The organism is Endozoicomonas sp. ALC013, assembly GCF_049310205.1.
GTDB lineage: Bacteria > Pseudomonadota > Gammaproteobacteria > Pseudomonadales > Endozoicomonadaceae > Endozoicomonas.
This window is the reverse complement of record NZ_JBLYNS010000029.1, coordinates 1-40,845: the sequence shown is the minus strand read 5'-3', so window position 1 is coordinate 40,845 and position 40,845 is coordinate 1. Positions and strand designations below refer to the sequence as shown.

The 40,845-nt window shown below is 49.8% G+C and carries 34 protein-coding genes, 1 tRNA gene and 1 other RNA gene; 22 read left to right on the top strand and 14 right to left on the bottom strand.

Going from position 1 to position 40,845, the window contains the following annotated elements; all coding sequences use genetic code 11:
* Positions 1–97: 97 nt before the first annotated feature.
* Positions 98–958 carry a universal stress protein gene (locus ACO6V1_RS08050; protein WP_422448258.1) on the bottom strand — a complete coding sequence of 287 codons (861 nt, stop codon included), beginning with the start codon at positions 956–958 and terminating at the stop codon, positions 98–100.
* 269 nt (positions 959–1,227) lie between these two features.
* Here ACO6V1_RS08050 and ACO6V1_RS08045 point away from each other — a divergent pair, with 269 nt between their 5' ends.
* From ACO6V1_RS08045 to ACO6V1_RS08030, 4 genes are all read left to right on the top strand, one after another.
* The gene (locus tag ACO6V1_RS08045) at positions 1,228–1,899 is read left to right on the top strand and encodes an OmpW/AlkL family protein (RefSeq protein WP_422448256.1); all 672 of its coding nucleotides are present in this window, start codon (positions 1,228–1,230) and stop codon (positions 1,897–1,899) included.
* A 208-nt stretch (positions 1,900–2,107) separates the two neighbouring features.
* Positions 2,108–2,785, top strand: coding sequence for a tRNA-(ms[2]io[6]A)-hydroxylase (locus ACO6V1_RS08040; RefSeq protein ID WP_422448254.1), 678 nt, complete (start codon positions 2,108–2,110; stop codon positions 2,783–2,785).
* A 181-nt stretch (positions 2,786–2,966) separates the two neighbouring features.
* Positions 2,967–5,222, top strand: a complete 2,256-nt coding sequence (locus tag ACO6V1_RS08035) for an ankyrin repeat domain-containing protein (protein ID WP_422466446.1) — start codon at positions 2,967–2,969, stop codon at positions 5,220–5,222.
* 212 nt (positions 5,223–5,434) lie between these two features.
* Positions 5,435–7,429, top strand: a complete 1,995-nt coding sequence (locus tag ACO6V1_RS08030) for an ankyrin repeat domain-containing protein (protein ID WP_422448250.1) — start codon at positions 5,435–5,437, stop codon at positions 7,427–7,429.
* 661 nt (positions 7,430–8,090) lie between these two features.
* On the opposite strand, the gene ACO6V1_RS08025 is transcribed toward ACO6V1_RS08030, so the two are convergent.
* Together ACO6V1_RS08025 and ACO6V1_RS08020 are read right to left on the bottom strand one after the other, a co-directional pair.
* Positions 8,091–8,822, bottom strand: a complete 732-nt coding sequence (locus tag ACO6V1_RS08025) for a UDP-2,3-diacylglucosamine diphosphatase (RefSeq protein ID WP_422466444.1) — start codon at positions 8,820–8,822, stop codon at positions 8,091–8,093.
* Positions 8,822–9,331 carry a peptidylprolyl isomerase gene (locus tag ACO6V1_RS08020; protein WP_269675917.1) on the bottom strand — a complete coding sequence of 170 codons (510 nt, stop codon included), beginning with the start codon at positions 9,329–9,331 and terminating at the stop codon, positions 8,822–8,824. The genes ACO6V1_RS08025 and ACO6V1_RS08020 overlap by 1 nt, the downstream gene beginning before the upstream one ends.
* Positions 9,332–9,658: 327 nt before the next feature.
* Here ACO6V1_RS08020 and ACO6V1_RS08015 point away from each other — a divergent pair, with 327 nt between their 5' ends.
* On the top strand, positions 9,659–11,332 hold the full coding sequence (locus tag ACO6V1_RS08015) for a glutamine--tRNA ligase/YqeY domain fusion protein (protein ID WP_422466442.1): 1,674 nt from the start codon (positions 9,659–9,661) through the stop codon (positions 11,330–11,332).
* 21 nt (positions 11,333–11,353) lie between these two features.
* A complete protein-coding gene (cysS, locus tag ACO6V1_RS08010) occupies positions 11,354–12,733 on the top strand; it encodes a cysteine--tRNA ligase (RefSeq protein ID WP_422449554.1) in 1,380 nt (459 codons plus the stop codon).
* Positions 12,734–12,765: 32 nt separating this feature from the next.
* Here the strand turns inward: cysS and ACO6V1_RS08005 are convergent, their stop codons facing one another.
* The 3 genes from ACO6V1_RS08005 to ACO6V1_RS07995 all read right to left on the bottom strand — a co-directional run bounded on the left by ACO6V1_RS08005 (position 12,766) and on the right by ACO6V1_RS07995 (position 16,576).
* The gene (locus tag ACO6V1_RS08005; RefSeq protein WP_422466441.1) at positions 12,766–14,250 is read right to left on the bottom strand and encodes a hypothetical protein; all 1,485 of its coding nucleotides are present in this window, start codon (positions 14,248–14,250) and stop codon (positions 12,766–12,768) included.
* A 72-nt stretch (positions 14,251–14,322) separates the two neighbouring features.
* Positions 14,323–15,555 carry a hypothetical protein gene (locus tag ACO6V1_RS08000; RefSeq protein WP_422466439.1) on the bottom strand — a complete coding sequence of 411 codons (1,233 nt, stop codon included), beginning with the start codon at positions 15,553–15,555 and terminating at the stop codon, positions 14,323–14,325.
* A gap of 256 nt (positions 15,556–15,811) precedes the next feature.
* Positions 15,812–16,576, bottom strand: coding sequence for an NUDIX hydrolase (locus ACO6V1_RS07995; RefSeq protein WP_422466437.1), 765 nt, complete (start codon positions 16,574–16,576; stop codon positions 15,812–15,814).
* A gap of 55 nt (positions 16,577–16,631) precedes the next feature.
* Here ACO6V1_RS07995 and ACO6V1_RS07990 point away from each other — a divergent pair, with 55 nt between their 5' ends.
* Both ACO6V1_RS07990 and pncB read left to right on the top strand, forming a co-directional pair.
* The gene (locus ACO6V1_RS07990; protein ID WP_209199741.1) at positions 16,632–17,345 is read left to right on the top strand and encodes an isochorismatase family protein; all 714 of its coding nucleotides are present in this window, start codon (positions 16,632–16,634) and stop codon (positions 17,343–17,345) included.
* Positions 17,346–17,356: 11 nt separating this feature from the next.
* Positions 17,357–18,547, top strand: a complete 1,191-nt coding sequence (pncB, locus tag ACO6V1_RS07985) for a nicotinate phosphoribosyltransferase (protein ID WP_422466435.1) — start codon at positions 17,357–17,359, stop codon at positions 18,545–18,547.
* A gap of 13 nt (positions 18,548–18,560) precedes the next feature.
* Here pncB and ACO6V1_RS07980 read toward each other — a convergent pair whose 3' ends face one another.
* Positions 18,561–19,874, bottom strand: a complete 1,314-nt coding sequence (locus ACO6V1_RS07980; protein WP_422466433.1) for an RNA ligase family protein — start codon at positions 19,872–19,874, stop codon at positions 18,561–18,563.
* A gap of 208 nt (positions 19,875–20,082) precedes the next feature.
* Between ACO6V1_RS07980 and ACO6V1_RS07975 the strand changes: the two genes are divergently transcribed.
* The 7 genes from ACO6V1_RS07975 to ACO6V1_RS07945 all read left to right on the top strand — a co-directional run bounded on the left by ACO6V1_RS07975 (position 20,083) and on the right by ACO6V1_RS07945 (position 25,307).
* Complete coding sequence (locus ACO6V1_RS07975; protein ID WP_422448234.1) at positions 20,083–20,652, top strand: hypothetical protein; 570 nt, start codon at positions 20,083–20,085, stop codon at positions 20,650–20,652.
* Between the two features lie 225 nt (positions 20,653–20,877).
* On the top strand, positions 20,878–21,438 hold the full coding sequence (locus tag ACO6V1_RS07970; protein WP_422466431.1) for a TMEM165/GDT1 family protein: 561 nt from the start codon (positions 20,878–20,880) through the stop codon (positions 21,436–21,438).
* Positions 21,439–21,587: 149 nt separating this feature from the next.
* Positions 21,588–21,684, top strand: an RNA gene (gene ffs / locus ACO6V1_RS07965) — signal recognition particle sRNA small type.
* A 151-nt stretch (positions 21,685–21,835) separates the two neighbouring features.
* Positions 21,836–23,944, top strand: coding sequence for a DNA polymerase III subunit gamma/tau (gene dnaX, locus ACO6V1_RS07960; RefSeq protein WP_422466429.1), 2,109 nt, complete (start codon positions 21,836–21,838; stop codon positions 23,942–23,944).
* 68 nt (positions 23,945–24,012) lie between these two features.
* Positions 24,013–24,339, top strand: a complete 327-nt coding sequence (locus tag ACO6V1_RS07955) for a YbaB/EbfC family nucleoid-associated protein (RefSeq protein ID WP_101746317.1) — start codon at positions 24,013–24,015, stop codon at positions 24,337–24,339.
* A 75-nt stretch (positions 24,340–24,414) separates the two neighbouring features.
* Complete coding sequence (recR, locus tag ACO6V1_RS07950; RefSeq protein WP_422459834.1) at positions 24,415–25,014, top strand: recombination mediator RecR; 600 nt, start codon at positions 24,415–24,417, stop codon at positions 25,012–25,014.
* The gene (locus tag ACO6V1_RS07945; protein ID WP_422449553.1) at positions 25,011–25,307 is read left to right on the top strand and encodes a DUF72 domain-containing protein; all 297 of its coding nucleotides are present in this window, start codon (positions 25,011–25,013) and stop codon (positions 25,305–25,307) included. Before recR ends, ACO6V1_RS07945 begins: the two co-directional genes overlap by 4 nt.
* Before the next feature lie 71 nt (positions 25,308–25,378).
* On the opposite strand, the gene ACO6V1_RS07940 is transcribed toward ACO6V1_RS07945, so the two are convergent.
* A tRNA-Pro gene (locus tag ACO6V1_RS07940) sits at positions 25,379–25,455 on the bottom strand.
* 381 nt (positions 25,456–25,836) lie between these two features.
* On the opposite strand from ACO6V1_RS07940, the gene lon reads away from it, so the two are divergent.
* Positions 25,837–28,260 carry an endopeptidase La gene (gene lon, locus ACO6V1_RS07935; RefSeq protein WP_422448225.1) on the top strand — a complete coding sequence of 808 codons (2,424 nt, stop codon included), beginning with the start codon at positions 25,837–25,839 and terminating at the stop codon, positions 28,258–28,260.
* Positions 28,261–28,885: 625 nt separating this feature from the next.
* On the opposite strand, the gene ACO6V1_RS07930 is transcribed toward lon, so the two are convergent.
* Positions 28,886–29,056, bottom strand: coding sequence for a hypothetical protein (locus ACO6V1_RS07930; RefSeq protein WP_422448223.1), 171 nt, complete (start codon positions 29,054–29,056; stop codon positions 28,886–28,888).
* 121 nt (positions 29,057–29,177) lie between these two features.
* Between ACO6V1_RS07930 and hupB the strand changes: the two genes are divergently transcribed.
* The 5 genes from hupB (at position 29,178) to ACO6V1_RS07905 (ending at position 35,322) form a co-directional block, all read left to right on the top strand.
* Positions 29,178–29,450: a nucleoid-associated protein HU-beta gene (hupB, locus tag ACO6V1_RS07925; protein ID WP_101746322.1), complete on the top strand. Its 273-nt coding sequence runs from the start codon at positions 29,178–29,180 to the stop codon at positions 29,448–29,450.
* A gap of 220 nt (positions 29,451–29,670) precedes the next feature.
* Positions 29,671–31,572, top strand: coding sequence for a SurA N-terminal domain-containing protein (locus ACO6V1_RS07920; RefSeq protein WP_422466427.1), 1,902 nt, complete (start codon positions 29,671–29,673; stop codon positions 31,570–31,572).
* A 313-nt stretch (positions 31,573–31,885) separates the two neighbouring features.
* Positions 31,886–33,016 (top strand): S-(hydroxymethyl)glutathione dehydrogenase/class III alcohol dehydrogenase, encoded by a 1,131-nt coding sequence (locus ACO6V1_RS07915; protein WP_422459828.1) that lies wholly within the window; start codon positions 31,886–31,888, stop codon positions 33,014–33,016.
* Positions 33,017–33,092: 76 nt separating this feature from the next.
* Positions 33,093–33,932, top strand: a complete 840-nt coding sequence (gene fghA, locus ACO6V1_RS07910) for an S-formylglutathione hydrolase (RefSeq protein ID WP_422448217.1) — start codon at positions 33,093–33,095, stop codon at positions 33,930–33,932.
* Positions 33,933–34,098: 166 nt separating this feature from the next.
* Positions 34,099–35,322, top strand: a complete 1,224-nt coding sequence (locus ACO6V1_RS07905) for a hypothetical protein (RefSeq protein ID WP_422466425.1) — start codon at positions 34,099–34,101, stop codon at positions 35,320–35,322.
* Positions 35,323–35,847: 525 nt separating this feature from the next.
* Here the strand turns inward: ACO6V1_RS07905 and ACO6V1_RS07900 are convergent.
* The 3 genes from ACO6V1_RS07900 to ACO6V1_RS07890 all read right to left on the bottom strand — a co-directional run bounded on the left by ACO6V1_RS07900 (position 35,848) and on the right by ACO6V1_RS07890 (position 37,078).
* Positions 35,848–36,375, bottom strand: a complete 528-nt coding sequence (locus ACO6V1_RS07900; protein ID WP_422448213.1) for a hypothetical protein — start codon at positions 36,373–36,375, stop codon at positions 35,848–35,850.
* An 85-nt stretch (positions 36,376–36,460) separates the two neighbouring features.
* Positions 36,461–36,778 (bottom strand): HigA family addiction module antitoxin, encoded by a 318-nt coding sequence (locus ACO6V1_RS07895; protein WP_422448211.1) that lies wholly within the window; start codon positions 36,776–36,778, stop codon positions 36,461–36,463.
* Positions 36,779–36,784: 6 nt separating this feature from the next.
* Positions 36,785–37,078, bottom strand: a complete 294-nt coding sequence (locus tag ACO6V1_RS07890; protein WP_422448209.1) for a type II toxin-antitoxin system RelE/ParE family toxin — start codon at positions 37,076–37,078, stop codon at positions 36,785–36,787.
* A gap of 113 nt (positions 37,079–37,191) precedes the next feature.
* Between ACO6V1_RS07890 and ACO6V1_RS07885 the strand changes: the two genes are divergently transcribed.
* Positions 37,192–37,503, top strand: a complete 312-nt coding sequence (locus ACO6V1_RS07885; protein ID WP_422448207.1) for a hypothetical protein — start codon at positions 37,192–37,194, stop codon at positions 37,501–37,503.
* Between the two features lie 14 nt (positions 37,504–37,517).
* Here ACO6V1_RS07885 and ACO6V1_RS07880 read toward each other — a convergent pair whose 3' ends face one another.
* Both ACO6V1_RS07880 and ACO6V1_RS07875 read right to left on the bottom strand, forming a co-directional pair.
* The gene (locus ACO6V1_RS07880; protein WP_422459822.1) at positions 37,518–38,219 is read right to left on the bottom strand and encodes a M48 family metallopeptidase; all 702 of its coding nucleotides are present in this window, start codon (positions 38,217–38,219) and stop codon (positions 37,518–37,520) included.
* 16 nt (positions 38,220–38,235) lie between these two features.
* Positions 38,236–40,845 (bottom strand): type I restriction enzyme subunit R domain-containing protein (locus ACO6V1_RS07875; protein ID WP_422466423.1); only part of this gene is annotated, 2,610 nt, incomplete at its 5' end.

The following is a 40,845-nucleotide window of genomic DNA, read 5'->3' as shown; positions in this document are numbered from 1 at the left end:
AGGTCAATATAGAAGTTTTTAGCCGCTTTATCCGGTTTCGTGACTGAATTATTTTGAAGTGGCTGCCAGGATGGGGGCTGGCAGCTATGGTGTCGGCTTATTTACCCAGTTCGCGCTCCAGTGGGATCATGTGATGTTTTGGCTGCAGTACCAGAATATCGGTTTTGACCTCGGAGATCAGCTGTTCGGCGGTATTGCCAATAGCCAGGGCGCTGATGCCGGTTCTTGCGTGAGTGCCAAGAATCAGAAGTTTGGCATCAATGTCTTGCAGCAGCGCGGGGATCATGGTCTCGGTTGGACCGGGTTCAATATGGAAATAGTCTTCATTGAGATTGAACTCCCGGGCATATTCCTGACAATGCTTTTCGTAGTAGTCCTTGTCAGTCCGTCCATCACCGTGATCCTGAATCGCCAGCATCGTTGTCGGGTAAGCGGTGGCCAGATGCAGCTCTGATGAGAACTCACTGGCGATGTCCGTCGCATATTGCAGGATCGCCTGGTTAAGAATGCTGTGATAATGGTCTCTCGGGTCGGCGTTAATGGCCGCGAGGATTTTGCCTTTAGTCCAGTCACTATTATCCTGCACCAGCAGTACAGGAACCCGGCAGCGGCGGAGGAGGCTCCAGTCTTCAGGCGTAGAGAAGGCTTTCTTGAGGGCGGTGATTAACTTGGCATCTTTGACTACCAGGTGGCAGCGTTCCATCTGACGCACATGGATAATGGTTTCAATAACAGAGCCATTCCATGTTTCATGCAGATAAACCTCCTGACCCTCAGACATCAGTGGCTCAGCCAGTGCTTCCAGGCGAACCATTGATTCACCATCGGCCCTGGGGTTTGGCGCAAGAATATGCAGGGCAGCACCGGTTACCCGGCAGATCTGGCTGGCCCGTTCAAGGGCAAGCTGCTGTTCCTTTCTGGTATCAACAACGGCCAGAACCTTGGTAATTCCACGCATAATGTTTCCTCTCTTGCTGAATATTCTGCTTGTTATAGTTCCATCATGCATGAGCGGAACTGATGTTTTTATGATCTGGGTCAATAAAATGCTGTGCAGTTAGGAGTATGTGGAATGTTATTCCATGAATATTTGTATTTATAAAAGAGATCTTATGGAAACCGTTGTGTTTTTTGAAGAATTGATCTGGGTCAATAAATGTGCTGGCGAACTTTATATAATAACAGCATATTACATTTCCGGTTGATAAATAACAAAAAAGGTAAGGAATGAAAATCAAATCGCTTTCTCTCGCTATTATCAGTGCAACTGTATTGCTATCTGGTGCCGCACAGGCCTATGAGGCTGGTGACTTTATTGTTCGTGGTGGTCTGGCCAGTGTAAATCCTGATGTGGATAGTGGAAATCTGTATGTAGCAGGGGTCGAACAGCCTGACTCAAAAGTGGATGTCAATAATGAGACTCAACTGGGATTATCATTGACTTATATGATTCAGGATAATTTCGGTATTGAGTTGCTTGCAGCTACTCCATTCTCACACAAGTTGCAGGGTAAGGGTGGGCTTTCTGGTCTTGGTGATTTCGCTGAAGTAAAGCACTTACCACCTACTTTGAGTGTTCAGTATTATCCAATGGGTAATGCGTCAGCGTTCCAGCCCTATTTTGGCGCGGGCTTGAATTACACTATCTTTTTCAGTGAAAAGTTTGTTGGTGCTGGTTCGAATGCTGGTTTTCGGAATCTGAAGCTGGATGACTCCCTTGGTCTGGCGGCTCAGGTCGGTTTTGATTACCAGGTTGCTGATAACTGGAGTGTGAATGCTGCCGTCTGGTATATGGACATAGATACAACGGGTACTTTCACAGATGGCTCAAATGATTACAAAATTGATGTATCTCTGGATCCCTGGGTATATATGGCCGGTGTAGCATACCGTTTCTAAAGCCATGGCAATAAGTTGAATAAAAAAAGCTGTCAGTTGTCTGACAGCGTTTTTTATTCTGCGCATTGGTGAATCTGACCTTTGTAGCTTCAGCGTGCTTTATGGGTCTGCTTGATCTCCTGCTTCATAAGAAAAAGACATTGATGCCTCACTTTAACGCCCTCCTGTCGCTCGTGTTACCATGCTGGCTCAGCCAGGTGAGCCAGTTATGACCAATATTTCGCCCATTCTTGAATTCTTACCCTGTCCAACCCCTGAGGCATGGATTGATGAAGCGCGCAAACCAGAGAATCTTGCGGTGATTCTGGTTGATCATGCCAATAATGAACTGAAGGCCGCTCAATCAGCGATGGCGATTATGAGCCGTTATCGCACCGGGACGTTCGGCCGGGGTAACGGTCGCTGTGAACAGCAGAAAGGTGGGCTGCAACTCAGAATAGAAGATCAGTTAAGCCTGCTGAACAAAATGTCCAGACTGGCCCGTGAAGAGTTGCGGCACTATGAGCAGGTTCTGGCCATTATGGCACGCAGGGATATTCCCTATGTTCACCTTGGAGCCGGTCGCTATGCGGGGCAGTTAAGTGCTGCCATCAGAACGTTTGAACCATTCAGGCTGGTCGATACCCTGGTGATGGGGGCGTTTATTGAAGCCCGTTCCTGTGAGCGTTTTGCGGCACTCTCGCCATGGCTGGACGATGAATTGAAGAAGTTTTATCAGTCATTATTGAAGTCTGAAAGTCGACATTTTCAGGACTATCTGGCATTGGCAGAGGCCATTAATGGCGGGTCAGTGGCTGACCGGGTGGCGATATTCGCCGGGATTGAACAGGATGCCATTGAGTCTCCGGACAAACTATTCCGTTTTCACAGTGGTGTGCCTGTCTGAGAATATTGGTGCCAGGGGCTTCGCCGCTGTGACGACTGTCCGTAAAACGTGATAGACCGGCTCTGCATTGTCGTGGTTTTAAAATCTCTAGCCGTCTTTGCTTGTAAATAAACGTACGGGGGATAAAAAAAGGGAAATAAATGTCCAACAGGGCTATCGAAAACTGAATTGGAATTACAAAATGTATAGTGCAGTTTCCAGTCCTGATAGCCAGAGCACTTTCGCCGGTACAACTCCCTCTGGCCCTGATGCCACGGATAAGTCGTTAGCCCTTGTTCTTCCTGCCTTGCCAAAAGAAACTTCCCTTGCTCACAACAGCCCTGTCCCCGCCGCTGCCCTGACGGAAAGAACCATCGCACCATCAGGGCATCATAACCCACTCCCCTTGCCGGAAAACTGGCAATGGCAATTTGTCTCTGGAATCCTGAATGGAGAAATCGAGGCCATTTCAGGATTGCTTCAACAAGGTGCAGATGTTAATAGCGACCTCTCCAGCCAGATTGCAAAATTGGCTCAACAACCTGTCAACATTCATGGGACGCCCCCCTCTGTTACAGTCCGCCTGGGCAAGACTGCCGGACTGGGGGCTCTGTGCACCCCGCTCTGGCTGGCAGCCGGGGCTGGCAAGCTTGAAGTGGTAGAACTTCTGTTGTCTAAGGGGGCACTCCCTGACGCCAGGGACTATCGCTTTGCACCTCTTGAGATGGCAGCCGTTGCAGGGCATCTGGATATAGTCAGGGTCCTGCTGGAATATAAGGCAGACATACAAGCTGGCAGTACCACAGGTGTTAATTCTCCACTGTACTGGGCCGTTCATGCTGGCCATCAGGATGTGGTGGAGTTTCTGGAAATGAACGGTGCCCATTTGCAAGTTGGTTGCCCGGGCATGGATGCTCTGATTCACGAATCAGCCAGAAGGGGATCGACCAATTTAATAGAGTATCTGCTCAATCTCGGCGAGGACATTGATAACCACAGTATCGGTCAGCATACCCCGGTTTATGCTGCGGCAATCAATGGCCATTTTGAGCCGGTCAAGTTACTGCTTGAGCGAGGTGCCAACAATAGCCATGGCGAAACCGGTGGCAAAACCTTGATCTGGGCTGCCTGTTACAGCGGCAACCTCCAAATGGTCAAATATCTGCTTGATCAGGGGGCGGACATCAACGCTGGCGGCGGTAATACCTACCCCTGGACAGAACCCCACCCCATTGAGGCTGCTGCTCATTCTGGCAATTGCCAACTGTTGGCGTACTTGCTGGAGCATCAGAATCTGACTATCAACACCCCCGACCTCAGCGCTACTCTGTTCCGCCACGCTGCTGAGGGAGACAAAGTGGTGATGATGGATTACATTGCCAACAGGGCAACTATCAACATTAATGAAACGGGTTGCGATTCCCCGATCTCAGCAGCGGCTCGCAGTGGCTCTATCGAAGCGGTGAAGTGGCTACTTGAAAAGGGTGCAAACATTGAGGCCAACTGCTCAGGCCCACAAGCTCCACTGTGTCAGGCTTGCGCCCGGGGGCACTTTAAACTGGTCAAATTCCTGGTCAGCAAGGGCGCAAGACTTGACGGCAATACAGGGTTGGATTCGCCAATCTATTTTGCGGCCAGAGCTGGCAGTATTGATACCGTGGCATACCTGCTTGACAGGGGCGTCAGCGTCAATGCCGATGCTTCAGGTTTTCGTACCCCTATCTATATAGCAGCGCAGAAGGGGCTTGTGGAGATGGTGGAATACCTGCTGGATAAAGGCGCAGAGGTTAATGCTAATGTTATTGCTGACGAAAGTCTCCACTCGCCTATCTTTGGGGCTGCATTTAATGGGCACCTTGAGCTGGTCAAGCGTCTGGTTCATAAATCCGCAGCAATTGATGCAGGTTCTTTGCTTTTTGGTGCCGCCCTGGGAGGTAACTGCCCCATACTGGAATACCTGTTTGAAGAGAACACAATACTGCAGCGTATCGAACTGTCACACTTTTCAGGGGCACTCATTCAAGCGTCTTTTTATGGCCACCTGAACGCAGTAAAGTACCTGCTCCGCGCATTCGAGACCCATTTCAGTACTGCCCCCAAGCCTGACATCTCTAAACCGCTCTGGATGGCGGCCCAAAGTGGGCATGTTGATGTGGTGAAGTATCTTGCTGGGCTGGGGGCTAACGTGAATGTGGAAAGCCAGAACTTTGGCAGCGCGGTTTGGACTGCATCAAAGTATGGTCATCTGGATACCGTCATGTACTTGCATCAACAGGGTGCCGACATTCACTACTCAAACCCTGCCAACAATACGGATGTACTTTCCATAGCGGAGCAAATGGGTCATCAGGATGTTGCTCAATACCTGCAGCAGCTTAATCATTTTTCTCCCAATGACCAGCAGTCTTTGTCGGAAACCCGGGGAGCACTTTTCCTTGATGAGTCAAAAAATGAGTGAAATCCGATTTCACAGCGGGGTGCCTGTCTGAGAATATTGGTAGCAGAGTCTTCGCCGCTGTGACCACTGTGCATAAAACTTGATAAACCGGCTCTACATTGTCGTGGTTTTAAAATCTCTGGCTGTCTTTGTTGTTAAATAAACGTCTGGCGGATAAAAAAAGGGAAATAATTGTCCAACAGGGTTCTCGAAATCTGAATTGGAATGACAAAATGTATAGTGCAGTTTCCAGTCCTGATAGCCAGAGCACATTCGCCGGTACAACGCTCTCTGGCCCTGGTGCCAGGGATAAGTCGTCAGCCCCTGTTTTTCCTGCCTTGCCAAAAGCGCCTGCCTGCAATCGCGCTGTCCCCGTCACTTCCCTGACGAAAAGAGCCATTGCACCATCATGGAATCATAACCCACGCGCCTTGCCGGACAACTGGCAAAGACAATTTGTCTCTGGAATCCTGAATGGAAAAATCCTCGCCATTTCAGGATTGCTGCAACGGGGTGCCGATGTTAATGGCGACCTCTCCGAGCAGATTGCAACATTGGATCAACAACCGGTCAGCATTCACGGGACGTCCCCTTATGTTATAGCCCGTCTGGGCAGGACTATTAAGATGGGGGCTCAGTGCACCCCACTCTGGCTGGCAGTCGGGGCTGGCAAGCTTGAAGTGGTAAAACTTCTGCTGGCTAAGGGGGCACTCCCTGACGCAAAGGGTTCTCTTTATGGACCTCTTGTGATGGCGGCCGTTTCAGGGCATCTGGAGATAGTCAAGGTTCTGCTGGAATATAATGCAGACATTCAGGCTGGCAGTACCACAGGTTTTATCTCTCCACTGTACTGGGCCATTCATGCAGGCCATCAGGATGTGGTGAAGTTTCTGAAAGAGAACGGTGCCCGGTTGCAAGTCGGTTGCCGGGGCATGGATGCTCTGATTTACCAATCGGCCAGAATGGGATCGACCAATCTAATCGAGTATCTGCTCAATCTCGGCGAGCACATTGATAACCACAGTACCGGTCATCGTACCCCGGTTCATGTTGCGGCAATCAATGGCCATTTCGAGCAGGTCAAGTTACTGCTCGAACGAGGTGCAAACAATAGCCATGGCGAAACCGGCAGTAAAACCTTGATCTGGGCTGCCTGTCGCAGCGGCAATCTGCCAATGGTCAAATATCTGCTTGATCAGGGGGCGGATATCAACGCCGGATGCGGTAACACATACTCCCAGACAAACCCGCACCCTCTTGAGGCAGCGGCCCATTCTGGTAATGTGCAACTGTTGAGGTTCCTGCTTAGGCACCTGAATCTGAATCTTGACACTCCCCACCTCAGCGCCACTCTGTTCCGGCAAGCGGCTGAGGGTGGCAAGGTGGTGATGATGAATTACATTGCCAGCAGGGCAGCCATCAACGTTAATGGGGCGGGTTACGATTCCCCGATCTCTGCTGCGGCCCGCAGTGGCTCAATTGAAGCTGTAACGTGGCTACTTGACAGGGGGGCAGACATTGAAGCCAATTGCTCAGGCCAGCAAACTCCGTTGTGTCAGGCCTGCGCCGGCGGGCACTTTGAACTGGTCAAACTCCTGCTGGAAAAAGGCGCAGATATCAACGCCAACGTCACGCTCGATACGCCTGTTGTTGAGGCTGCATCGAAGGGGCACCTTGAGCTGGTCATGCTTCTGGTTCATAAATCCGCAGCAATTGATGCGGATTCTTTGCTTTTTGTCGCCGCCCTGGGAGGTCACTGCCACGTACTGGAATACCTGTTTGAAGAGTACACCATACAGCAGCTTATCAAACCGTCACACGTTTCATCGGCGCTCATTCATGCGTCAAGTCAAGGCCACCTGAAAGCGGTAAAGTATCTGCTCAGCGCATTCGAGACCCATTTCAGTACTGCGCCCAAGCCTGACATCTCTGAACTGCTCTGGAAGGCGTGCCAAGGTGGGCATGTTGATGTGGTGAAGTATCTTGTTGAACTGGGGGCTGACGTTAATGTGGAAAGCCGGAACTTTGGCAGCGCGATCTGGACTGCATCAGATTATGGTCATCTGGATACCGTCATGTATCTGCATCAACAGGGTGCCGACATTCGCTACTCAAACCCTGCCAATAATACGGATGTACTTTCCATTGCTGAGAAAATGGGTCATCTGGATGTTGTTCAATATCTGCAGCAATTTAATGTGACCAGTAGTCTCCGCCGAAAACCTTAGGGCGTTTTCCATCGATAAGTCAAAAATGAGTGACATCCGATGTCACAGTGGTACCTGGTTTTTCGTCAGACTATACCTGAGCGTTTATTTGCGATGATAAGTCTTGCAGCGGATTGACTCTGCGCAGGCTGGTTTTCAGTATTAGAGGGGGTGGGTTGGAGCTGACGTTTGAGCGGGAAGCATTATGTTCATAAACACATGGGTAGCCATTGTGATGGATCCTGAAATCACTGCCTGGGCAAAGAAAGACAGAGTTTGATGTTCGCCACGTAGTTGCTGATAATTGATCCATTGACGAGTATCGTTAGCAAAGTAGTGTTGGTCTAAAAAATCTGCGGCAGGCTGGTTGAAGTGTGATTGGACCCTATCGATCGCCAAGGCAGTCAAGCAACCACAACTATACGCCACAGTACTATACGCAGCGAACTTAAATGCCTTGACAGCCGTTGTTGATTCTAAGGACCGGGGCTCTTGGGAATTACCTTGCTGTCTCGCAGGAGTATTGGTGATGTGACTGGAAAACATGATCAAATCCTCTTAATTAATGTAAGATTATTTCTTATGACAATATCAGAGGGGCATTTATTCAATTTTTGAAAAAAAATTATTGTTTTCATGCGGATTCCAGGGCATCGGGCGCAGTAAAATTTTTACTCGCAGATCATGGATGTTTTATCGGGAAAGCATCCAGCGTTATACCATTACTGTCCAGTTCAATCTCCCAGCCCTTATTCGTCCAGTCACCCAATACATAGCGTTTGCCAATCCCATGTTTCAACGCGACTTCATGGATGTCCGGGCGGTGGGTATGACCGTGGATCAAGGTATCTACCTCGAACCTTTCCATCGCCTCAACAACTTCGGATCGCGTAACATCCATAATGTCCAGCGCTTTTCCGATTTTGGCCGCTTTGCTTTTTTGCCGGATTCTGCGGCCCAGATTCTTGCGGTAAGACAAGGGAGTCATACGCAGTAAAGCCATCACCAGGGGATTACGGATGATTTTTCGGTAGCGCTGGTACTGCTTGTCTTCAGTGCAGAGTGAGTCACCGTGCATCAGCAGAATTTTCTGGTTATTAATCGTGATCAGTGTCGGGTCTTTCAGCCACTGTGCGCCGGTGGCCTGCAGGAAGCTTTTCCCGATGGCAAAATCCCGGTTGCCGGGCATCAGGTACAGGGCCTTGCCGCTGTTGGTATACTGTCTGAGTCGCTGGGCAATATCGTGTTGAAAGTCATCCATGGCATCATCCCCGACCCAATATTCAAAGAAGTCACCCAGAATATAGAGGGCATCAGCCTGCGGGGCCCGATCAGCCAGATAATGGCAGAACGCCCGGGCAACCGCCGGGCACTCTGGTGTCAGGTGAAGGTCTGAAATAAACAGCGCCCTCATCAGGCGGTTTCCACGTTCTCAAGCACTTCAGCGGACTCAATCACCACGTCTTCTACCGGAACATCCTGGTGGCCAGCACGGAAAGTGGTTTTCACCCCTTTGATCTTGTTGACGATATCCATGCCTTCAGTCACTTTGCCGAAGACACAGTAACCCCAGCCATCACTGGTTTTGCCGCTGTGGTTAAGGAAGTGGTTGTCTTTGACATTAATAAAGAACTGGGCAGATGCCGAGTGCGGGTCCATGGTTCTGGCCATGGCAATCGTCCCGGTTTCATTCTTCAGGCCGTTATCGGCCTCATTGTCGATGGGCATCCTGGTTGATTTTTGCACCATGCCGGGCTCAAAGCCGCCGCCCTGGATCATAAAACCATCGATAACACGGTGGAAAATGGTGCCATTAAAATGGCCGCTATTCGCATACTCAATGAAATTGGCAACGGTTTTTGGTGCTTTTTCAGCATCCAGGTCCAGTTTGATATCACCGAAATTGGTGTGTAATACGACCATCATGTGGGTCACCACTCTTGTTAAATAACGTCTGTTACATAACGTCCACAGACTCTGGGAGCGTCAGGAAAACCAGGGATTCTAGGTGTTTCTCGTACCCGTGTAAAACCTATTCGTTAAACCGGGGGCCGAATACTGATAGTCAATACGATCTATTATTGTCTGTTAAGGTATCTGTCGGTAAAAAGTGACGCCATACCTGGTAAATTCTCCTGGCAGGATAATGAGTTATTTTCCAGCATTGGCAGATATGGTAGTCTCAGCCGATTATGGCGCAGGTGTCTAAACTCTGTTCGCCAGTAACCTCTCATAGATGCATCAGTGACAATGACTGCTACCGAAAAAGCCAGAAACTTTCTGGAACAGATTATTGAAAAAGACTTGGCAGAAGGCCGGGTCAGCCATATTCAGACCCGCTTTCCTCCAGAGCCGAATGGTTTTCTCCACGTTGGCCACGCTACTGCTATATGTCTGAACTTTGGCCTGGCAGAAAAGTACCAGGGTGAGTGCAACCTCCGTTTTGACGATACCAACCCGGAGAAAGAAGAACAGGTCTATGTGGATGCCATTCAGGAAGATATCCGCTGGCTGGGCTTTCAGTGGTCCGGTGAAGTTCGTTATGCCTCCAGCTATTTTGACCAGTTTTATGATTGGGCTCTGCACCTGATTCGTGAAGGCAAGGCCTACGTGGACCATCAGGACGCTGAAGCCATGCGCGTTAACCGGGGTGATTTCAATAAGCCCGGTGTGGAGAGCCCGGACAGAAACAAGTCTGTCGAAGAAAACCTGGCTGAATTTGCCAAAATGCGGGCCGGTGACTACGAAGAAGGCAAGGCATCCCTGCGGGCCAAAATCGATATGCAGAGCCCCAATATGAACATGCGGGACCCGGTTCTCTATCGGATTCGCAAGGTGCCTCACCATCAGACCGGCGACAAGTGGTGCATTTACCCCAGCTATGACTTTGCCCATGGCCAGGAAGATGCCATTGAGCATATTACCCACTCTATCTGCACCCTGGAGTTCCAGGATCACCGTCCTCTCTATGAATGGTTCCTGGATAACCTGCCGGTTCCGGCCAGGCCCCGACAATATGAGTTTGCCCGTACCAACCTGAATTACACGGTGACTTCCAAGCGCAAGTTGAAGAAGCTGGTGGATGAAGGTGTGGTGAATGGTTGGGACGATCCCCGAATGCCAACCATCTCCGGTATGCGTCGTCGTGGTTATACCCCGACTTCCATCCGCCGCTTTTCCGAGATGGTGGGTGTAAGCCGATCCGATGGCACCGCTGATGTGTCCATGCTGGAACATGCCATTCGTGATGACCTGAACACCAATGCCGCCCGAGCCATGGCGGTACTCTCGCCTTTGAAGCTGGTGATTCAGAACCTGCCGGAAGGCGAGGTGCAGGAGATGGCGGCGGCAGCACATCCAAATCGTCCGGAGCTGGGGCAGAGAACCCTGCCGTTTACCCGGGAAATCTATATCGATCAGGAAGACTTCACTGAAGATACCACCTTATCCCGCAAAAAGTTCAAGCGTCTGGTGATTGGTGATTATGTTCGTCTCAGAAGTGCCTATGTCATTAAGGCAGAAGCAGTGATCCGTGATGAGAGTGGCAATATTGTTGAAGTTCATGCCTCTTATGTGCCGGGTACGGTAGGGGAAGATCCACCGGCAGGTATTCGTCCTCGTGGCGTTATTCACTGGGTTTCGGCGACTCAAGGGCAACAGGCTGAATTGAGAATTTATGATCGTCTGTTCAGCCATCCGGCACCGGATCGTGGTGAAGAGGACTTTCTGAGTCATGTGAATCCGGACTCCCTGAAGGTGACTCAGGCGTGGGTTGAGCCATCGCTGGTCAATGCGGCACCGGAACAGTCCTTCCAGTTTGAGCGTGAAGGTTACTTTGTTGCAGACCGGCGTGACCACTGCGCCGAAAACCCGGTGTTTAACCTGACCATTGGTTTGAAAGATACCTGGGCCATTAAGGCTTGAAGAAAGGATACCGATAAAGTGCTGCAGATTTATAACAGCCTGACCCGCAAGAAAGAGCCGTTTACCCCGCTGGATGGCAATCACGTGCGCATGTACGTCTGTGGTATGACGGTCTACGACTACTGTCATATTGGCCACGCCCGTACGGTAACGGCGTTTGATGTGGTGGCACGTTATCTCCGTGCCCGTGGTTATGATCTGACCTATGTTCGCAATATTACGGATGTGGATGACAAGATTATTCGCCGGGCGGCCGAAAATGGTGAGGATTTTATGGCCCTGACCGGTCGTATGATCGCCGCCATGCAGGAAGACTTCCAGCGATTGGGTAACCTGCCACCAGACCAGGAGCCCAAGGCCACCGAATTTGTACCGGGCATGGTGGCAATGATCGAGCAGCTGATCGGTAAGGGGTTTGCCTACGCACCGGGTAATGGGGATGTCTATTACCGCGTTCATAAGTTTGCGGATTATGGCAAGCTGTCCGGCAAGGTGCTTGAAGAGCTGGAAGCGGGTGCCCGAATTGAGGTGGAAGAGCAAAAAGAAGATCCGCTGGATTTTGTTCTATGGAAAGCAGCCAAGCCCGGTGAGCCCAGCTGGTCATCACCCTGGGGTGAGGGGCGTCCGGGCTGGCATATTGAGTGCTCTGTTATGGGTAAATGCTGTCTGGGCGATACCTTCGATATTCATGGTGGCGGTTCAGATCTGAAGTTCCCTCATCATGAGAATGAGATTGCCCAGAGCGAAGCGTGTAACGACGCCAGGTTTGTGAATACCTGGATGCACTCTGGCGCAATCCGCATCGATAATGTGAAGATGTCCAAGAGCCTTGGTAACTTCTTTACCATCCGGGAAGTGCTGGATAAGTACGATGAAGAAGTGGTTCGCTACTTTATGATCTCCAGCCACTACCGCAGCCCGATCAACTATTCCGAAGATAGCCTGAAAGAGGCGGGTGTACGCCTTGAGCGTCTATACACCGCGTTACAAGGGCTTGACCTGGAAGGGGTGTCCGCAGCAGAAAATAATGAGTTCGAGCAGCGGTTCTTCAAGGTTATGGACGATGACTTCAATACCGCAGAAGGGCTTGCCGTATTGTTTGAGCTGGTGCGTCACCTCAATACCGTGCGCAGTCAGGACGAATCTGCCGCTCTGCCACTGGCTGCCCTGCTGGTTAAGCTTGGTGGGGTTCTGGGTATTCTGCAGCGGGACCCGGAAGTGTTTCTGAAAGCCGGTGCGGATGTGGATGAAGCCATGATTGAAAGCATGATTGAGCAACGCAACAATGCCAAAAGACATCGTGATTTTGCTGAAGCAGATCGTATCCGTGATGAACTTGCTGCCCGGGGAGTTATTCTTCAGGACAGCAGAGAAGGTACAACATGGCGGATTGAGCGTTAAAGTCATTTTATACGGCTGGCGGCTTTTTGCTGTCAGTCCTCTTTCGGAAGGAGAGAAACCTCGCTGGAGCGCAGTTTTATTTTATTTATATTAAAGTCTCTCATAAAGGCTTCAGCCCCAAAGCCAAAAACATAGCTTTTTAATTTTTCATCATTGATTGGTTTTATTTTTGCCTGCAATTTACGGTATTTATTCGACAATTCTGCGATCGGGACACTCTTGAATTCTTGATCAGGCAGTCTGAAAAGGAAGCGGGTACTGATGCCACTTGCTTCATCATAATGGCAGGCAATACCTCCCTGGTGCTTGCTAAAAAATATCAGGATATCTGCAGTGATTGGCTGTCCGAAAAGCGATTTAATATGAGTCAGCACCTGTTGGGATTCAGGTGTAATTCTTCTACTGGCTTCATCAATCAAGGCGGTAGCTATCAAATAGATGGGAATTTCTTTTGCATGCTTTACATTCTGAAGCCGTAGGTCATAAAAAGCTCCTTCAGAATGTTTTTTGACATACGCTGCCACTTCGCTCTGATTAAATTTCAGATTCCCTTCTAACTTCATTGCCTTGATTTGTTGGTTGGGCAGTGCTTTAAACGCCTCAGGGAACCAAATGCGGAATTTAATGTGTAGTGGGTAGATGTAAGCTCTGCCAAGACCAGCGGATTTATGGTCTGTAACATGAATGATATCGCCATATATGCGTTGGTTTCGATAAAGGTTTAAACATTCTATTACATCAAGGCACTGCTGGCTGTGGGAAGGCATCCAGTTCACGGTTGGCTGATTGAAAGTGGTCGGAGTAGGCAGCAAGGGTGTCTTATGATTTTGGTTTTGCTGTAAAAATAAATGAAAAGCTCTTGCCAGCAAGGTGTTAGAGGGGGGGATCCCAAAAGTATTTTCATAGTTGAGGGTGGCTGCCCATAATTCGGCCATAAGCACTTGTACATGGGCATTATTTTGCAGGCTGGAATAAGGATTGATTGAGCTGCCAGCGAATGCTCCGGGTAACATTCCGTTGTCTTCTGATAACGATGCTTCAGCACTTTCAGCTGATTCATTAATCCCATTGGCGGATGGTGTTTGAGAAAAACTATCAGTGTGTCTTTTTCCATCGTCGGGGCAGTGCTCAGATTTTCTGGGGTGGGGCCGATTCGGATTGCCTGTTGCTGTAGATTTGGGGGTATGTTCTGAAGTATGGGGTGTTGGGACATGTACGGGTGCCGACTTTTTCCTTTGTCGCATGCGCGGTTGCACATCGGCAATGCTGGTGCTGCCAGGACCGGTGAAATCCGGGTTTAAATATGAGGTGAACATCTGCCCCTGTTGACCTGTAAAGTATGGGAGTTGAAGTCGCTGTGCCAGATGAGCTGTGTGACTTATATTTCGTCCCTGCCAATGGGGCATTCCTGTAAAGGAGGGCTGTCGATAAGGAGAAGCCAGTTGAGCTGGTACTGGCACACCGTATCTGGGGTATCCTTGTGCAGTGGCGTTTGTTGTGTATGGATTGTTGTTCATTGTGAGTCACTTTGCCTGATTAAATTGTTAAATAGCTGGATTAAGAAGCGTGATGTCTTATTATCTCCCGGACTAATCATCTGATAGAAAACTAACAGTGTGAGAAAATAACTCTATGCTCCCCCTTCTGCGAATGCCTCGTCTAAGAAAGCAGCCTACACCCAAAGATTCAATATAATCTGATAACTCACTGTCATTCATGGAATGCTCTATGGTAGCTTCCAGTTCGCAAAACAGCCCCCTGAGCGATGATACTGACAGTGACGTATACACTGTAGGTGTGTTAAACATAAAATAGGCAAGATAGCCTGTTGTCGGGTCTCTATGGCAAGCTATTCCGCCAACTTGTTTGGAGTCAAAGAATACTATTCTGGCAGTGACTCTTTTCTCATTCAGGGATTTCAGGTGATCGATAATTTTTGGTATTTCCTGCTCTGCCTCCAATGGGTCAATGGTCTCCTGAGAGATTGCCAGCTGAGTAGATGAAGATGATTTCATTTCATCACATTTCAGGAAAATAGGGATTCTGCTGATGGGCTCTCTTTGCTGGTCTTTAGTATAAAAGCAGCCGGCGGGTTGTCTGGATAAGTATTGGGTCAGAGCCTTCCATGATGAGAAGCATAGCTTTCCCTGTATTGGTGACGAGATCATATCGCTGGCCATTAGATCTAATGGAAAGCGCAGGCCAACCTTCAGATTAAAAATCCCCAGTTGTATATTGCCAGTACCAGCTCTTCGATGGCAGGCAATGTCGTCAATGGTTGAAGTGAAGTATCTTCCCCGGTTTTCGGTAATGAGTTCCATGACTTCCGGGGCTTCAGATGCTTTTGCTGGTGTTATTCCTGCTGATCCTGCCGGAAACCGGGGCAAAAATTGAATTGCAGTGTCTGGGCAGGCCGGTTGGGGGATGTAGCAGGGCGTCAGGCTGGCCTGGAATGGACTAAAAGTGGGGGGAGGAGCGCAGAAGGTTGGTCGACAAAGGTAAAGCCCTGGCTCTTGCGCGGGGATAAAAGCAGGAATTCTTCGGCGTGTTGACACAACGGCAATGGGGTAGGTGTCACTCTGTGCGGGTACCGTTGGTAGTGGTGCTGCTGCAACTGGTAGCGGTACCGGGTAAAAAACCGTTTGAGGAGGTGGGTTGAGCGCCTGTGAATAATGAACTTTTTGTTGCGTTGGCTGGTCTGGCAGGGCAACTTCTCTCTGCCGCCATATTGTTACTGGTTTTACCAGTAATGGGTTATTTGCTGTTGGTTGTATGATGATATTGTTAGTATCTGTACCAGATCGAAGCGAATTAACATGCATCTTTGAAAATTGCTCTCTTGGAGTAAGTGGACGATTAAAATTACTTTTTAATGGATAGCACATTCACAGGGGAAGGCTTTATCTGAGTAAATTAATAGAAAGATGATTCAATATTTCATTATTATTCCTGCCACTTGTCATTTAGTGCACTTTTGTAGCTGTTAATCTTGTAGCTGTTAATCAATTTTACTAATCAATTTGCAGGGGTTAATGTGTGACAATCCGGATATAATATGAATTCTCACCAGAAGATTTTTCAAACTTTAGTTGTTAAATAGAGCCTGTCAAATAACCAGTTTTCTGACTGTCGGTTTGTCTGGTAAAGCGTAGCGGGCCGGTTGCTTCCATAGCGCTTTTTGCCGGTATCCTCAAGCAGATTGTAATTCAGGAAACGGTTGCGGATCGAGCGCATGGGTGGGGCTTTGCCAAGAATAACAGAAAAGACATTTTGAATATCGGATAACGTGAACTCTGTTGGAAGCAGAAAAACAGGCAGCGCACTGTACTGTATTTTATTTTTCAGTCTGTCCAGCGCTTCCATAACCAGTTGGTTATGATCATAGGCCAATCTGGTTACTGGTTGATCATTCACAACATCAACCCATGCCGCCTGGGCCTGTAATGACTGTTCATTACCCGGACGAAGGAGTGCGTAGTAAACGACGGTTAATGACCAGCCCCTGGAGTCTCTCTGGTTATCGCCAATGGTGACGACCTGCTCGAAATAGGTGGCAGGTTCTGACGTCAGTCGGCTCAGTTGTCGTTTTGCCGTATCTTCAAGGCAGTGATCAAATTCAGGCTCTATTCTGCCTGCCGGGAGCTGGGGGCACTTATTTTCCGGTAACTGATGAACAAGTACCTGGAGGCTGTTGTTGGCGCTGAGCTGAAATACGACCAGATCGACAGAGATAAGTGCCGTGTTCAGGCTCTTGATTGTCTTGAGGCTTTTAATCGGCTGAAGGCTTTTAATTGGCTGAAGGCTTTTAATTGGCTGAAGGCTCTTGGTCGGCTTGGGGCCCATGGACAAATCCTGATGGCAGATACTCTGGTTGACAGGTTAGAGAACATAATTCACTATGTTAGTGAACCAGATTCCTTTTGTCACGGTGAAAATAATGTATGCCATTGGGTCGAGGGAGACCATTGCTGCTTTTGATGTGGATGCCCAGAACTGTTTCACCCCGTTGTGTCCAGATGAGCTACCGGTTCCGGATGGTCATAATATCGCTGCCGAGTTGAATCGCCAGGCCCGGCTGGCTGGTGTTCGTGTGGGTTCCAAGGATGCGCATCCGGCCAATGCAGTATGGGTGGCTGGGGCAGAGTATCCGCAGTTGACGCCGGTAACCGGTCATAAAAATGTTGATCTTCGCTGGAATCGACATGCTGTCCCCGGCACACAGGGGTTTGAGCTGGTGAGTGGGCTTCCCGACGTGACGGATTATGATTATTTTGTCTGGAAGGGGGTCGAGATGGATATTCATCCCTATGGTGCCTGTTTTCATGATCTGGTAGAACGGTTGAGTACAGGAGTTATCGAATTTTTAACCAATAAAGGCATTACCACCGTATTGGTTGGTGGTCTGGCGCTTGATTTCTGTGTAAAAACCACGGCATTGCAACTGCAGCGGGCTGGTTTTCAGGTGTATGTCAATCTTGCCGCCACCCGTGGCCTGGCTGAATCATCAGTAGCTGATGCTATTGCCGAACTGAATGCCGGCGGAGTTATTTTGGTAGAGAGTGCCAGCGATCTGATCATTGCTGATGCGGTCAGTGATGCCGACGCTCTCTGAAGGAAAGAAGTATGGATAGCCCGATTATACCAACCCTCCTCGACACCGACCTGTATAAATACACCATGCAGCAGTCCATGGTGCATCGCTATCCGGATGCCTGGGCTCGCATGGAGTTTCATTGCCGGAGTGACCAGCCGTTAGCCCTGTCAAAAAAGCAACTGAAAAGGCAGTGTGAATTTCTGGGAGAGCTGCGCCTGGGTTCGGAAGAACTTGAGTGGCTGTCCACTTTGCCGTTTATTGCGGATGATTTTATCGAGTATCTTGAGGGTTTCCGGCTTGACCCACATGCGGTTGCCATTGAACAGACCAGTGGTCAATTGTCGTTGGTGATTGAGGGGCTCTGGAGTGAAATTACCCACTTTGAAATTTTCCTGCTGGCAATCGTCAGTGAGCTTCATGGTCATAGCTTTTATGGTCAGGGAGCTCAGGATGATGTAATTACTCAAGGCCAGCGTCGCCTTGATGAAAAGCTGAGCCAGCTTCCGGGCGATAGTGGTATTACTCTGGTCGATTTTGGTACGCGTCGGCGGTTTTCAAGGGACTGGCATTACCACGTCGTGGAAACCCTGAAGCACCGCCTGCCAGATAACTTTGTGGGCACCAGCAACCTGAATCTGGCAAGAACCCTTGGCTTGAAACCGGTAGGCACCATGGCCCATGAGTGGCTGCAGTCCCATCAGGTTCTCGGTCAGAGTCTGCGGACCAGTCAGAAAGATGCGTTAAGGGTATGGCTGGATGAGTATCAAGGTCAGCTCGGCATAGCGCTTACGGATACCATCAGCATGGCAGCGTTTCTGAAGGACTTTGATGTTGAGCTGGCCAGCGCCTACCAGGGGATGCGCCATGATTCCGGTGACCCTTTTGTCTGGGGAGAGTTGGCCCTTGATCATTATCGCCGACTGGGCATTGACCCGCGCAGCAAAAGCCTGGTGTTCAGTGATAAGCTGAACTTTGATAAAGCGTTGGCTATTTACCAATGGTTCGCTGGCAAAATTAATGCCAGCTTTGGGATTGGTACCTATCTCACCAACGATATGGGCTTTAATGCGCCCAATATTGTTCTGAAATTAACCGAGCTGAATGGGGCTCCCGTCGCCAAACTCTCAGACAGCCCGGGTAAAACACTGTGCCGTGATAAGGACTATATTGAGCGGTTAAAGAAAACGTTTGGCTATCAGTCAGATTACGAATACTCATGACCAATCATGCCGGTCATGGGGATTTGACTGGAAAAAGCTGGGGGTTGGCCTGTTTTATCAGTTCAACCAGCCTTTTGTTAACGTATCCTTTCATTTTTCCCCACGCCAGGATCTCCTCGCTTCCCGGGTGCGTGTTGATCAACTCATCCCTTGCCATATCGAAAACTATTGATATTTTCTGGCTCAACTCCTTTCGATTATTCAGCGTGCCCTGTTCTTTAATCAGGTCCCTCTGCTCAATAATGTCAAGTAACTGGTTAGCCAGTTTCTTTCTCACCTGATCTTCAACTTTTCCGCCAGCAGACGATGCCCCGGCTTCCCCGACAACCCAGTCTGCCAGGAGTTTATAACAAAAGCGTCGTCTGGTATCTGTCCCCTCAACAAAGCAGGGTAGCGGCTCATTGTTTCTCTTTTTTTCCTGAATGGCGTTGCTGGCTTCCGTATCCCTGAAAGTGGGCACATACAATAATTCATGCTCGGGCTGAATCACTACCCCTTCAATATCCGTAGTCAGTTCTGAAGGCATGATCTCGATGTTATTCACTTGACTGGCAAGCATCGCAGCCGATGTTCCGGGAACATGATTAACCTTGAAATTACAGAGTTCTTTGAATGTTCCTTCTGCCAGCACATTGACCTTATGCATGTTTGGAGGACGAATTTCCTTATCCCACAACTGACTGAACTGATCGAAAGGGAGTTGTTCTCCCTCTATATCCAGGGCAAATGCAATCAAGTGATGACTCAAACCGTAATTCTGTCTGTTTTGAATATTAAAGCCCACCATTTCACAGCGGAGGAAGACAGTATCGATGTTATTTTTATTCATCCAGCGATTAACAGCAAAAATATCTTCAGTGTACTTTTTCTCGATAAGCCCTGCCAAAGGATCACTTTTGTTATGTACCTTGGTCAGTCTTTTGTATAAACAAACGTTGCCATTCCTGTCGACTTTAATGGTGGTGTTAATGCCATCGTGCTTTTCTGTTGCTACACATTTAAGTGCATCCACATCCACTTCATTGATTGATCGCAATTCAGACATGAATCGGTTGTGTTTTTCCTGATCCGTTCTGGAACCGATTATCGAGTTAAAATACCTGAAACCGAGCTGGCTTCCTTCGGCCTCATAATTTACCGTTATTCCATAATCATCAAGGCATTTTTTCTCAGGTGTTGTCGTATATGCCCCTTCATTGATCTTTACTTGGGTTTCTGGCTTGACTGCTTGTGTTTTGCTGCTATCAAACTCTCTTGAGCATTCATTCGATAATTGATTTGTCGGTGTGGTTGCTGTTGGTGGTGAAATTGCTGATGGGGTAAACATTATTAAATACCTGTCAAATAATGACTGTCAGGAAAAAACAAGTGTTTCAGGGAATCATAGGCCTTTCAATCGATACGTGTTGAACTTTTTTTTGGAAAGAAAGTCTAGAAAATATGAGTTGGAATTTGTTCTTCAGAAATTCGTTTTTCATGTGAGCTGACCCGGCAGCAATAACTTATTTCCCATACTGGTCAACAGGAATTGAATAATGCAGTCTACATCATGCCCAGGTGCGCCGTCCTGCCATCTGAAAGACTACTTTTTGAACGAAGAGGTATTAATTATCTCATGTTCTTGCGGTCAGATTGGCTCACTTTTATGTTATGCGGTATCGACTCTCCCTAAAGCTGTTCCTATCGGTTTTGTTTCATTTTGCACAGCTTCAGCCATTGGTCTGGCCATGGAGCAACGCAATATTGTCCGGCGCGACTATGAAACCAAACTGTTGCTGATAAGCAACAAAGAGTTAAAAAAAGAGTTAAAGGAAAAGCTTGAACGATTATCCGAGAGGCAATGTGCTACTTTTCTTGGATGTAAAAAAAATCGGGATGCAATTACTGATCTTAAAAAATTGATTAAAGGAAATGACGAAGCGCTATATAAAAAGCTTGATCGATTATGCAGGAGCCAAACCGAAAATAATCATACATGCACAATGAATAGCGAGAAAATTGAGGGCCTCCATGAACTGATAAACAACATGTCAACGGTAATAACTGAACAGCCCGGGGTATTAAATCAAATACCCACTGACCGTCATCGGCAAAAAAATGCGTAGCTGCTCCTTGTGCTCACCTGGTCCCAAAAGGCAGGGAGTCTTTCGGCTATCCCCTGGTTTGTAAGAAATGTAATACGCAGGTTATGTTCAATATCAGCACCAGCTTACAATGTTTTCTGTATTCTCCGGTCTGTTGTGTTCAACACTGCGGTTCAGTAGAGTCTGGCCAATACTGGTTCCGATCCGGTTCAAGAGCCAATCATTCATCGCCTGCCCGGACTTGTTATGGAAACCTTTTCCCTTTCCGCACTGGTTGTTTTTCTTGCTGAAATCGGTGACAAGACCCAGCTGCTCTCGCTGATGCTGGCATTGCGGTTTCGCGCTCCCTGGCTGATCTCTCTGGCTATTTTGCTGGCGACTCTGTTGAACCATGCCGTTGCCGTCTGGTTTGGCAGTTGGGTGGTCGCCTGGATTTCCCCCGATATTCTTCAATATCTGATTGCCGCTTCCTTTTTTGCTGTTGCTGTATGGGCCCTGGTCCCGGATAAGCTGGATGACAATGATGGGTCAATGGCGGGTTATGGTGTTTTTCTAACGACACTGGCTCTGTTTTTTGTGGCCGAAATGGGCGATAAGACCCAGGTCGCGACTGTGCTTCTGGCGGCTGAATATTCTGCCACGATCATGGTGATTGCCGGCACTACGCTGGGCATGCTGCTGGCCAATATACCCGTGGTCTTCTTTGGTGAGAATTTGGCAGAGAGGCTGCCACTGCAATGGATTCGCCGTGGGGCTGCGATGTTGTTTGCGGTGTTGGGTGTGTTGGCGCTGGTGAATCCATCATAATACTTTGCCGGGCTTGCCAGCCGGAAAAAAAACGGGCCTGATTGTGAATAAAATGATGGCCAGATGTGCGCTGGCAGTTGACGTCAGGTCGGGTTTTATGCAGAATGCGCTGCATCGGGACACGATGCCCCGGTCTTTATGGTGGACCTTGCCGGTCCCCCCGCAATAATCAGCTACGAACCCCGCCAGGCCCGGAAGGGAGCAACGGTAGTAGTGACATTATGTGCCGGGGTGTGGCTGGCAGGGTTCGCCTCCATTATTTCGGCCTCTCCGGATTTTCCTCACTCTCAAACTTGCTTTCAGATACTTCTCTAACGCTTCCTGATCGTGCAATTTCAAGGCTTCTTGGTTAGCATAGATACTCTTTAATTCCCATATCAGGTATTGACGCTACTCAATGAGCTATCAGGTTCTTGCACGCAAATGGCGACCCCGTTCTTTCAAAGAGCTGGTAGGGCAGTCCCATGTTCTTCAGGCGCTGGTTAATGCCCTGGATCAGGATCGTCTCCACCATGCCTACCTGTTTACCGGTACCCGGGGTGTGGGTAAGACCACCATTGCCCGTATTTTTGCCAGGTGTCTGAATTGTGAGCAGGGTGTCAGCTCGACCCCCTGTGGCCAGTGTTCAGCCTGTAAAGAGATTGATGATGGCCGGTTTGTGGACCTGATTGAAGTGGATGCGGCTTCCAGAACCAAGGTGGAAGATACCCGGGAACTGTTGGATAACGTCCAGTATGCGCCAACCCGTGGGCGTTATAAGGTGTACCTGATCGATGAGGTACACATGCTCTCGGCGCACAGTTTTAACGCGCTGTTGAAAACGCTGGAAGAGCCGCCTCCTCATGTGAAATTCCTGCTGGCAACCACCGATCCTCAAAAGTTGCCGGTGACTATTTTGTCCCGCTGTCTTCAGTTCAGTCTGAAGAATATGACGCCAGAGCGAATTGTCGGTCATCTGGAGAATATCCTCGGACAGGAACAGATCCCCTGCGAAGTGGCGGCCCTGTGGCAGCTGGCTCGTGCTGCGGATGGCAGTATGCGTGATGCCCTCAGTTTGGCGGATCAGGCCATTGCTTTTGGCAATGGGCGGGTCAGTGAGGCGGAGGTGGGGGCGATGCTGGGTACCATTGACCAGGGACAGGTGATGAAGATGGTGATGGCGCTGTCGACCGCCAATGCGGCTCATATCCTGGGTTCGGTGTCATCCCTGGCAGAACATTCGCCGGATTATCTGGCGGTACTGGATGATATGCTGTCCCTGCTGCATCGGGTGGCGATTGCCCAGGCTGTGCCCGATGCTGTTGATAACAGTCAGGGTGATCGTGAGCAGGTTATAGCGCTGGCATCATCAATGACGGCTGAGGATGTGCAGCTTTATTACCAGATTGGTCTTGTGGGCAAGAAAGATCTGCCCCTGGCACCGGATCCCCGGGGTGGTTTTGAAATGGCCTTGCTGCGTATGCTGGCGTTCCGGCCCGATGGTGCGCCAGCGGCTGGCAGGCCGCTTGATATTTCTGGTGCAAAACAGGATGTGATGGCGGTTGCAGCGCCGCCGACAAACAGTGTCGCCTCTTCATCTGCGCAAAGCTTTTCATCAGCTGAAGGCTCTTCATCTCACAACAGCACGTCTGATGAAGAAGGTGCTTCTGATCCGGAGCCTGAGCCTGCTACCCAGCAAGTTGATGCGCCTGCTGTTATTCATGAAATTGCTCGGGAAACAGTTGAGCACGAAAACCCTTCGGTCCAGAGCGGTGGTCACAGGGATACCTTTGAGCCTCCTGTTATTGCTGATGAGCCACCTGAGACACCAACAGAGGAAATAGCCTCCCGGGCAGTGGTCAGTGAAGATACACCGCCAGTCCCCGAGGTCGTTCCACTGTCAGCTTATGACCAGGCTGCCTTTGAGTCGCCTGTTTATGATGAGCGTGACAGTGCTCTGGATGATATGCAGGCACACTGGTCGTCCGGAGTCAATTCACAGGAAATCGCTACTGTAGCGGATGCCTCTGCTCACCAGTCTCTGAGTCTGCCATCGGTTGTTGCCCCTGAAACCACGGTCAGGGCTGTGGTGGAATTACCGGCAAAAGAAGACCGGGTGCCATTTACGCAGATGGATGCTGTGAGCTGGATTCAGGTTTTTCGCGGTCTTCCCCTGGGAGGGGTGACAGGCACCATTGGTTCCCATTGTGAGTTTGTTGACAGTGAACAGGGTGCTGTCCGGTTGCGACTTGATGAACAGCGCAGCACGCTCTACAACGACACCCATCGTCAGCGTGTGGAAAAGGCGCTGTGTGATTATTTTGAACAGTCCGTTAAACTGTCAATTGACACTGGTCGTATTGTTAATGAAACTCCTGCTGCCTGGCGCGAACGGAAAATTGCCGAGCGTCTCCAGGAAGCGAAAGAGAGTATTTATTCCGATGCCAGGGTAAAGGGGTTGATTGAGACCTTTTCGGCCATGGTTCTGGATGATTCGATTCAACCAGTTGGTAATATTATCAAGTAAAAAGCCCGGGCGGGATTATCGGTGAATTTCGGTGGTCCCTGTTTGGTGTTTTTTGTGCAGAGGTCAATATGTTTAAAGGTGGTATGGGCAATCTGATGAAGCAGGCCCAGAAAATGCAGGAAGATATGGAGAAACTCCAGGAGGAGTTGGCCAATGCAGTAGTCACTGGTGAAGCCGGTGCCGGGCTGGTTAAGGTCATCATGACCGGTCGTTATGATGTTCGTAAGGTGGAGATCGATCCAAGTCTATTTGCGGAAGATAAGGAGATGTTGGAAGATCTGGTGGCTGCAGCAATTAATGATGCGGTTCGCAAAGTAGAAGAGAACAACAAGGAAAAAATGGGTGAGCTGACCTCAGGGCTCGGTCTTCCAGCCGGTATAAAACTGCCATTCTAAACTCCTTACGCCCGACACACTTGCTAGAACTAATGGGTGTCGGGTAGCGATATCATTGTTAATCAGGTTTTGTTTATGTTCAGCCCCATGATCAGGGAATTGATGGAGTCATTACGCTGTCTGCCAGGCGTGGGGCCGCGTTCGGCCCAGAGAATGGCGTTGCACCTGCTGGAAAGGGATCGTGACGGGGCTGTGCGCTTGTCGTCTGCTCTCCGGCAGGCTGCCGAAGGGGTGGGGCGATGCGGGCATTGCCGTACCCTGACAGAAGAACCTGTCTGTCAGATTTGTGCCAATCCCGGCAGGGATGAAAAACTGTTGTGTATTGTCGAGAATCCTTCGGATGTTATGGCTTTTGAGCAGGCCGGTGGCTTTTTAGGACGTTACTTTGTGTTAATGGGGCATTTGTCGCCTATTGATGGTATCGGGCCAGAAGATATTGGCATTGAACACCTGTTGAAAACGGTGGCTGATAATCAGGTAGAAGAGGTCATCCTGGCAACCAACCCGACGGTGGAAGGTGAGGCCACGGCGCACTATATTGCTGAGGAGTTGAAAACCCTCGGGGTGACGGCCACTCGCATTGCCCATGGTGTTCCCCTGGGTGGTGAGCTTGAGTTTGTGGATGGTGGTACCCTGGCCCATGCCCTGGCAGGCCGCAAGAAGGTTGAAATCTGACTCAGGCTAAAAAGCCCCGTCTTCCTGTGCATGCAATTGCTACCGGGCATTTTCCAATGATTCGTTTTATTGGCCTGGGGGATATGACCTGTGATGAAGAGTATCTTATACCCTGGCAGCACAAGTTGAGGGAATGGATATCAGCAGGAAAACAACCCTGCTTTTTTATGCATAGCCCAAGTAATCGCGAGGTTCCTCTTCTGGCCAAGCGCTTTCATGACAGTTTTCAGGACTTGCCCGGATGGCATCCGCTGAAGATTGAGGCTCAAACCGATCAGATGGATATCTTCTGAAGAAGATGGGGGATTTGAAGGCTTGGGTAAAACAGGGAGTAGGTAAATCTGAGAGATAGGTAAAAATAATTTGGTCGGAGCGAGAGGATTTGAACCTCCGACCCCCACAACCCCATTGTGGTGCGCTACCAGGCTGCGCTACGCTCCGACTCTCCTGAAGAGTCGATGCGACGTCTCTTCCGAATGACTGTTATGTTACCTGAACGAAGTTCTTTTGCAAGTTCTTGATGTTACAAGATTCTTTATCCCGGACTTGAGTCCTGATGAAGCGTCCCTTAGCCGTTTTCAGGAGACGAAAATACGTGGCTATTGTAATTTAGCCGGAAAAGCCCCATCTTAGAGACCATGGCCGGTTTTACAGATGCCTGAGACGGTGTTTCAGGTAGTTCTGCTGTAGGCTGACCATTGATCAAACACGTAATAGATCGTGTCCTGAATGCCTGCCAGGTTTTCACTTTCCAGTTTTCAGCCAGCCAGCGGGCTGGTGGACGGCAGGCTTTATTGATATTGAACATATAGGGGCTGAGCTATGGATAATAAAGATACCCTGCAACCATCAGAGCACTATGAATTGCCGTTGTTGCCCCTCCGTGATGTGGTGGTCTACCCGCATATGGTGATCCCGCTGTTTGTCGGCAGGGAAAAATCCATCCAGGCGCTGGACCTGGCAATGTCTGGTGACAAGAGAATTCTGCTGGTAGCCCAGAAAAGTGCCCAGACCGATGAGCCTCAGGTGGAAGACCTGTTTTCTGTGGGCACCGTTGCCAGCATTCTGCAGTTGCTGAAGTTACCAGACGGAACGGTCAAGGTTCTGGTGGAAGGTGAGACCCGGGTAACGATTGACTCGGTCTATGAAGACGATGGGCTGGTTAAGGCGAAAGTTCATGAGCAGCTGTCAGAGCAGATCAGCGACCGGGAAGGTGAGCTGCTGGTTCGTTCTGTGATGTCTCAGTTTGAGCAGTATGTGCAATTGAGCAAGAAAGTACCGAATGAGGTGCTTAGCTCATTATCCGGTATCAAAGACCCGGCCAAGCTGGTGGATACCATCAGTGCACACATGCCCATGAAGATCGAAGACAAGCAGAAGATGCTTGAGATCATCGACCTGGGCGACCGGTTGGAGTATCTGATTGGTATTATGCAGGGTGAGATGGATTTTCTGCAGGTGGAAAAGAAAATCCGTGGTCGCGTCAAGAAACAGATGGAGCGCAGCCAGCGAGAGTATTACCTGAATGAGCAGATGAAAGCCATTCAGAAAGAGTTGGGGGATATGGACGATGCACCCAACGAGCTGGAAGAGCTGAAAGCGAAAATTGATCAGGCGGGGATGACCCTGGAGGCCAGGGAGAAAACCCTGGCGGAACTGGCCAAACTGAAAATGATGTCGCCGATGTCCGCAGAGGCGACGGTGGTCAGGGGCTATATTGACTGGATGCTCAGTGTTCCCTGGAAAAAGCGCAGCAAAGTCCGCCATGATATGAAGCGTGCCCAGGATATTCTTGAGGCTGATCACTATGGGCTGGAAGAGGTTAAGGAACGTATCCTTGAATATCTTGCCGTGCAGAAGCGGGTTCGTAAACTGAAGGGGCCTGTGCTCTGTCTGGTGGGACCTCCCGGGGTTGGTAAAACGTCACTGGGTGAGTCACTGGCCAGGGCGACGAATCGCAAGTTTGTCCGTATGGCGCTGGGTGGCGTTCGTGATGAAGCGGAAATCCGCGGTCACCGCAGGACTTACATTGGCTCCATGCCGGGTAAACTGATCCAGAAGATGGCTAAGGTTGAAGTGAAAAACCCGCTTATCCTGCTGGATGAAATCGACAAAATGGGCTCTGATATGCGTGGTGATCCGGCTTCAGCGTTGCTGGAGGTGCTGGACCCTGAGCAGAACAACTCATTCAATGACCACTATCTGGAAGTGGATTACGATCTTTCCGATGTTATGTTTGTCTGTACCTCCAACTCCATGGATATTCCCGGGCCATTGCTGGACCGTATGGAGGTGATCCGCATTCCGGGTTACACCGAGGATGAGAAACTCAATATTGCCAAGCGTTATCTGGTGCCCAAGCAAATCAAGCGCAGTGGCCTCCGTAAGGGCGAGCTGTCCTTTGCTGATGATGCAGTGCTGGATATCATCCGCTACTACACCAAAGAAGCCGGTGTCCGTGGACTTGAGCGGGAAATTGCCAAGGTCTGTCGCCGGGCGGTAAAACAGGAAGCGCTGTCTGAAAAGGACCGCAAGAGCGCCGTTACCACGGAAGTGCTTGAAGACTTCCTGGGGGTTCGCAAGTTCACCTATGGACGGGCTGAAGATCAGGATCAGATCGGTCAGGTAACCGGCCTGGCCTGGACATCGGTTGGCGGTGAGTTGCTGACCATTGAGTCGGTAGCGGTTCCCGGCAAAGGGCAGATTATCAAAACCGGCTCCCTGGGTGATGTGATGCAGGAGTCAATCCAGGCGGCATTGACGGTGGTTCGCTCCCGGGCAGCCGCCATGGGTATTGAGCCTGATTTTCATCAGAAGAACGATCTGCACATTCACGTTCCTGAAGGCGCGACGCCAAAAGATGGCCCAAGTGCGGGTATCGGTATGTGTACCGCCCTTGTGTCCATTCTGACCGGGATTCCGGTTCGGGCAGATGTTGCCATGACCGGTGAGATCACCCTCCGGGGACAAGTCCTTGCCATCGGAGGTCTGAAAGAGAAACTTCTGGCAGCCCACCGTGGTGGTATCAAGAAGGTGCTGATTCCTGAAGAGAACCGTCGCGACCTGAAAGAGATCCCTGACAATATCAAGGATGACCTGGAGATTATTCCGGTTCAGTGGATTGATGAAGTTCTGGAAGTAGCGCTGTCGTATATGCCCGAAGCACTGCCAGAAAAAGCACTGGAAGTTGCCGATTCCGAGCAGAAAACCGGGCAGAAAAGCGATGAACGTGTCAATACCCACTGACCGTTGAAGGTGAAGACCGCCCTGTATTGGGCGGTCGTTCAGTAATGACGGGGCTTTCCGGTGGATTCTTCAGTTGACATGACGGCCGGACGATTGGTATAAATTGCCGCTACTTCGGATCAGGAGTTAGCCCGGATTTTTCATAAACTGCCCCGATTCTCGCGCACGACCACATGGATGTGGGAGATAGGGCGACGCAGGATGCCAAAGCCGAGGACTTTGTCGCTCTAAGGGATTTTGTGAGGGAGCGCCGTACCGGGGAGTACGGTCGACTGAACAAAACTCCCTTAGAGCGGCAAAGGACAAGTGAGAGCGGGAGCATGTTTATGAAATATCCGGGCCAGGTCGAAGCCATAGAGTCAGGTTGTCAGCTCAACTGTCAGACAACTGTATGCTAATGCGGATAAAAGTAGACTTCTTTTACCGGAATGACCGGACAGCTAAAGACTGTAACCGGTGATTTGCTTTCCTATGACCCTCCAGACAAGAAACGCAGGAATGACTCTGCTTCCCCGATTTGATGAGCCTTCGGGCTACTGTCTTCAGTAGCTCCGGGGGAAGCGGGTTTCCCGCCAGACTTCTTGAATCCAGTCAGACAATTTGCTTGACGGCAGATTATCAGACTTCATACTGCCCCGGTGTTATCGTTCGCTGTCAGTGTTCGATGGTTGCCATTGGCATAATGAATTCTGGTGATTATTTTCAGTGGTATTAGATCAAATTGGCTGGTTGGCAGGCTATTAATGACGAAGGTGCATGTATGGTGCTTGTTTTTCACTGGAAAATGCAGCAGCATATCGGTCGCACCTGATAGGGTAGATGACAGAAGACCGGTAAATTACTCAGTTGCCAGCACGCTTTCTGTGTCTATCCTCTGTTAATGATTGAAAACGCATCCTACTTAGAAGGGGAATAGAGTGAACAAGTCCGAGCTTATTGATGCTATCGCTGCATCTGCAGACATTTCTAAGGCTGCCGCTGGTCGAGCCCTGGACGCCGTGATTAACTCTGTCACTGGTGCACTGAAAAATGGTGAGCAGGTTGTTCTGGTAGGTTTTGGCACATTTTCTGTGAAAGAGCGTGCCGCTCGTACCGGCCGTAACCCACAGACTGGTGAGCCGATTGAAATCGCCGCTGCCAGAATTCCAAGCTTCAAAGCTGGTAAGGCTCTTAAGGATGCCGTGAACTGATCTGGTACGGTTCACTGTTATAGTGCTTTAATCGGTTCTATTTCATCAGGTGGGCAAGGCAGGGTTCCACATGAATTATTCCAGGGGAGTTGTCTGCCGGTTCACCAGAAAGCGCATCCGATGATGCGCTTTTTTTTTTAAACCTGGTCTTCATCAGGCTGGGTGAGAAGAACAAGGGATATGCTCTGCTGTCTCAGCGGCCCTGGTACCTGAGGTTATTATGCTGCAATCGATGAGGGACAAAGCGAAGAGTTGGGTGACATTTGTTGTCGTCGGCATCATCGCTTTTATGATGGCCATTACTGGTCTGGAAACGCTTGCGCCCAATCCAAACAACCCGGAAGTGGCGTCAGTCAATGGTAAGGATATAACCCGGGCAGAGTTGGCTCAGGCTGTTGACCAGCAGCGGCGGGTTTTGATTCAGCAAATGGGCGGTCAGTTTGATCCTGCCATGCTGGACGATCAGTTACTGCAAAGCTCGGTTCTTGAAGCCCTGATTGATCGTCAGTTGTTACTGCAAAACGCTGAAGATCAGAAAATGGATATTGGCAAAGCCGAGATTGATAAGCTGATCGTATCCATGCCGCAGTTTCAGCAAAATGGCCGCTTTGATGCCGACCGTTTTCAGATGATGGTTCGCAGTTATGGTATGACACCATTGCAGTTCCGCGACGCCATCCGCGAAGAAACACTCTTGCAGCAATTACGCGCCGGGGTTGCCAATACCGAATTTGTGACTGCAGAAGAACTTAAACGACTGCAGAGTCTTGAAGGTCAGACCCGTGACCTCGCCTGGGTTATGCTGTCGGCGGAACCGGTTCGTCAGGCCATTACGCCTTCCGAAGAAGAGATCAGCACTTACTACCAGGCCAACTCGAATCAGTTCATGACGCCTGAGCAGGTTGTCGTAAACTACGTGGTTCTGAACAAGGCAGATATTGCCAGGGGTATCGACGTCTCTGCTGAAGATATTGAAGCTGAATACCAGTACCGTGTCGAACAGTTGCAGCAACAGTCTGGCAATAATGCCCATGTTTCCGTTATCTTGATTCAGACCGGTGAAGATCGCACCCTTGATGAAGCGAAAGCACGGGCCAATGAAGTGGTTGCCAAACTGCAAGCCGGAACCGATTTTGCCGAGTTAGCCAGGTCCTATTCTGATGATCCGATGACCGCTGAGAACGGCGGTGATCTGGGGGCTGTTGAGCCGGGCTTCTTTGGTGATGCTTTTGACAACACCGTTGCCGGTTTGAACGTTGGTCAGGTTTCTGAGCCTATTGAAACGGATTTCGGTATACAGATCCTGAAAGTGACCTCCCGTGATGAAGCGGATGTGCCATCGCTGAATGAGATGCGCGCAGATATTGAAGTGGCACTCAAGCAGAATGAAGTTGACTCCCTGTTCATTGAACAATCCAGACAGCTCGCAGATATCAGCTTTGAGGCTTCTGACCTGGCTCAGCCAGCAGAGCAGCTGGGCCTGACCGTATTGACCAGTGAGCCCTTTGGTCGAAAGGGCGCTGGATCGGGTATTGCCGCCGATCCCCGCGTATCAGCAGCGGCTTTCAGCGAAGATGTATTGGATCTCGGTGCCAATAGTGAGCTGATTGAGATTACTCCGGAACAGGCTGTTGTGGTCCGGGTTAAGGAGCACAAAAAACCTGAGCTTATCCCCCTTGCTGATGTGCAGGAAACCATCGTTAATGCCCTGAAGAACAGCCGCGCCCGGGAACAGCTGGCCAGCCGTGCAGAACAGATGGTAACGACCCTGCAGTCCGGAACAGCGCTGAACGTGCTGGCTGATGAGCAGAAGCTGGACGTGGTTGAGAGTCCTGCAACCAGCAGGAATATGCCCGGTGTGCCTGCACAGCTCCTGCAGGAAGCCTTTAAAATGCCTCACCCCGGAAATAGTGTCGCCTATCGTTCAGTCACTTTGGCAAATGGTGATTATGCAGTGGTTGGCCTGAGCGCCATCTACCCCGGTGAAGCAGTAGCAAATCCTGAGCAGCTCAAAGGGCTGGGTCAGTTTATGGCAGCAGGCAATGGGCGCGTAATGTTTGATGAGTACCTTGCCAGTCTGAAGGAGAGAGGTAAGGTAAAAATCCTGCTTGATAATCAGTAATGAATTGAGTTTGGATTCAACGTCCCGTAGGCCACCGAAAAGTGGCCTTTGTCATTAATAAGAAGCAGAAAAAATTGTCCTGATGGTTTTCCTGTTATCAGGTAGAGAGTAGCCATAGTCTTTGTGGTCATCTTCCTGCGGGCAAGTACAAGCACTCAATTATCGGATGGCGAGCATATCGACATGCTCACCCTGAGCCGCCGTAGCCGTTATCCTGATCTCCCCTTGCAGCGTCTCCTGCCATTGTTACACTGTTGGTTTCAGCTACGGTTTTCGGCAGTGGCCTAACAATAAGCGATATTGGGAAATAGTAATGTCAGATCAATTTATTAAATCAAAAGCGGCCATTGCCTGGGGGGCAGGCCAACCGTTGTCGATCGAAGAGGTTGATGTGATGTTGCCAAAGGCTGGCGAGGTGCTGGTTCGCATCGTTGCTACAGGTGTTTGCCATACCGATGCCTTTACCTTGTCCGGTGATGACCCGGAGGGGGTATTTCCTGCCATTCTTGGTCATGAGGGTGGCGGGATTGTCGAACAGGTGGGGGAGGGCGTGACCAGCGTTGCTGTTGGTGATCATGTCATTCCACTCTACACACCGGAGTGTGGTGAGTGTAAATTTTGCCGTTCAGGTAAAACCAACCTCTGCCAGAAAATACGTGAAACCCAGGGAAAGGGGCTGATGCCCGACGGTACGACCCGATTTTATAAGGATGGTCAGCCCATTTATCACTACATGGGGTGTTCGACATTTTCCGAGTATACCGTGTTACCCGAGATTTCACTGGCAAAAGTCAGCCCTGATGCACCGCTGGAAGAAGTCTGTCTGCTGGGTTGTGGAGTCACTACCGGTATGGGGGCCGTATTAAAGACCGCAAAGGTACAGCCCGGGGACACCGTTGCAGTCTTTGGTCTTGGCGGTATTGGTCTATCGGCCATCATTGGTGCCAGAATGGCCGGTGCTGGCAGGATTATCGGGATTGATATTAATGAGAAAAAATTTGAACTGGCCAGAAAGCTGGGAGCCACTGACTGTGTCAATTCAACATTGGTTGATAAACCGATTCAGGATGTGATCGTCGAGATGACCGATGGTGGTGTTGACTTTTCCTTTGAGTGTATCGGGAATGTTAACGTCATGCGTTCTGCACTTGAGTGCTGTCACAAAGGCTGGGGGGAGTCGGTTATCATCGGCGTTGCCGGTGCTGGCCAGGAAATAGCTACCCGCCCATTCCAGCTGGTGACCGGGCGTGTATGGCGTGGATCCGCATTTGGAGGGGTGAAAGGCCGTTCTGAGCTACCGGGCATTGTCGAGCAATATTTAGCGGGTGAATTCAGACTCGACGATTTTATCACCCATACCATGGCATTGGAGGAGATTAACAGGGCGTTTGATCTGATGCATCAGGGAGAGAGTATTCGCTCTGTGATCCATTACCGGCAATAACTGCACCATCGGTTATTTTTTTCACCGGGGCTTTACGGTTTTTTCAGTAAAGCCTGTCCCGTATTGAGCAAGGTCTATGTCTTTGGAGAATATCAGCAGTAATAAGCTGTTTGGTGGCTGGCATAAACAGTACACCCATGAGTCACGAACCCTTAACTGCAACATGCGTTTTGCCATCTACATGCCTCCTGAAAGCCAGAGCAAAACGGTGCCCGTTCTGTACTGGTTGTCCGGGCTGACCTGTACCGATGAGAATTTTATGCAGAAGTCGGGAGCCCAGCGGGTAGCTTCAGAGTTGGGCATTGCGATTGTTGCACCGGATACCAGCCCCAGGGGGGATGACGTTCCAGATGATCCTGACGCTGCCTACGACTTCGGGCTTGGTGCCGGGTTTTATGTGAATGCTACCCGGCAGCCATGGCGTCAGCACTATCAAATGTATGATTATGTGGTGTCTGAGCTGCCAGAACTCATTGAACAGCACTTTCCTGTAAATGATAAACGGAGTATTGCCGGCCATTCCATGGGGGGGCATGGTGCACTGGTGATTGCTTTGCGAAACCCTGATCGTTACTCATCGGTGTCTGCTTTCAGTCCGATCTGCAATCCGGTCAATGCGCCATGGGGACAAAAAGCATTTATGGGCTATCTTGGTAATGATCGCGAGCAATGGAAACACTATGATGCCTGTGAGCTGTTGAAAAGATCACCTGTAGCAGTTCCAACACTGGTGGATCAGGGCAGCAGTGATACCTTTTTGCACGAACAGTTGCACCTGGATGCATTAAAAAAAGCAGTTGCAGACAAAGGGTATCCAATGACCATAAGAATGCAGGAGGGATATGATCATTCCTATCATTTTATTGCCACGTTTATTGAGGATCACTTAAGATTTCACTCACAAAAGTTTTTATAGCTGACTGGAAAAGGTATTTACCGGTTTTCTGGCAAATACCTTATCCGGGCTTCTGGTAAAAATATAACTGGTTGGTTGGCTTTATGTGAAAGCAGCTTTAAGTAGTTAACCAAATGAAATTATATATCAATTATTACGCAAAAATTAATATGACAGGGTGGCAATAATGCTTGGTAATATAGCTTATCGAGAATGTATTCAGGGAATATTGTATAAAGAGTTAAGCAAGGATTCTGATGATATAACTCCGGAATTATCTAAATATCTTGTTGATGAATTAGAAAAAATACATGTTAAATCGCTTGAGGAATATTCAATCAGTTATGTTAATAAAAAGTTCGATACTATTACTAACTGTCAATATGTTCCTGTTCCTCTAATAGAAGACTTGGAGTTGCCGGGTGTATTAAAAGTGGTTCTCAATACTTCAGGGTTGTATGGTTATGATATTCAACGCAAAATAAATGGCGGTTTGAATCGAGAGTTTGCTAAAGATAATCCAAATCCATTTCATGCGAAAGTATGGCTGGATATTGGGGCGAAAATAGATGCTAAAGTCACAAATAAACTGAATTCAGGCTTGGAAAGAATGATAAAGAGTAATGAGCCCGTTTTTGCCGGAGGCTGGTTGTCTCTGGGGGCAATGATACCCGACCTTCAGCAGAAACTTAATGAAGGTTTAAAAACAGCTACTACAGTGGATAAAGCGAAAGAATGGTGCGATCTGGGAGCTTCGATAGATACTAACGTTCAACTGAAATTAAATGAATGGTTAAAACAATCCCTGAAGCAAAAAGATGTATCTGACGTAAAAGATTGTGTGGCAATGGGGGCCACCATAGAAAATCTTCAGCAACAACTTGACGATCTTCTGGCCAGTAAGCTTCATGAAGATAGACCTGACTCGACAGAAGTTATCTTTTTAAAACAAGCTGGTGCGGATATTAAACCTGAATTTCAAACAATTCTTGATTCAAATCTGGAAAGAGTTGCCCAAGAAAATAGCATTGTGCAATTTAAGCATTGGCTGGAACTGGGTGCCAAAAAAACCGATAAAACCAATCAATTTATAAATCTTGCCGCCCGGAGTTATGCGGAAGGTAATAATCCCCATGGTGTAAAAGAATGGGTGAGTTGCGGTGCAAACAACCCTTACAGTCAGGCTGATCTTAATACAATGCTCCTAACACAAATCCTTAATAATCGTCCTAATTCTGCTAGATGTCTCCTCGAACTGGGTGCGGAGGTTTGTTTTGATATACAAGCTGAGCTGAACGATGGATTACTCAGGGCAATAAATGAGGATGACAGACCTTATTTAATAAGAGAGTGGTTGGATATGGGTGCAAGATTGAATCGCGGGCAGTTTGTAGTTGATGCAGCTGATTGAGTAGAAAAAGTAGATATATCTAGTGAATTATCTAATAATTGAATTGCTGCTTCCATTCAACTTTTATTATAAAAGTTGCTGCCTGAGCCAGTCCAATCAATATTTATATCAAGATAGATGTTGTCACCTTCCAGATTTGATGGATTTTGCACAATTCCCATGCCAGACCAAGTGTGAACCTGAAGCTACAGTTGTTGGTAAGTAATTTCCCGGCAACTCCTGAAAATAGGAAATTCCAGAAATATTATTTGGGTCTGGGTTAAATATGTTCATTGGATTATTGAATTATAGGTTAAGACCACTTCATCCTGTTAAAGTTCCTTATTTATGGAACACCCTTCGGTGAGTCCTTCAGTGCTCTGCGTAAACGGGATTTTTTACTAAGCAGCCTTCTTGCACCCTTTGGCGCTGCCTTTGTTGTTCGTTCAGGTGCTGTTTTTGTTGCTCTCTTTTGTGCTGCCTATGGGGCTTAACGTTATTTTTCTTCTATCAATGCTCATAATTTAAAGCCCTGCCTTTTGTCCATCAGTGACGGCCGGGATTGCGGGTAGGGGGTCTGCGCTTTTGCGGGCGAACTTTAATTTTGTCATGCGCAGCCTGGTGATTAAGCCTTTCCACCCCGCCGGGTATAAGTTTGTCGTCTGCGGATTCAGGCTGTTTCGTTATTTTCTCTGGTTCCGTAACAGACGCTTCCTGATTGTCTTCTTTTGTACCGGCAGAATCATATTCAGCCTCGAACTCGCTGTCACTGCCCTGCGATTCCCCGGTTAACGCTCTTTTTGCCAATACCGATTTTAATTCAGCCTGCATATCTGAAGGGGCTGCGGTGCGCTCTTTGATGTTTGTCTTTACCAGCGCTTCTGGCTCCTGAGCTGTGGGAGCCTGAGAAATAGTGGCTGTATTCGATTTTTGCCAGTTTTGTACTTTCCGACGGTTGAAGAAGCAATTCGCAGCACTGGCCAGAGCCTTCATTTTTTTCATAGGGCCTTTGTGCGACTGCAAAGTTTCCGCGTAGACTCCTCTGGCGGCTTCGGTTCTCTCTGTTATTTTCATTATCTCTTTCCATGAGGTTTGTTAGTCTTTCATCGTACTATCGAACAGTAATCTTTAGTAGTTCTCTGGTATAAAGACGAAAAGTTCAGGCCTGCTTTTGTTGTTGGACGGGTTCTATACGCTCAATATCATCCTGCTCAGCCTGCTGTACTTTGAACAGATCCCATCGTTGCTGGAGGTTTAGCCAGAAGTCTGCGGACATGCCAAAAAAACGGGCAAGGCGCAGGGCTGTACTCGGGGTAAGCCCCCGTTTGCCATTGACTAGCTCATTAACCCGCTGATAAGGGACATGAATCGCAGCAGCAAGCTCTTGCTGGGTGATGTTCATTGGCAGTAGAAACTCCTCCCGCAACATTTCGCCAGGATGAGTGGGCGCTCGGTTGGTTGGAATACGCGTCATCATAGCCTCCTAATGGTAATCCGTGATTTCAACATCAGCCGGACCAGAGTCGCTCCAGACAAAACAAATCCGGTATTGATCGTTAAGCCGGATGCTGTATTGGCCTTTGCGATCCCCGGTCAATGCCTCCAGCCGATTGCCTGGCGGCACTTTCAGGTCATCAAGCGATACCGCCGAATCAAGCTGATCCAGCTTGCGGCGAACAAGACGTAACAGTGACTGAGGACAGGCTTTACGAGCATGACGGGACGCGATGCCGTTAAACAAATCCTCAGTGGCCTTATCTCTGAAAGAAATGATCATTTTGACATGATAGCACGGATGTCATGCTATTGGTGATTAGTCAGGGTAGTTGTTCAAGACGCTGAAACAGGACTGTTGGTCTGTCTATCCATGCTGTCATTGGTCTTCCTGTGATGATCAATAAAGAAACACGGTCAGACCGGATAAAGGCAGTACCTGCTGCAAAATTCATTTATTGTCATACGTTTGTTAACTACAAAGCGGCTGAAATTGACCCTGATTGGCTGTATGGAGATTTGCTTACCAGTGTTCGCCTTAAGGTTTGCAGAGATGCAGATATCAATAGAGTTATGGATGCTGGTGGTACTTTTGCTTTTTCATACTTTGGCCGTGAAGGATTGATGATTGGCGGCTTTGAAATTAACAAGCAGGATTGTGAGAATAAATCGGCGGTTAAAATTGAGCGCACAATTCAGTTGTCGTAGCAGTGAGGGGTTGTTTAAACCTCCACCCCCAACCGCTCAATCTCCCCATGGCACCGCTGCCAGTGTGGGTAATGTTTTTCCACCAGTAGCCAGAATGCCGGATTATGGCTCTTTTCCACCGTATGGCACAGTTCATGGACAATGACGTAATCCAACACTGACGGAGACAACTCCATACAGCGGGGGTGAAACTCAAGGATATTATCATCGGAACAACTGGCCCACCGGCCTTTGAACTTGAACAGCCGGGCCGAGACCGCCTGCAAACCCGTTGCCCGTTGCCAGTGACGAATGCGGGGCATCAGTTTCTCTTTGGCTTTATCACGATAAAACCCCTCAAGCGCCGGTTTCAGGGCTTTGCGGGAAATGCTGTACCCCTGGGGCGACTGAATAAAGAAACGGCTGTTACTGAAGCGGATCACCGGCTTGCTCAGTTCCGCAGCGGGTTGCACCTGGCAGTACCAGGTTTTGCCTCGGTAGAGAATCCGGCTGCCGGTGACGTACATCTCCTTGCAAGGCTGGTTCACTTCCTTCAATCGTTCCCGAATCCAGCGGGCCCGCTGGCGGATTAACTGCCGCTGTTCGGCTTCAGGAATGGCTCTGCCTCGCAACAACACCGGCCGACCGCGCTCGACGGTGATGTAGTGCCGCTTCAGCCCCGGTTCGGCCTGAAAAATCCACTCGATGGTGGTTGTCCCGTAAGCAATCAGCGGCATGGTGGTGGGCGTCCTGTCAGTTGTTCAGCAATATATGTAGCAGTTCGGTGGCGTGCTGACGAGCCACGGTCATATCCCAACCGGCCAGGGTTCGCAGCTGTTTGCGAATACAGGTTTGCAGTGGTTTGTGAATCTCCGTTTTCTCCTGCCATACCGGGCTGGCGATGGTCTGGCTGATTTCCTGATCGGCAAACAGCGCTTGTGTCCACACGGCAGCGGTTTCACCATCGTCGTTCAGTTGGCTGCGCAGATAGTCAAAAACCGCCACCTTGGCCGGGGTATTGAACCCGGCCTGCTGACCGCCCGCTGCTTTCTCCCGCACCTGCTGGCAGAACAGCTCCAGTTGCAGCAAAAACGCAGCCTGCTCAATGCGGTTGGCTTTTTCGTCCGCCAGCAGTTGCTCCAGTGCCTCCTGCAATTTTCCGAAGAAGCCGGGGTTCTTGCGCATGCCCACGGCAATGGTGTGCTTAAGCTGGTTCTTCATCACCAGCGCCTGACTGCCTGCGGCCTTGAGCTTGCGCAGGCGCTCCATATCACCGGCATCCAGAATGGAGACTTCTCGCCCGATCAGGCTGCGAACCTCATCGGTGGCGATGTAATCATCCAGCAGTTGTTGCAGCAGGGCCGACTCCAGTTGGCTCAGTGGCTGCTGGTAAGCGTCATCGGGCAGGCTTTGGCGCACCGCATCCTTGATCGCTGCCAGCACCTGAAAGAACGGTTTGTAGCGGGCACCCCGTTGATCGGGGAGTACGGTATCGAGGCGGGCATTAAACGCCTTGAAGGCTGCGAGGAAGTCATCCACCACATCCAGTCGTACGTCCGGGTCAAGGTATTGCTCCGCGTCGTTTTTGAAGAGTTCCGGCTGGTGGATCGGATCATGCTTTTTCGGCAACAGGTCCAGCACCTTTTGCAGCGCTGCTTCGAGCTTTGGCAGCTCGCTGTTGATATCGGTCCAGATTTGCTCCGGTTGCACGTCGCCGCTGTAGATTTTCAGGGCATCGTCCAGATACTCGACGACGCCGTAATAGTCGACAATGTACCCGGCATTCTTGCCTTTACGGGTGCGGTTCACCCGGGCGATGGCCTGTAGCAGGGTGTGCTCTTTGAGGGGTTTGTCCAGGTACAGGGTGCTGACAATGGGCGCATCCCAGCCGGTCAGCAGCATATCGGAGACGATCAGCAGGCCAATATTGCAAAACCGGATGCCCTGGCCATCGGGCGCATTGCTGTCATTCTGGCTTTCATCGCCGTAGGGTTTCTTGAACAGGTTGTTGACCAGCGCGGGAATCTCATCGCTGGGTACCGCCACCGGCACCTGACCGGCATTGCGCTCTGCCTTGATGCGCTCCTCGATGGTTTGCAGCGGCTTTTTAGGAATTGGCCCGAAATAATTCCGACATTTCTGAGCCTCGAAACTCCGTTCGTCCTGAGCCTGTCGAAGGGCGTGTACTCCGGCCTCGATTATCGTGCCAGTCACCCTTCGACCGTTCATCCTGAGCGGAGTCGAAGGGCGCTCAGGATGAACGGAGACCGAGTTTAAAATGTCGGAATTATTTAAGGACAATTCCTTATCCAGTTGGTATTGGCCAGCGGCTTCCTGCACCTGATCGGCACCGGTGCGGCTTTCGGTGATATTGCCCAGGGAGATCACCACCCGGCTCTCGAAAGTCTCCTGGCCATTGGCGGCCCGTTGCGCCATAAGCCGGTCGAGGGTGTCTTTATAACGCACCGCCATCTCCCGGCCGTTGCACACCAGCAAGCCCTTGAACCCCCGGGCTTTCACCGACGACAGAAAATGATCAACCAGATGCCGGGTATTGGCCTCGATACGATCACTTGCCGTGCGTCGTTTCTTCAACAGTGACTGTTTCAGTTTCGCTTGCCGACCTTCGTCCTCCTGCCCGAAGGTGTCGGTAAAGGCGCTATCGAGCTGGGCATCGGTGGTCAGCTCGGTCATGCCCTCCTGGTATTTGATGGGCAGGGTGGCACCATCGGCCACGGCTTCGTCAAGGCGGTAGGTGTCGATATAGTCCCCGGCACCGAACTCCCGCAGGGTGTCTTTGTCGTGTTTGGCAATGGGGGTGCCGGTGAAGGCGATAAACCTGGCATTGGGCAGGCTGGCCCGCATAAACGCCGCCAGAAAGCCGTACTGACTGCGGTGTGCTTCATCCACCAACACATAAAAGTTGGGCTTGGTGGAGAGCACCAGAAAATCGACCTTTTCCCGGCTGATCTCCTGCCAGAGCGGTGGCAGAGGTGTGCCGGTGTTGTCCAGTTGGCCGAAGTTAGTGTTGCTGTCTTCACAGATAAAATAGTCGCCACCGTCTTCTACCCGGCGGATACGGGTTTTGTGGTCGGCACTGTCTTCTTCCGGGTCGTGCCGGGCAGCTTTGATGGGTTTGCCATCGTGCTCCTGAAACTTCTGCACGGTGCTGGTGAAAATGCTGCCGTAGTCGTTGCCCAGTATCTGCTGTAACCCCGCCACCGACGGTGCCTTGAGGGGGTGCAGGCCGATATTGGTGAAGGTGTTGAAAATCTGCCGGTCCAGGTCGGTGCGGTCGGTTAACACCAGAATGCTGGGGTTATTCAGGCCAACACTTTCAGCCCGCAGGTAGCGGGCCAGATA

Excerpts from the sequence above, each read along its gene's own strand:
- lon (WP_422448225.1), top strand. The coding sequence starts at position 25,837 with ATGGATAATAAAGATACCCTGCAACCATCAGAGCACTATGAATTGCCG.
- ACO6V1_RS07920 (WP_422466427.1), top strand. The coding sequence starts at position 29,671 with ATGCTGCAATCGATGAGGGACAAAGCGAAGAGTTGGGTGACATTTGTT.
- ACO6V1_RS07905 (WP_422466425.1), top strand. The coding sequence starts at position 34,099 with ATGCTTGGTAATATAGCTTATCGAGAATGTATTCAGGGAATATTGTAT.
- ACO6V1_RS07890 (WP_422448209.1), bottom strand. The coding sequence starts at position 37,078 with ATGATCATTTCTTTCAGAGATAAGGCCACTGAGGATTTGTTTAACGGC.
- ACO6V1_RS08005 (WP_422466441.1), bottom strand. The coding sequence starts at position 14,250 with ATGAACAACAATCCATACACAACAAACGCCACTGCACAAGGATACCCC.
- ACO6V1_RS07995 (WP_422466437.1), bottom strand. The coding sequence starts at position 16,576 with ATGGGCCCCAAGCCGACCAAGAGCCTTCAGCCAATTAAAAGCCTTCAG.
- ACO6V1_RS08025 (WP_422466444.1), bottom strand. The coding sequence starts at position 8,822 with ATGAGGGCGCTGTTTATTTCAGACCTTCACCTGACACCAGAGTGCCCG.
- ACO6V1_RS08045 (WP_422448256.1), top strand. The coding sequence starts at position 1,228 with ATGAAAATCAAATCGCTTTCTCTCGCTATTATCAGTGCAACTGTATTG.
- ACO6V1_RS08050 (WP_422448258.1), bottom strand. The coding sequence starts at position 958 with ATGCGTGGAATTACCAAGGTTCTGGCCGTTGTTGATACCAGAAAGGAA.
- ACO6V1_RS07975 (WP_422448234.1), top strand. The coding sequence starts at position 20,083 with ATGCAGTCTACATCATGCCCAGGTGCGCCGTCCTGCCATCTGAAAGAC.
- ACO6V1_RS08000 (WP_422466439.1), bottom strand. The coding sequence starts at position 15,555 with ATGCATGTTAATTCGCTTCGATCTGGTACAGATACTAACAATATCATC.
- ACO6V1_RS07915 (WP_422459828.1), top strand. The coding sequence starts at position 31,886 with ATGTCAGATCAATTTATTAAATCAAAAGCGGCCATTGCCTGGGGGGCA.
- ACO6V1_RS07880 (WP_422459822.1), bottom strand. The coding sequence starts at position 38,219 with ATGCCGCTGATTGCTTACGGGACAACCACCATCGAGTGGATTTTTCAG.
- ACO6V1_RS07900 (WP_422448213.1), bottom strand. The coding sequence starts at position 36,375 with ATGAAAATAACAGAGAGAACCGAAGCCGCCAGAGGAGTCTACGCGGAA.
- ACO6V1_RS07970 (WP_422466431.1), top strand. The coding sequence starts at position 20,878 with ATGGAAACCTTTTCCCTTTCCGCACTGGTTGTTTTTCTTGCTGAAATC.
- ACO6V1_RS08030 (WP_422448250.1), top strand. The coding sequence starts at position 5,435 with ATGTATAGTGCAGTTTCCAGTCCTGATAGCCAGAGCACATTCGCCGGT.
- ACO6V1_RS07930 (WP_422448223.1), bottom strand. The coding sequence starts at position 29,056 with ATGCTGCTGCATTTTCCAGTGAAAAACAAGCACCATACATGCACCTTC.
- recR (WP_422459834.1), top strand. The coding sequence starts at position 24,415 with ATGTTCAGCCCCATGATCAGGGAATTGATGGAGTCATTACGCTGTCTG.
- fghA (WP_422448217.1), top strand. The coding sequence starts at position 33,093 with ATGTCTTTGGAGAATATCAGCAGTAATAAGCTGTTTGGTGGCTGGCAT.
- ACO6V1_RS07895 (WP_422448211.1), bottom strand. The coding sequence starts at position 36,778 with ATGATGACGCGTATTCCAACCAACCGAGCGCCCACTCATCCTGGCGAA.
- ACO6V1_RS07990 (WP_209199741.1), top strand. The coding sequence starts at position 16,632 with ATGTTAGTGAACCAGATTCCTTTTGTCACGGTGAAAATAATGTATGCC.
- dnaX (WP_422466429.1), top strand. The coding sequence starts at position 21,836 with ATGAGCTATCAGGTTCTTGCACGCAAATGGCGACCCCGTTCTTTCAAA.
- ACO6V1_RS07955 (WP_101746317.1), top strand. The coding sequence starts at position 24,013 with ATGTTTAAAGGTGGTATGGGCAATCTGATGAAGCAGGCCCAGAAAATG.
- ACO6V1_RS08020 (WP_269675917.1), bottom strand. The coding sequence starts at position 9,331 with ATGGTCGTATTACACACCAATTTCGGTGATATCAAACTGGACCTGGAT.
- ACO6V1_RS07980 (WP_422466433.1), bottom strand. The coding sequence starts at position 19,874 with ATGTTTACCCCATCAGCAATTTCACCACCAACAGCAACCACACCGACA.
- ACO6V1_RS07885 (WP_422448207.1), top strand. The coding sequence starts at position 37,192 with ATGATCAATAAAGAAACACGGTCAGACCGGATAAAGGCAGTACCTGCT.
- ACO6V1_RS08040 (WP_422448254.1), top strand. The coding sequence starts at position 2,108 with ATGACCAATATTTCGCCCATTCTTGAATTCTTACCCTGTCCAACCCCT.
- pncB (WP_422466435.1), top strand. The coding sequence starts at position 17,357 with ATGGATAGCCCGATTATACCAACCCTCCTCGACACCGACCTGTATAAA.
- ACO6V1_RS08035 (WP_422466446.1), top strand. The coding sequence starts at position 2,967 with ATGTATAGTGCAGTTTCCAGTCCTGATAGCCAGAGCACTTTCGCCGGT.
- ACO6V1_RS08015 (WP_422466442.1), top strand. The coding sequence starts at position 9,659 with ATGACTGCTACCGAAAAAGCCAGAAACTTTCTGGAACAGATTATTGAA.